This is a genomic window from Lelliottia wanjuensis (assembly GCF_030238365.1).
Classification (GTDB): Bacteria; Pseudomonadota; Gammaproteobacteria; order Enterobacterales; family Enterobacteriaceae; genus Enterobacter; species Enterobacter wanjuensis.
Window position 1 is genome coordinate 112,891 of sequence record NZ_JASSOT010000001.1, and the last position, 56,500, is coordinate 169,390.

The window sequence follows — 56,500 nt, forward strand, 5'->3', positions numbered from 1 at the left end:
GTATCGAGCTGGGCTATTACAGCCGTCTGCGCCTGTTCCGCCTGGTGCTGCTGAACATGGCATTCGCCGGGGCCAGCGAACTGGTGCGTGAAGTGGGGATGGACTGGATGTCTCAGGATCTTGCCGCGCGATTGTCCACCCGCGCGGCGCAGGGGATCGGGGCCGGGCTGTTGACCGCGCGTCTGGGGATCAAAGCCATGGAGTTGTGCCGCCCGCTGCCGTGGATTAACGACGACAAACCGCGCCTCGGGGACTTCCGTCGTGAGCTTATCGGGCAACTTAAAGAGACATTGAGCAAAAAACCGCAGTAAACGCTGAAGAAATCACCTCGCTGTCAATATTTGTTGACAGCGAGCTTCCAGCCAGACGATATCTGACATATCATTTTAAGGTTACTGGCTTAAAGAGTGAATTATCCATGCGTCTGGAAGTGTTCTGTCAGGACCGTATCGGCCTGACCCGCGAATTACTCGATCTCCTTGTTTTGCGTGACATTGATTTACGCGGCATCGACATCGACCCTATCGGGCGAATCTACCTCAATTTTGCCGAAATCGAATTCAATACATTCAGCAGCCTGATGGCTGAAATTCGCCGTATCGCTGGCGTTACGGATGTGCGCACCGTGCCGTGGATGCCGTCCGAGCGCGAGCATCTGGCGCTGAGCGCGCTGCTTGAAGCCATGCCTGAACCCTTCTTATCTCTTGATCTGAAAGGCAAAGTCGAGCGCACCAACCAGGCGAGCTGCCAGCTCTTTGGCCAAAGTCAGGAAAAACTGAGCAGCCATCATGCGGCACAGCTGATCGCCGGTTTCAATTTCCAGCGCTGGCTCGACAGTAATCCGCAGGGCACCCAGAGCGAACATGTGGTGATCTGCGGCCAGAACTTCCTGATGGAGATCACTCCGGTGCATCTGCGCGGCGAGAACGATGTCAGCGTGCTGACCGGCGCGGTGATCATGCTCCGCTCCACCATTCGCATGGGCCGTCAGCTGCAGAACCTGTCCAACCAGGATGTCGGCGCGTTCAGCCAGATTATTGCCGTCAGCCCGAAAATGAAGCACGTGGTCGATCAGGCGCGTAAGCTCGCCAACCTCACCGCACCGCTGCTGATCACCGGCGAAACGGGAACCGGCAAGGATTTACTGGCCCATGCGGTTCACACCGCCAGCCCGCGCGCGGCGAAACCTTACCTGGCCCTGAACTGTGCGTCGATTCCGGAAGATGCGGTCGAGAGCGAGCTGTTCGGCCACGCGCCGGAGGGCAAAAAAGGTTTCTTCGAGCAGGCCAACGGCGGCTCGGTATTGCTGGATGAGATCGGCGAGATGTCGCCGCGCATGCAGGCCAAACTGCTGCGTTTCCTCAATGACGGCACTTTCCGCCGCGTCGGGGAGGATCATGAAGTTCACGTGGATGTGCGCGTCATATGCGCGACGCAGAAAAACCTCGTCGAACTGGTGCAGAAGGGCGTGTTCCGCGAGGATCTTTACTACCGACTGAACGTCCTGACACTCAACATTCCGCCGCTGCGCGACTGTCCGCAGGACATTATGCCGCTGACCGAACTGTTCGTGGCGCGCTTCGCCGACGAGCAGGGCGTGCCGCGTCCGAAATTGTCCGCAGATTTAGGCTCAATGCTGACCCGCTACGGCTGGCCGGGCAATATCCGCCAGTTGAAGAACGCCGTCTACCGCGCGCTCACCCAGCTGGAAGGTTACGAACTGCGCTCCCAGGACATTCTGCTGCCGGATTACGATGCGGGAACCGTGTCTGTCGGCGAAGAGGCGATGGAAGGATCGCTGGACGATATCACCAGCCGTTTCGAGCGTTCAGTCCTGACCCAGCTTTATCGTAACTACCCGAGCACCCGAAAACTGGCGAAACGCCTCGGCGTGTCGCATACGGCCATCGCCAATAAATTGCGCGAGTACGGTCTGAACCAGAAAAAAACCGACGAATAAAAGAGAAACGTATGAGCAACGAAATCCCTTTAAAGTTTTATGACATCGCCGATGAATATTCGAAAGAATCCGCAAATCCGGTGAGCGAAGCAGAGCGCGACGCGGTGGCTTATTATTTCCAGTCGCTCATCACCCGTTTGATGAGTAACGAAGAGATCAGCGAAGAAGCGCAGAGTGAGATGGCGAAAGAAGCCGGTATCGATGAAACGCGAATTGATGAGATTGCGGAGTTTTTGAATACGTGGTGATGGGGTGATCCTGATCCCACCCTATTGAGTGCGATGTCCGCTGACTGTTTATACGCGACCCGAAATGCATTGGGTCCGCGTTATATCACCAGCGGGCATTTTATTTACGCTTCGCAAAACCGAATCCTGTTCCCAAACGGATCGCACACTTCCAGGATTTTCCCCCAGTCCTGCTGAACGATATCAGGCCGCCCGTAGCTGTAATGCTTCTGCTTCAGTTCATCCCTCAATAATTCAATATTGCTCATTGGAACGAAGAGGGTCGCGCCTGGACAAGCGTCGCCATGGTGTTCAGAAAGATGTATTTGCAGACCGTTGCGGCTGATGCCCATATACAGGGGCAGGTCAGCTTCAAAGCGGTGTTCAAATTCGACGCTGAACCCGAGAAAATCCAGATAAAATTCTCGCGCTTTTTGTTCGTCAAACATGCGAAAAATGGGAATGCTTTTTTCAAAAGAGATCATTTTCGTTCCTGTTTGCTCTGAGACGGGTAAAAAGAAAGCTCCGCATTGCGGAGCTTTCACCGCCGGGTGGCGCTGCGCTTACCCGGCCTACAAAATCAATGCAATTACGCTTTCAGCACGTCCAGCGCGGCGGTGTAATCTGGCTCGTTGGTGATTTCATTCACCAGCTCGCTGAAGATCACAGCGTCGTTTTCATCAATCACCAGTACCGCACGCGCGGCCAGGCCTTTCAGTGGGCCTTCGGCGATACCGACACCGTAGTTTTCCAGGAAATCTGGGCTACGCAGGGTAGAAAGCGTGATAACGTTGCTCAGGCCTTCTGCACCGCAGAAGCGGGACTGGGCGAATGGCAGGTCAGCGGAAATGCACAGCACCACGGTGTTGTCCACTTCGGTAGCCAGCTGGTTGAATTTACGCACGGACGCGGCGCAAACGCCGGTGTCGATGCTCGGGAAAATGTTCAGGACTTTGCGTTTACCGGCGAACTGAGCCAGCGTTACGTCAGACAGATCTTTTGCCACGAGGGTAAAAGCCTGCGCCTTGCTGCCTGCCTGCGGAATGGAACCTGCAACAGAAACCGGGTTGCCCTGGAAATGAACGAGTTGTGACATAGATATCTTCCTGTTTACATATAGTTAACGTCGTGGTTAGTGTATGACAACAGCGGATAACACGGCAAACCTATTTTGCCCTACAGGAGCGAGTGATGAGAACCGTCAAGGTCTATGAAGAAGCATGGCCGTTGCATACGCCGTTTGTGATCTCTCGCGGCAGCCGCAGCGAAGCCTGCGTGGTGGTGGTAGAAATTGAAGAAGACGGGATAAAAGGCGCGGGCGAATGCACGCCGTATCCGCGCTACGGCGAAAGCCTGGCCTCGGTGATGGCGCAGGTCATGACCATCGTTCCTGAGCTGGAAAAGGGCATGAGCCGCGAGGCGCTGCAGCAGGCGTTACCGGCAGGCGCGGCGCGCAATGCCGTCGACTGTGCGTTGTGGTCGCTGGAGGCACATCGCCTGAATCACACCATCTCTGAGTCCCTCGGCGTGGCGCTGCCGGAGACTATCGTCACGGCGCAAACCGTGGTCATCGGCGAGCCGTCGCAAATGGCCGCCAGCGCCAGAGCGCTGTATGAGTCCGGTGCGCGGCTGTTGAAAGTCAAACTCGACGATCATCTGATCAGCGAGCGGATGGTGGCGATCCGCGGCGCGGTGCCTGATGCGACGCTGATTGTCGATGCCAACGAATCCTGGAGGAGTGAAGGTCTGGCCGCGCGCTGTCAGCTGCTGGCGGATTTGGGCGTGGCGATGCTCGAACAACCGCTGCCGTCGGCGGAAGATGCCGCGCTGGAAAACTTCATTCACCCGCTGCCTATCTGCGCGGACGAAAGCTGCCATACGCGCGAGAGTCTCGCGGGCCTGAAAGGGCGCTATGAGATGGTGAACATTAAGCTCGATAAGACCGGCGGACTGACGGAAGCGCTGGCGCTGGCGAAGCAGGCGCGTGCAGAAGGTTTTGCCCTGATGCTCGGGTGCATGCTCTGCACCTCCCGAGCCATCAGCGCCGCATTACCGCTGACAGAGCAGGTGAATTTCGCCGATCTTGACGGGCCAACCTGGCTCGCCGTTGACGTCTCACCCGCGCTGAATTTTACCACCGGTACGCTTCACCTCTGAGAGTGCCAGCGCAGCAGCCCGGTCATCGCTTTCAAGTATTTCTCGCTCGCTTCATCCGATGAAACGGGCGGGAACTCGGCGGTGATGCAGTGCAGGCCGAGGTCCGCACACCAGCTGCCAAAAGAGCCCGGTGTTTCATAGCCCACGCTGGTGACCAGCGGCAGGGCGAAAGCGTCCGCCAGCCACTCGCCTAATTCCGTGTGGCGCGGATCCTCGATGCAGGCCAGTGGATCGTGGAATGACACTACCCACGCCGGTTGCAGATGATGGATCAGCTGACACAACCCCTGCGTTTCAGGCTCTGAGCCCGGTTTTTCGCCGGTGAGCAGCACCACATCACGCTCGTCCGCCGCGCTGTTCCAGCGATAGACGGTTTCTCCCGCGCGCCAGTTGGCCGCCGGGAAGTTACGGTTGAGATCGACACCGCGCGCGTTGGCGCGCAGCCCAAGCTGACAGCCGTCCGGGTTGACGGTTAACACCACATGATGACGGCGCAGGTCAGGGGCGAGGGTGCGCAGGGCGCAGGAGAGGGTGACGATAGAGGAGTTCTCATCCCCGTGCGTACCGGCGATGATCAGCCCGCTGTGGCGGTCGGCCTGCGAGGCAGGAAACCAGATCAGCGGAGCGCCTAAAAATGAGCGACCGTAGTGTTCCGTTCCGGGCGGGAAAGCGCCACGTTCCGTTCTTGGGCGGTTAAGTGACATACGAAATCCTGATAGCGAGTTCTTTACAGCAGTGTTGTGTAAAACACGCGGTTAATCAAATAGTTTCAACGTCGCGAGAAACTGGCCCGATCTCAACTTTCCGCGCGAAGGTATTTGCATTTCTCTGTTTCGAAACAAATAATTACGCATCTGCTTGTTACCCACCATTTTAAAGGGGATCTCATGAAGCATCCTGTTTCGCTGCTCTGTACTGCGCTGTGGCTGTGCGGACTCTCATCGGTTTCATACGCGGCCGACATTCCTCAGGGAACTCAACTTGCGCCAAAACAGGAGCTGGTCCGCCATATTAAAGACGAACCCGCCTCGCTCGACCCGGCGAAAGCCGTGGGATTACCGGAAATTCAGGTGATCCGCGATCTGTTCGAAGGCCTGGTGAATCAGAACGAAAAGGGCGAGCTGATCCCCGGTGTCGCCACTAAATGGCAGAGCAATGACAACCGCACCTGGACGTTTACTCTGCGCGATAACGCGAAGTGGTCCGACGGTACGCCAGTGACGGCGCAAGATTTTGTCTACAGCTGGCAGCGTCTGGTCGATCCTAAAACCACCTCGCCATTTGCGTGGTTTGCGGCACTGGCGGGGATCACCAACGCCCAGAGCATTATCGACGGCAAGGCGCAGCCCAACCAGTTGGGCATTACGGCGGTGGATGCTAAAACCCTGCGCGTGCAGCTCGATAAACCCCTGCCGTGGTTCGCTAATCTGACGGCCAGTTTTGCCTTCTATCCGGTGCAAAAAGCCAACGTAGAGAGTGGGAAAGAGTGGACCCGTCCCGGCGCGCTGGTCGGCAACGGGGCTTACGTGCTGACCGATCGCGTGGTAAATGAAAAGCTGGTCGTTGAGCCGAATACGTCGTACTGGGATAACGCCAAAACCGTGCTGAAAAAAGTGACCTTTATTCCGATCAACCAGGAGTCATCGGCCACCAAGCGCTATCTGGCGGGGGATATTGATATCACCGAATCTTTCCCAAAAAATCTCTATCAGAAGCTGCTCAAGGATATTCCGGGCCAGGTGTACACGCCGCCGCAGCTGGGCACTTATTACTACGCGTTTAACACCCAGAAAGGGCCAACGGCTGACCAGCGCGTGCGTCTGGCGCTGAGCATGACCATCGACCGCCGGATTATGGCCGAGAAAGTGCTGGGTACCGGCGAAAAACCGGCGTGGCATTTTACCCCGGATGTGACGGCCGGCTTTACGCCTGAAACCTCGCCGTTCGAGCAGATGCCGCAGGCGGAGCTGAATGCGCAGGCCAAGATGCTGTTGCAGGCCGCGGGCTACGGGCCGCAGCGTCCGCTGAAACTGACCCTGCTGTACAACACCTCTGAAAACCACCAGAAAATCGCCATTGCGGTGGCGTCGATGTGGAAGAAAAACCTCGGTGTGGACGTGAAGCTGCAGAACCAGGAGTGGAAAACCTACATCGATAGCCGTAACACCGGCAATTTCGATGTGATCCGTGCCTCTTGGGTGGGGGATTACAACGAGCCGTCAACCTTCCTGTCCCTGCTGACCTCGACACACAGCGGTAATATTTCTCGCTTCAACGATCCGGCATACGACAAGATTATTAATCAGGCGTCGCTGGAAACCACGGCAAAAGCGCGTAATGCCGATTACAACGCCGCGGAGAAGATCCTCGCGGAAAAAGCGCCTATCGCGCCAATTTATCAATATACCAACGGCCGCCTGATTAAGCCGTGGGTAAAAGGGTATCCGATAAATAACGCAGAAGATGTGGCTTACAGCCGGACGATGTATATCGAGAAACATTAATTGGTAAAAAAGGCCCGTCGCAGTACGGGCCTGATTTTATCAGTCAGGGCGCATCTATCGTCGGATAGAGACTGCTTTCAATGAACCCCACCAGATGCCACATCTCACCGCTAAAAATAAACCAAAAACCAAATATAATTACGCTGAGAATAATTAGGATGAGTATGACTTCTGTTTTCCCCATAGCAAAAGTTACCCACCTGACGTCTGTTTATTCGAGGGGGCATTGTAACGAGGCTTTTATCAATACTCCAGTTTTCAGGCCGCGAGGACTTTATTTCGGCCATTGTTTTTGGCGCGATATAAAGCGTCGTCTACGCGCTTAAACAGGTCGTCGATACTCTCGTCCGGGTTGTGACGCGCCACGCCAATACTCACCGTAAAGCGGGGCAGGCCGGGGATGGCAATGCGCGCCACTTCCGCGCGAATGGTCTCGGCCACCTGCATCGCTACGTCCAGCGTGGTGCGCGGCAGCAGGAGCACGAACTCCTCGCCGCCCCAGCGGAAGACAAAATCGTCTTTGCGGCTGCAGGCTTCAAGCATGCGCGACAGGGAAATCAGCACCTCATCGCCTTTGGAATGACCAAACACGTCATTGATATTTTTGAAATGATCCGTATCGACCAGCAGCAAACTGAACTGCTGCTGGGCAGGCAGATGGGATGGATTAGTCTGTTCGGTGATGAGATAAAACTGCCGACGGTTGAGCAGGCCGGTCATGGAGTCGCGCAGCGCCGCGTGCTCCAGCTCTTGCTCCAGCCTTTTCTGCTCGGTGATGTCGTGAATGATGCACAGCATGAGCTTGTCGCCGTAGATCTCAATCGGACCGGCGTAAGTTTGCACGTGGCGGGTCGAGCCGTCGGCTAAACGGTGAACGAAATTGAGCGGTTTATGCCCACCGGGCAGACGCGCAATCTCAGTCATGATCGGCAAAATATCGCGGCCTAAGGTATTAATTTCCCACGTATGTTTGCTGCACATCGTATCGTGGTGATAGCCGTAAAAATTCAGGGCGGCCAGGTTGGCGTCGACGATCAGCCCGTCCCGGGCCGGGTCAATCAACAGCATGGGGGCGCTGTTGGTCTGAAAGAAGCGGGCATAGAAACCCTGTTTTTTGCGTTGATAGTTCGCCGAGCGACTGGCTTTTAGCCCGGAGGGGGCCTGGGAGACGATGCCCTCGAAGACGATAACATCGCCCACGACCTCGTGCCCGGCGAGAGACAGGCGACAGCTGAGCGTGGTTTCATGACCATCGCGCCAGACCGTCCAGATCTCGACGATATCGAGTTCGGATTTGAGATCCGGAACATACATCGCCAGCTGCTGCTGCGCGCTGGCGGAATAGATCCCCTGACGCATCTCGGTGAGCGTTTTATTACGCATCATGTCGGTCGCCGCAATATTGGCGAAAATAAGATGTTCAGAAACGGGTGAAACTAACCATACCGGTGTCTTGATGAAATTCAGCGCATCAAAGCTGTGTGGCAACATAGATTCTTCCCATTCATCGGCAGACCTGCCTGATGTTCACGACGCAATATAGACACGTGGGCTTACCAAAAACATACTCTACTTCAGCACATCAGGCATGATTTTTTTGTGTATTCAGTGGGGGGTCTATTTGATTTTTACCGATTGGTATAATTTGTTTGTCAGATTTATTTTGTAATACCAGCCACGGCACTTGTTCCGCCGGGAGAGGGCGGGAGAAATAATAGCCCTGTAAATAATCACACCCCAGGCTTGCGAGCGTCAGCTGTTGCTCTTCCGTTTCAATCCCTTCGGCGACAACGACCATATCCATGGTGCGCGCCACGTGAATAATCGTTTCGACAATCTTTTTGCTTTTCTCGTTTTCCAGCATGCTGTCGATAAAGCTTTTATCTATTTTGAGCTCTTTCGCAGGAAGCACATTGAGCATCAACAGGTTGGAGTATCCGGTACCGAAGTCGTCGATAGAGACCGTAAAACCGGCATGGTTAAATGCGTCTAATAATTCAATGCTGCGCTCAAGGTTTTTTAACGCGGTGCTTTCGGTCACTTCCAGAATCAACCGCGACGGCTCAAGGTTGTATTTCTGCATGGTGCTGGAAATAACCTCGAATATATCCTGTTGCTCAAACTGAACGGGGGACAAATTAAAGGAGAGCGTCCACTGGCTAAACCCTTGCTCCGTCCAGAACCGTAATTGCCGACACGCCTGCTCAATAGCCCACACGCCGACGGGAATGATTAAACCGGTCTTCTCCAGTGACGACAGGAACACACTCGGCAGCAGAACCCCCTGTTCCGGGTGGTGCCAGCGCAGCAGCGCTTCAAAACCGTGGATCTCTTTCAGTTCAGCGAGATAGGTGGGCTGATACCAGAGTTCAAACTGCTCGCGCTCCAGCGCCTGGGTCAAATCCTGCAGGAAAGACGGCTCCGCCGAAATGCTTTTGGACATCTCCGGGCGGTAAATCGCCCAGCCGTTTCGTCCCTCCTGTTTGATGTGGTACATCGCCGCATCGGCTTTGAATTTCAGCTCGTGGAGCGTTTCACCGTGCTGCGGATAGAGACTCACGCCAAGGCTCAGAGTGATATTGAGCGTATGGCCGCAAATGAAGAAAGGGCGGCGGATCTCGTCGAGCAGAGTCATGGCCAGGGAGGATATTTTGTCGTCATCGCTGTCGGGCAGCAGCAGGATAAATTCATCTCCGCCGAGTCTCGCGAGGGTCACCCCTTGCGTCAGTCTGGCGGTAATCCGCTGCGCAACGCTGATTAATAGCTCATCGCCCACCTGGTGACCCCAGGCGTCATTCACCAGCTTGAAGTGATCGATATCCAGAAACATCACCGCAAACTGTTTTTTATTCAGCAGTGAAGTGTGCAGACAATCCTGCAGACTGAGATCCATTTGATGACGGTTGGCGAGGCCGGTGAGGGCGTCAAACCTTGCCTTGAGCTCCAGCTGTTTATTCAACTGGCGCAGATTCTCCGTCAGGCGGTGGGTACGGAAATGAGAGTCCACGAGGGAGATAATGAGCATGATCCCCAGCAGCACCAGAGTGGTGGATGAGACCCAAATAGAGAGGCCCAGCTCGCTTACGCCGCCGGGCATGTTGTCCATCTCATGGTGAAAATTCGCGGCGCTCATGCCCGTGTAGTGCATGGCGCAAATCGCCAGCCCCATCACAAAGGCGGCGGCCACGCGGTTAATAAAGACACCTTTATGGCGATGGCGCAGATGGAAAGCGAGCCAAAGGGCGGCACCCGACGCGACGATAGCAATGGCGACGGAAAGCGCCACGATATTCATATTCCAGCTGATATCGTCGTGCAGCATCAGGGCTGCCATCCCGGTGTAGTGCATGGCGACGACGCCTGCGCTGAGGATCAGGGTGGAAAAAAACCAGCGTGTCAACGACAGATAGTTGCCCGGTACGGCGATATTAATTGCGCTGGTGGCCGCGATAATCGCGATAGCCAGTGAGGCAACGGTGAGCCAGAAGTGGTAGCTCATCGCCATCGGCATTTTCATGGAGAGCATACCGATAAAATGCATCGACCAGACGCCAATTCCGAGGGTGGCGCCTCCGGCAATGCGCCACCAGAGGGCGGCTTTGCGGCTGGCTCCCGATATTTTGCCCGCACTGTCGAGTGCGACAAATGAAGCGATAAAGGCCACCAGGAATGAGATGGCGATGAGTACGGGGTCCCAGGACACATCGAGCATTGTGTAATCCCACGCTAAAAATCGTTATTGAGTTCATCCGGTGCGCGACTCATCACCGCCGTGGCTTACTCTAACTAATTCCAAGATTAGTTGCTTATCAAAAATCAACAACAAACGCGTTATTTTTTGCGAGTTAAAACGCATTGAGGATATATTCTCTCATTAATGACTTAAGTAACGCTACATGATTTTAATCACTAACAGCATTAACTCTTAATAAACTGAATGGTCATATTTAATTATCTGTTTGCTAATGATTGTTGTCACAGGAAAAGTAAGGGTTAAAAAGAGATTATGCCTGCTGTTTGTGATCTCCTGATTCTCTGTGCTGACTTAAGGTAAATTCCCGGCATCCGAAGGTGAATAATAAATGCCACTTAAAATGTGGTGGAAAAAGAAAATGCGAATGCTATAACCAATATACCTCCTCCGACTTGTGGTATGGGATCAATTATGCTTAGAAATATTAGCGTAAGAACATTTATTATTTACTTTCTGCTGGTCGTGCTTTTAGTGATTGATGGTTTGGTTTGGGCTTTATCGAAAAGTACATCGCTTTTTATCGCAGTAAATATTATTAATGTGCTTGCGGTCTTGTTGCTCTGGTCCTACATGACAAAATATCTTGTGACGCCGATCAATACCGTGAAAAAAAGTATCGAAGAAGTGACCTCAGGCAATCTTGCCGTCTCCATTCCTGAGTTCGGCAATAACTGTGCAGGCCGCCTGATTCCAGGGATCAATAGTTTATCCAGCAACATCGCCACCCTGGTGCGTGAAATCCGCGCCTCGTCGCAAACCGCGATGACCCTCTCCGAACAACTCTCCTCCCGTAGTGCGCAGCTGGCGGTGAAAACGGAACAACAGTCCGCTTCGCTGATCCAGACTGCCGCCAGCATGGAGCAGATGGCCGCCAGCACCCGCAACAATGCCGACAATACCCGTCTGGCGAGCGAAAGGGCGAACCTCGCCACAGTGCAGGCGCGTAAAGGGGGCGAGCTGATGGGGCAAGTCGCCAATAACATGCAGTCGATTACGGAATGCGCGCAGCAAATGACGGAGATCATCTCGCTGATCGACGGAATTGCCTTCCAGACCAACATTCTGGCGCTCAACGCGGCGGTTGAAGCGGCGAGGGCGGGGGATCACGGTAAAGGTTTCTCTGTGGTCGCCGGTGAAGTGCGCAATCTGGCCCATCGCAGTGCGGAAGCGGCCAAGAGCATCAAGTCGCTGATCGACGTGACCAGCAGCAACGTCACGCAGGGGGTGACGGTGGTCTCTGAAGCAGAAAAGAACATGCACGAGATCGTCAACGGTTCCGGGCATGTCAGTAAACTGATGGACGAAATTTCTGCGAGCACCGCCGAACAGGAAAAAGGGATTTCGCAAATCACTCAGGCGCTATCCGAGCTGGAGCGTGTCACGCAGAGCAACGTGGCGATGGTGGATGAGCTATCCGGTTCCTCCGACGTGCTGAAAAACCAGGTAATTGAGCTTCAGACCCGCACCCGAAATTTCAGACTGGAAGGGGGCTCGCAACCTGACTGGCAGGAGACGCCTCAGCATGAACACCGGGTTTATCCGCGTCATGCCGAGCACTCGTTCTGATAGTTTCCTGATGTAGCGCAAAAGCCTGGTTCGCCAGGCTTCCTTATTTATAGCGGTTTCGTCCTTCCTGCTTCGCCTGATACAGCGCTTTGTCGGCTCCGGCAATCAGCTCACGCGCGGTCACGCCGGGCTGCCAGAGCGCCAGCCCCTGACTCACCGTCACCCGGTCGCTCACCAGCGAGGCGGCGTGAGGAATATTCTGCGCCTGGAGTATGGCGGCGATGTTCTGCGCGGCAGTTTCCAGGGCGTTCGCATCCGCGTCAGGCAACAGCAATACAAACTCCTCCCCGCCAAAACGACCGACAATTCCGCTGGATGTCAGCGCAGCCGATTCCAGCGCCCTGGCAATCGCCGTCAGACACAGATCGCCTTTCTGATGGCCGTAATAGTCGTTGTAGAGCTTAAAATGATCGACATCGAGCATGATCAGCCCAAAGCTGTTTCCATCCTGCTGATGGCGAAGAATGGCCTGATCCATCTGCGCTTCAAAGGAGCGGCGATTTGCAATTCCGGTGAGCGGATCGTGGTTCGCCAGCAGGCCCAACTGTTGTATCAGGTCGGCGTTTTCCTGCTCGCGGCGCAGGGCCAGCATGAACCAGCGGTTGAGAATGCGCCTGCCAGATTCAATCAGTCCCGCCAGAAATATCCACTGCAAACCGTTCATCACCGTCAGGCCATCGCGGTAAAAAAGTGAGGTGATGAGGATGGTCAGCCAGATGGGCAGGATAAAACTCAGCAACACTTTCGGGTCAAAGTAGAGCGAAATCAGAGCGGTGAAAAGCAGCAAAGCGGCGGAGGGGAAGATAATCCGCACATCGTTGCTGACAATCAGCACAAAGAAACAGCCCGCCCAGCACAGGCTGAGGCCTATCACCGTCCACTTTGCCAGGCCACCCAGCCACTGTGCATTTTGCAGCGGGGCCATGCGCATGATGAATAACACGGCGGCGGAGAGCGTCAGGTCGATAACCATCATGGTTTCGAGCAGCGCGGCGGGATGGTGGAACAGCACTTCCGACTGGGACGCAGAGAAATAGTTACGTCCGAGGATGAAGGAGGAGAACATCATGTTCACCCACAGGAACCAGGTCACGCTGGTTTTAATGGCGATGGTCCGCATTTCTGCGAGACGAACATCGAAGGCCGCACAGGGCTTTTTCATCGTCACACTCATCAAGGATACATTTGAAAACAAATTGGCAGCATTTGCGTAACTCTACTGTTTTGCATCTTGCTGTCCAGTGATTAGAGTAGGAAAAGGGCTAATTCATGAACGAATTCAGCGCTATGCTGGCGTTAGATGTTGAATAACCTTGCGGGAAGGCTAGACTGACGATGATCATGACGAAAAGGTGGAGGCGCTGTGGAAGGCATTAAGGGATCGGACGTGAACGTTCCGGATGCAGTATTTGCGTGGCTGCTGGACGGCAAAGGTGGGGCGCGACCGCTGGAAGATAGCGATGTCATCGACAGCGAGCACCCCTGCTGGCTGCATCTGAACTATACCCATCCGGACAGCGCACAGTGGCTGGCGACAACGCCCTTGCTGCCAAACAGCGTGCGGGATGCGCTGGCGGGAGAAAGCCTGCGTCCGCGCGTCAGCCGTCTCGGGGAAGGGACATTAATCACTCTGCGCTGTATCAATGGCAGCACAGACGAGCGGCCGGATCAGCTGGTCGCCATGCGTCTGTATATGGATGAGCGTCTGATTGTCTCCACCCGGCAACGCAAAGTGCTGGCGCTGGACGATGTGGTCAACGATCTGAAAGAGGGGACCGGGCCGGAGGGTTGCGGCGCCTGGCTGGTAGATACCTGCGATGCGCTGACCGATCATGCGAGTGAATTCATCGAAGAGCTGCACGATAAAATTATCGACCTCGAAGATAACCTGCTCGATCAGCAAATTCCGCCGCGCGGTTTTCTCGCGCTGCTGCGCAAACAGTTAATCGTGATGCGCCGCTATATGACCCCGCAGCGCGATGTTTACGCCCGCCTCGCCAGCGAGCGTCTGCCGTGGATGAACGATGACCATCGACGTCGCATGCAGGATATCGCCGACCGCCTCGGACGCGGGCTGGATGAGATCGACTCCTGTATTGCCCGCACAGCGGTAATGACCGATGAAATTGCGACGGTGATGCAGGAGTCGCTGTCGCGCAGAACTTACACCATGTCGTTAATGGCGATGGTATTTTTGCCCAGCACCTTTTTGACCGGGCTGTTCGGCGTCAACCTCGGGGGCATTCCCGGCGGGGGTTATCGGTTCGGCTTTTCCGCTTTTTGCATCATGTTAGTTGTTTTGATTGGCGGTGTTGCGTGGTGGTTGCATCGTAGTAAATGGCTGTAAATTTACACTTTTTCCGCGGCGTTCCGGCTTCAAAAGGCAATTTTGTTTGAGCGAAGTCAATAAACGGCTACCCCGTTCGGTGCAGTATTACTCCCGCAGGTGAATGCAACGTCAAGCGATGGGCGTTGCGCTCCATATTGTCTTACTTCCTTTTTTGAATTACTGCATAGCACAATTGATTCGTACGACGCCGACTAAATTAGTCGGCTTTTTTTTGCCTCCAGAACCTCAGCGTCTACCCTAAAAGGGTCACCCCGATAAACTGGAGGGAAACATGAGCTTCCTGCTTTCACTGCTTCACATGCATATGACGCTGCCAGACTCGATACCTATCGATCCGGTGCCAGTCCCCGATCCGATCCCGCGCCCGCAGCCCATGCCGGACCCGCCGCCGGATGAAGAACCGATTAAATTGTCGCATCGGTAGCGCAGATCTGCGAGGATACGCGCCAACTGACTGTGATTTTTTACCTTGAGAATACATTGTGACCGCTTTTTCTACGCTGAACGTTCTGCCTGCCGCCCAACTCGATAACCTTAACGAGTTGGGATACCTCGCGATGACCCCTGTACAAGCTGCCGCGCTTCCGGCGATCCTGGAAGGAAAAGACGTTCGCGTGCAGGCCAAAACCGGCAGTGGAAAAACGGCCGCATTCGGCCTCGGTCTGCTTCAGCAGATCGACGCGGGCCTGTTCCAGACCCAGTCGCTGGTGCTTTGCCCGACGCGCGAGCTGGCGGACCAGGTGGCAGGGGAGCTGCGTCGTCTGGCGCGTTTCCTGCCGAATACCAAAATTCTGACCCTCTGCGGCGGCCAGCCGTTTGGCGCGCAGCGCGACTCGCTGCAGCATCCGCCACATATTATTGTTGCCACCCCTGGCCGTCTGCTCGATCACCTGCAAAAAGGCACCGTTTCGCTGGATGCCCTGCAAACGCTGGTGATGGACGAAGCGGACCGCATGCTGGATATGGGTTTCACCGACGCCATTAATGAAGTGATCCGCTTCGCACCTCCGTCCCGCCAGACGCTGCTGTTCTCCGCCACCTGGCCGGAAGCCATTGCCGCGATCAGCGGTCGGGTGCAGAACAACCCGGTCACCATTGAAATTGATACCGTGGACGCGCTGCCGTCCATCGAACAGCAGTTCTACGAAACCTCGCGCAACGGCAAAATCCCGCTGTTGCAGAAACTGTTGAGCAAACATCAGCCAGCATCCTGCGTCGTCTTCTGTAATACCAAGGTAGATTGTCAGGCAGTATGTGACGCGCTGGAAGAGGCGGGGCAGAGCGCCCTTGCGCTGCATGGCGATCTGGAACAGCGCGACCGCGATCAGACGCTGGTCCGTTTCGCTAACGGCAGCGCACGCGTGCTGGTGGCAACGGACGTGGCAGCCCGCGGGCTGGATATTAAATCTCTGGAGCTGGTCGTGAACTACGAGCTGGCGTGGGATCCGGAAGTGCACGTTCACCGCATCGGCCGTACGGCGCGTGCGGGTAACAGCGGTCTGGCGATCAGCCTGTGTGCTCCGGAAGAGGCGCAGCGCGCGAATATTCTCTCTGAAATGCTGCAACTGAAACTGAACTGGATGCCTGCTCTGGGCAGCATCGCGATTGCGCCGCTGGCCGCTGAAATGGCGACCCTGTGCATCGACGGCGGCAAGAAAGCCAAAATGCGTCCGGGCGATGTGTTAGGCGCGCTGACCGGTGATATCGGTCTGGATGGGGCAGATATTGGTAAAATCGCGGTGCATCCGGCGCATGTCTACGTGGCGGTACGTCAGAAAGTGGCGAACAAGGCGTGGAAACAGCTGCAGGGCGGGAAGATTAAAGGCAAAACCTGTAAGGTTCGTTTGCTGAAATAAGTCATAAAAAAAGCGTCTCAGATTTAATATCTGAGACGCCTGAGTTTTACTTCACTTCTAAGACGTTCAGTCGCATTTCAGCCAGCTGAGAATCATCTTCTTCCGGCTGCCAGCCCGCTGGCTGCATCGGGATCTCTTCGCGATCGAACGCCAGATCGCCACCATCAACCACTTCTGAACCGTGCTTAATGCCTTTGAAATCGAACAGTTCGGTGTCGCACAGGTGTGAAGGCACCACGTTTTGCATCGCGCTGAACATGGTTTCGATGCGGCCAGGGTAGCGTTTATCCCAGTCGCGCAGCATATCGCCAATCACCTGACGCTGGAGGTTCGGCTGGGAGCCGCACAGGTTGCAAGGGATAATCGGGTATTCGCGCGCCTCGGCAAAGCGTTCAATGTCTTTCTCACGGCAGTAAGCCAGCGGACGAATAACGATGTGTTTACCGTCGTCGCTCATCAGCTTCGGTGGCATGCCTTTCATTTTGCCGCCGTAGAACATGTTCAGGAACAGGGTCTGCAGAATGTCGTCGCGGTGATGGCCGAGGGAGATTTTGGTCGCGCCCAGTTCGGTCGCGGTGCGATACAGAATGCCGCGGCGCAGGCGTGAGCAGAGAGAGCAGGTGGTTTTTCCTTCCGGAATTTTGTCTTTCACGATGCCGTAGGTGTTTTCTTCGACAATCTTATATTCGACGCCCTGTTGCTCCAGGTATTCCGGCAGAATGTGCTCCGGGAAGCCCGGCTGTTTCTGGTCAAGGTTGACCGCCACCAGCGAAAAGTTCACCGGTGCGCTTTGCTGCAGATTGCGCAGGATCTCCAGCATTGTGTAACTGTCTTTACCACCTGACAGACAGACCATGATGCGGTCGCCTTCTTCAATCATGTTGAAGTCTGCAATGGCTTCACCCACGTTGCGGCGCAGACGCTTTTGCAGTTTGTTCAGGTTGTATTGTTCTTTCTTGTTAATTTCTTGATTTTGCGACATGTAATAGTGGCTCAATTCGTTCGTGGCTAAAGCCGCGCGTGCAATCATGGTGAACATGAGAAAGTGTGGCGTGTATGGTACGGATTCCGGGGGAGAAAGTCAGCACGTTTTAACGATGACGGGAGTCGAGCCTGTTAATCCGCTTCCAGCGCCTGCAGAAATTCACTGAGATGATGCATGACATTGCCGAAATCAAAGATTAACGCCATCCACAGGCAGGTTAAAAAAGCGAGTGCAGCCATCGACAAACGGGTAAACACGGCGACTATCCTTGAGTGCGGGTTGGGCGATAGATTTCAGTATATCGGGATTTCCTTAAACTTCCCCTTTACGACCCCATCATAAAAGCGGCCTTTTGACACCACCTGCAAAAAATCATTATAGATGCGCACCGGCACCTGCTGATACTGCAGCGTCCGGCGGTCGAGAAAGCGGATTTCCAGCGTGGCGCTGCGCTCATCATAGCCAATGGAGGCGATGCGTGACGATCTGACGGGATGATGGACCATGATGATTTGTCCCTTACAGCTTGAAACAGGAGATTTATCATCTAACACGCGTCGCAGGGGCGCAACTCGTTCGTTTTTTAAAATAATTGCGATGAATGCAATTCATTGAATCATATGAAATAAAAATTATTCAACGGCAGCGGGGAAGGGTAGAATTAGCGCTGTTATATGCCTTTAAGATTCTTAATCCGTTAATGAATTGATTTAGCTATCATCCAAAATTGACAGGATATGCCCGGAGCTGATGCCCCGGGCTTTTTTTTATCACTCGCTGGTCGATTTCTCGCCTTTCCCTGCCATCTGCGCCAGGAAGTCATAGCGTTTTTGCAGATCCGCTGCCGCGTCTTTCCACAGCTGCTCGGCCACTTCTGGTTGCTGAGCATTGAGGCGACGGAAGCGTTGTTCCTGCATCAGGGTTTCTGCCAGGGCATCCGACGGCGGACGGGAGTCCAGCGCCAGCGGCAGTTTTCCTTCATCGGCACGACGCGGGTCGAAGCGATACAGCGGCCAGAAGCCGGTTGCGGTGAGCTGGCGCATCTGATCGTGGCTCAACGCCAGATCGTAGCCGTGCTCTTCGCAAGGGCTGTAGGCGATGATCAGTGACGGACCCGGATAAGCTTCCGCCTCCTGAATCGCTTTCACGGTCTGGTTCAGCTGTGCGCCTAGCGAAATCTGCGCGACATACACATGACCGTACATCATCATGCTCACGCCCAGGTCTTTACGCGCTTTGCGTTTTCCGTGTTCGCCAAACTTGGTGACTGCCCCCAGCGGTGTTGCTTTCGACGCCTGGCCGCCGGTGTTGGAATAACACTGGGTATCGAGCACAAGAATGTTGACGTTTTCCGTCAGGCTCAGGACGTGGTCCAGACCGCCGAAACCAATGTCATACGCCCAGCCGTCGCCGCCAATCAGCCAGATCGACTTCTCGACCAGCGCGTCGGCGTCCGTTAACAGCTGCTGCGCGCCCTCCACACCCTGAAGGTGCTGGCGCAGCTCGGCCACCTGCTCACGGCGCACTTCTGGCGTCGCGTCGCTGTGCAGGGCTTCATTCAATTCAGCCGGGAGCTTATCGGCGAACTGTTCCAGCAGACGCATCACCCGGGCGCGATGCTGGTCGACCGTCAAACGGAAGCCCAGCCCGAACTCGGCGTTATCTTCAAACAACGAGTTCGCCCACGCCGGGCCGCGACCGTTCGCATCCGTGGTGTATGGTGTCGAAGGCAGGTTACCGCCGTAAATAGAGGAACAGCCGGTGGCGTTGGCGATCAGCATACGGTCGCCGTACAGCTGGGTGAGCAGCTTGATGTAAGGCGTTTCGCCGCAGCCGGAGCAGGCGCCGGAGTATTCGAACAGCGGCGTGATCAGCTGGGAAGTCCGGATATCAATACGCTCGAGCTTGCTGCGGTCGATTTCCGGCAGGTCGAGGAAGAAGTCGTAATTCACTTTCTCCTCTTCGACATGCTCCAGGCGCGACATCATATTGATGGCTTTGATTTCCGGATTCTGACGATCTTTCGCCGGGCACACTTCGACGCACAGGTTGCAGCCGGTGCAATCTTCCGGTGCGACCTGCAGGACATATTTTTGACCGCGCATATCGCGGGATTTCACATCCAGCGAGTGCAGGCTGGCCGGGGCGTTTTCCATATCCTCAGGAGAAACCACTTTGGCACGAATGGCCGAGTGCGGACAGGCCGCGACGCAATGGTTGCACTGCGTACACAGCTCTTCCTTCCAGATCGGGATCTCTTCGGCGATGTTACGTTTTTCCCAGCGGGTGGTGCCCACCGGCCAGGTGCCGTCCGGCGGCAGAGCGGAGACGGGCAGGGCATCGCCAAGACCGGCCAGCATCGCGGCGGTAACGGTTTTAACAAAATCAGGCGCAGCGTCAGAGACCACCGGCGGACGGTTAGCGCTGCTGGCATTGACTGGCTGAAGCGGGATTTCGGAAATCGATTCGCGCGCCAGGGCCAGCGCCTGCCAGTTACGCTCGACCAGATCCTGGCCTTTGCTGCTGTAGCTTTTGGCAATCGCGCCCTGCAGTTCCGCCAGCGCGCTGTCGCCCGGCAGAATGTTGGTCAGGTGGAAGAAGGCCATCTGCATGACGGTGTTGATACGCGCCGCCAGACCGCATTCGCGGGCGATTTTTGCCGCGTTGACGGTAAACAGACGGGCCTGTTTCTGGTTCAGCACCGCCTGCACTTCCTGCGGCAGGCGAGACCAGACTTCGTCGGCGTTGTACGGGGTATTAATCAGGAAAATTCCGCCCGGTTTCAGGCGTTCGGCCATCTGATATTTATCGATAAATTGCAGCTGGTGGCAGCCGACAAAATCTGCCTGCGACACCAGATAGGCCGAGCGAATCGGTTTTTCGCTGACGCGCAGATGCGAAACGGTCAGGCCGCCCGCTTTTTTGGAGTCATAGACGAAATAACCCTGGGCATACCACGGCGTGGAGTTCCCGATAATTTTGATGTTGTTCTTGGTGGCCGAGACGCTGCCATCGCTGCCCAGACCGTAGAACAGCGCTTCGAGTTTAGAGGTCGAAGGCAGCGTGTTTTCCGGCAGCAGCAGGGAGAGATTGGTCACATCGTCATAAATGCCGACCGTAAAGCGTGGTTTCGGTTTGGCTTCGCTCAGCTCGTTGAACACCGCCATCACGCAGTCCGGCCCGAACTCTTTCGACGATAGGCCGTAGCGACCGCCAATCACGCGCGGCAGCGTTTCACGTTCGCCGCAGTTAAAGGCCTCGGCCAGGGCGGTCATCACATCCAGATACAGCGGTTCGGCGTGTGCGCCCGGCTCTTTGGTGCGGTCGAGCACGGCAACGTAACGAACGCTTTCCGGCAGAACGGAAAGCAGATGTTTTGCCGAGAACGGACGATACAGACGCACTTTCAACACGCCGACCTTTTCGCCGTGGGATAGCAGCTCGTCAACGACCTCTTCACAGGTACCAATCGCAGAGCCCATCAGCACAATTACGCGCTCGGCCTGCGGGTGGCCGTAGTATTCAAACGGCTTATAGTCGCGTCCGGTAGCGGCGGAGAAATCGCTCATCGCCTGCTCGACGTGATCGTAGACCGCGTTGTACCAGGGGTTGGTGGCCTCACGTGACTGGAAATAGGTGTCCGGGTTCGCGGAGGTGCCGCGAATGACCGGATGCTCCGGGTTTAGCGCGCGGGCGCGGTGAGCATCGATCTCCGCCTGCGGCATCAGGTCCAGAATCGTATTGTCCGACAGCGGGACAATTTTATTGATTTCATGCGATGTGCGGAAACCGTCGAAAAAATGGATAAACGGCACGCGGCTTCTGAGGGTCGCGATGTGGGAGATCAGCGCGAAGTCCTGGGCTTCCTGCACATTGCTGGCGCAGAGCATGGCGCAACCGGTCTGGCGGACCGCCATCACATCGGAGTGATCGCCGAAAATCGACAGCGCGTGCGTGGCGACGGTACGAGCTGCGACGTGCAACACAAATGGGGTTAACTGTCCCGCCAGCTTGTAGAGTGTCGGGATCATCAGCAGTAAACCCTGCGACGAGGTAAACGACGTCGAGAGGGCACCGGTTTGCAGCGCGCCGTGCACCGCGCCGATGGCACCGGCTTCCGACTGCATCTCAACAACCCGAGGAACATCGCCCCAGACGTTTTTTAGCCCGTTGCCCGCCCAGGCATCAGCCTGCTCCGCCATGGTCGAACTTGGTGTAATGGGGTAGATGGCGATAACTTCGCTGGTGCGAAACGCGACGGACGCGGCCGCGCCATTACCGTCAATAGTGATCATGTGACACCCTTACATTGCGCAAAAAAGAGGGACCCGTGAAACGTCGACGAGTCCTGTAGTTATATCCTTATTTTAGCAAAGCTCGGGCTTTCCGATTTTCGCTTTTGTGTCCTCGGTATTCCTGGCATCAATGTGTAGATCAACTTTCTGGCAAAAAAATCGCAAGATTTTGTTTCGGCGGTGCATAAATACGCAGTTCCGCTCTCGACGGGGCGGCGTGTGATGCCTATTATGCTTAGGTTTCGCAAAATGTATGGGGAAGAGAGAATGCGTTCAGCGTTTTGGGTAGGGTGTGCGGCGTTACTGTTGTCTGCATGCAGCAATGAGCCGGTTCAGCAGGCGACCGCGGCACATGTTCCGCCGGGAATGAAAGCCGCAATGTCCAGTTCGGGTGAAGCCAGCTGTGCGATGGTGGGCGGTTCGTTATCCGTTGCCCGTCAGCTTGATGGGTCTGCTGTCGGGATGTGCGCATTACCCAATGGCAAACGCTGCAGTGAACAGTCGCTTGCCGTGGGCTCTTGCGGCGCTTACTGATTAGTTTGCGCGTTTAAACATCAGCGTTTTTTCGGCTGTGGCCAGCGTGAGCTGATCCTCAGTCAGGTCTACCTGCGCGCCTTTGCTCAGCATATCGCCGATCGTGGCATCCAGCTCATTAAGCTGCGGCTCGGTGCAGAGTTTGCGCGTCATCGCCATGCCTTTGACCTTGAGTTCGCCCTCAGACAATTTCCCCTGGCCGCTGAAGCGGTTGCACATCACGCCAGAGACGGCCATTTTCTCGCCAAAGCTCATTTCTGGCGGTACGGCGCTGGGTTTGATCGCCACACCGTTCACGCTTTCCAGCACAAAACGATGCCCTTCAAGTTGTCCTGCCTGCACAGAGGCCTTTCCGGGATTTACACACCCGGCCAGCGCCAGGGAAAACAGGCTTAACGCCACGAGCTTTTTCATATTGCTTCTCAAACTATAAACACAATGAATATATCTGGATATTTTAACGATACCCTGAGGATTGTCATGGGTGTTTATCTGAAAGTGCGAGAAGGCCGGGCAGGGCGCGCCGCCCGGCTGTGGGAATAATTAATGTGATTTAAAGCCTGCGGCGGTCATCAGAATGCGGAAGAACATCCCGACGGCGGCCAGCGCCAGCACGCTGCCCCCCCAAATAATGCCCAGCCACATCAGGCGTTTCCAGATCGGTTGTTGCATCAGTGATACCCCTCCCCATGTTGAACTTTTCCGCGAAACACGTAGTAGCTCCAGAACGTGTAGACCAGGATAATTGGGATAATCAGCAGGGCACCGACCAGCATAAAGCCCTGGCTTTGCGGCGGTGCCGCGGCCTGCCACAGCGTGATCGACGGCGGAATAATGTACGGCCAGATACTGATCCCAAGCCCGCTGAATCCGAGAAAAATCAGCCCCAGCGTCAGGACGAAGGGCGCGTTGTGGCTCTCGGTATCGTTGAGCTTTTTCCACGCCCAGCCGCTCAACACCACGACAAGCACCGGGACAGGCAGCAGGAAAAAGAGGTTCGGCAGGCTGAACCAGCGTTCGGCGATAGCCGGGTGCGCCAGCGGCGTCCAGAGGCTAATGGCCGCGATAACCAGCAGCAACACCACCAGGAGCTGTTTTGATACCTGACGCATTCTCGCCTGCAGCGGGTTCTCGCTTTTCATCACCAGCCAGGTTGCGCCGAGCAGGGCATACGCCACGGTCAGGCCGACGCCGCAGAACAGGTTAAAGAGCGTGAACCAGTCAAACGGCCCGCCGCTGTAGGCCCGGTTTGTCACCTCAAATCCGTTAATCACCGCGCCAACGACCACGCCCTGACTGAAGGTCGCCAGAATCGAGCCGCCGATAAAGGCTTTGTCCCAGAAGGGCCGATGCGCTGGAGTGGCTTTGAAGCGGAACTCAAAGGCCACGCCGCGGAAAATCAGGCCGATCAGCATCAACGTCAGTGGGATGGTTAACGCATCAATGATCACCGCGTAGGCCAGCGGAAACGCGCCAAACAGCGCTGCGCCGCCAAGTACCAGCCAGGTTTCGTTTCCGTCCCAGACCGGGGCGACGCTGTTGACCATCACGTCACGATCGTCCGCGTCGCGGGTGGTCGGGAACAGAATGCCGATGCCTAAATCGAAGCCGTCCATCACGATATACATCAGCGTGGCGAATACGATGATCACAAACCAGATAATGGAAAGATCGATGCCCATTATGGTTTCTCCTTAGTAACAAACTCAGGGCTGGCGGCAGAAAGCGGGCGAGCAGGGCGGCCATCGTTTTCCGTCGGGAAGGATTCATGTTCCTGCGGGCCTTTTTTGATGAGTCGCACCATGTAGCTGTAGCCGACGCCAAACACCGAGGTGTACACCACAATAAAGGCCAGCAGACTCACGCTCATGTGTAAGTCACCATGAGCGGAAACCGCGTCAGCCGTGCGTTGCAGGCCGTAGACCACCCACGGCTGACGTCCGACTTCGGTCGTTACCCAACCGGCCAGAATGGCGATCAATCCGGATGGCCCCATCAGCAGGGCGAACCACAGGAACGGGCGCGAGGTATACATGCGCTGTTTATAGCGCAGCCACAGCGCCGCCACGCCTAACAGCAGCATCAGCATTCCCAGGCCCGCCATGATGCGGAAGGACCAGAACACAATCGTCGAGTTCGGACGATCTTCTTTCGGGAAATCCTTCAGCGCCGGAACCTGTTTATCCAGGCTGTGCGTCAGGATCAGGCTGCCGAGCGCCGGAATTTCCAGCCCGTAGCGGGTACGCTCCTGCTCCATATCCGGCCAGCCAAACAGCAGCAACGGCGTCGGTTCACCCGGCGGGTTCTCCCAGTGGCCTTCGATAGCGGCAATTTTGGCGGGCTGATGTTTTAAGGTATTCAGGCCGTGCATATCGCCGACCATCGCCTGGATTGGCGCCACGATCAGCGTCATCCACAGCGCCATGGAAAACATATGGCGAATGGCGGGTGTGTTATTCCCGCGCAGCAGATGCCAGGCCGCAGAAGCGCCGACGAACAGGGCGCTGCTCAGGAAGGCGGCAATGGACATATGGAACAGGCGATAGGGGAAGGAGGGGTTAAACACCACGGCGAACCAGTCGACGGGCACCACCACACCGTTGATGATTTCATAGCCCTGCGGGGTTTGCATCCAGCTGTTCGACGCCAGGATCCAGAAGGTCGAAATAATGGTGCCCAGCGCCACCATACAGGTGGAAAAGAAGTGCAGGCCCGGCCCGACTTTATTCCAGCCAAACAGCATCACGCCGAGGAAACCGGCCTCCAGGAAGAAGGCGGTCAGCACTTCGTAGGTCAGCAGCGGGCCGGTAATACTCCCGGCGAACTGCGAAAAGCCGCTCCAGTTGGTGCCGAACTGATAGGCCATCACCAGCCCGGAGACCACGCCCATACCAAAGTTTACGGCGAAAATTTTCGACCAGAAATGGTACAGAGAACGCCAGACCGGGTTTTTGGTCTTCAGCCATAGCCCTTCGAGCACGGCCAGATAGCTGGCGAGACCGATGGTGATCGCCGGAAAAATAATGTGGAAGGATACGGTAAATGCGAACTGTATCCTCGCCAGATGAAAAGCATCTAAACCAAACATGCACAGCCTCAATGTCAATCGGTGTGGTGTTATGGTATAGGGCGCGAAATCGAACGAGCAGACGCAGAAACGGGATATTTATGTATAACAGTTTGCGAAAGTGGTGAGGTTTACTCATCTGATATAGTGAGTTAACCAGTACAAATGACTGATGATTTCGTTAAAAGTTCTGATTATATAAGTTTTCTTTTTTATCACTTTTCTTCATTTAAGGGCTTGCGTTGTTCTCTCCGCCGTGCGTTAATGCTTGCTCGGTTTGAAAGCCAAATAATATCTGACGTCGTCTCAAAGCATTTCTCATCACGTTGTGCCTCTCCGCAGCCTCTTGGGTCTTCTCTTTACACTCTGATTAGTTTTGTCTCAGACCACTATCGCCTTGAATGGCCCCAATTAGCTTATTTACGTTTTTACGTTGACTGGAGAATCCTATGATTTCTTACATCCATTTTCGTTGCCCATGCTGTCATGGCTCGCAGTACCGCACATCCATTTTTGATGTGTCCGAAAAAAATCCACACGGTGCGAAGTGCATTTTCTGCAAATCGTCCATGATGACCCTTGACCACCTGGCTGTCTCCTCTTTCCCGGAGCAAGCTCAGTACAGTCATCGTCCGTCATAACACCGCGCATACCATAACAGTTCATTAAAACTGCCAATTTTCTCCTGCTGATATACTATGTTGTGAAGCAAGGAGAGAAGAATGAAAAAATACCAGCGCCTGGCGCAGCAAATCATTTCGCAAATCGAACTTGGCGTGTGGTTGCCGGGAGATAAGCTACCGTCGTTGCGTGAGCAAGTTGCCAGCAGCGGCATGAGTTTCATGACCGTCGGTCATGCGTATCAAACGCTGGAAAGTCAGGGGCGAATCGTTGCTCGCCCACAATCGGGTTACTACGTTGCTCCGCGCCCGGTTAAGCAGCAGCCTGCGCCACCCGCGCAGGTGATGCGCGACGAAATGGTCGATATCAACACCTATATTTTTGATGTCCTGCAGGCCAGCCGCGACCCCTCTGTTTTACCCTTTGCTTCCGCTTTTCCCGACCCCAGACTGTTTCCGCTCCAGCAGCTCAACCGTTCTCTTGCCAACGTCAGCAAAACGGCGACCGCCATGAGCGTCATTGAAAATCTGCCGCCCGGCAACGTCGATCTCCGTCACGCCATCGCGCGCCGTTACGCGCAGCAGGGGATGAATATCTCCCCAGAAGAGATTGTGATCACCGCCGGTGCGCTCGAAGCGCTCAACCTGAGTTTGCAGGCCGTGACCGAGCCGGGCGACTGGGTGATCGTCGAAAACCCCTGTTTCTACGGCGCGCTGCAGGCGCTGGAAAGGCTGAAACTCAAAGCGCTATCTATCGCCACCGACGTGCGCGAAGGGATCGATCTGAATGCCCTGGAGCAGGCGCTGAACGACTACCCGGTAAAAGCCTGCTGGCTAATGACCAACAGCCAAAACCCGCTCGGGTTTACCCTCAGCGCCGAGAAAAAAGCGCATCTGGTGGCCCTCCTGACGAAGCATAACGTTACGCTTATCGAAGATGACGTCTATAGCGAGCTCTACTTTGGCCGCGAAAAACCGCTGCCCGCCAAAGCCTGGGACAGCCAGGACATGACGCTTCACTGCTCGTCTTTCTCGAAATGTCTGGTCGCCGGATTCCGCATCGGCTGGGTGGCGGCAGGCAAACATGCGCGTCGTATTCAACAGCTACAGCTGATGAGCACGCTCTCGACCAGCTCCCCGATGCAGCTCGCGCTGGTGGATTATCTCGCCACCAAACGTTACGACGCCCATCTTCGCCGCCTGCGCCGCACGCTGGCCGAGCGCAAACAGCAGGCGTGGCAATCCCTGATGCGCCATCTGCCCGCGGAAGTCAAAATTCACCACAACGACAGCGGCTACTTTTTGTGGCTGGAGCTGCCTGCGCCGTTAGATGCCGGAAAGCTCTCCGAACAGGCGCTGGCGCACCATATCAGCATTGCGCCGGGCAAGATGTTCTCTACCTCCGATGTCTGGACGCCATTCTTCCGCTTTAATACGTCGTGGGCGTGGGGTGAGCGGGAAGAACAGGCCGTTGTCCAGTTGGCAAAATTAATTAGCGCGATGCTGAAATAAGCCGAAAGGCTTATTTTTCACCGGCGTCATATTCCCGCATAAATAAACATTCCTTATCCTGTGACAGACATTGGGTTTATTCCCGGATGCCTGTCATAGGAAATCTGCATACCGCCGCTCGCCGCTAACTCCTTGTCTATAATCCAGTTAACAGGGAATGCGCCCTCTGTCACAACCTGATGAAATTTCCAAAGCCCGCAGGGTGCGGCGCATTTGCGCAGTCTACGTTTATTAAGGGAGATATTTTTACGGCATGGCTGCCGCCAAATTTCATTGCGACAGGAGTAAATCAAATGAGCAAAAAATTTGCCCGCAGCAGCCTGTGCGCGCTCGGCATGACGATCATGACCGTGCAAGCCGCAGAGCCGCCGAAAGAGATCGGCAAAGGCGAGGGAAGACTGGATATCATCGCCTGGCCGGGATACATCGAGCGCGGCCAGACGGATAAAAATTATGACTGGGTCACCCAGTTCGAAAAAGAGACCGGCTGTGCGGTGAACGTCAAAACGGCGGCGACCTCCGACGAGATGGTCAGCCTGATGGCGAAGGGCGGCTATGACCTGGTCACCGCATCCGGCGACGCCTCATTGCGCTTGATCATGGGTAAACGCGTGCAGGCCATTAACTCGGATCTGATCCCCAACTGGAAAACCATTGATTCGCGCATCGTCAAAGGCGAATGGTTTAACGTCGGCGGTAAAGTCTACGGCACGCCGTATCAGTGGGGGCCGAACCTGCTGATGTACAACACCAAAACCTTCCCGACGCCGCCGGACAGCTGGGCCGTGGTCTTTAAAGAGCAAAATCTCCCGGACGGCAAAACCAACAAAGGCCGCGTGCAGGCCTACGATGGCCCGATCTACATCGCTGATGCGGCGCTGTTCGTCAAAGCCACCCAGCCGCAGCTGGGCATTACTGACCCCTACCAGCTCACCGAAGCGCAATACTCAGCCGTACTGAAAGTGCTGCGCGATCAACACGCGCTTATTCACCGTTACTGGCACGATACCACCGTTCAGATGAGCGACTTTAAAAACGAAGGCGTAGTGGCCTCAAGCGCCTGGCCGTATCAGGCTAACGCCCTGAAAGGGGAAAACCAGCCGATTGCCACCGTCTTCCCGAAAGAGGGCGTGACCGGCTGGGCGGACACCACCATGCTGCACGCCGAAGCCAAACATCCGATGTGTGCTTACAAGTGGATGAACTGGTCGCTGACGCCAAAACTGCAGGGCGATCTGGCGGCGTGGTTTGGCTCTCTGCCGGTGGTGGCCGAAGGCTGTAAAGCCAGTACGCTGCTCGGCGAAAAAGGCTGCGAAACCAACGGCTACAACGAGTTCGACAAAATCATGTTCTGGAAAACCCCGATTGCAGAGGGCGGCAAATATGTTCCGTACAGCCGCTGGACGCAGGATTACATCGCCATCATGGGTGGCCGTTAATCACCCGGGAGCAGATCATGACGTACGCAGTAGAATTTAACGACGTCTCCCGTCTGTACGGCGACGTGCGGGCGGTGGATGGCGTCACCATTGGCATTCGTGACGGGGAATTTTTCTCCATGCTGGGGCCTTCGGGCTCCGGCAAAACCACCTGCCTGCGCCTGATTGCCGGGTTTGAACAGCTGAGCGGCGGGGCGATCACAATCTTTGGCAAAGAGGCGAGCGAGCTTCCGCCGTGGGAACGCGATGTGAACACCGTGTTCCAGGATTACGCTCTGTTCCCGCATATGTCGATTATCGACAACGTCGCTTACGGGCTGATGGTCAAAGGAGTCGACAAAAAGAAACGGCAGTCGATGGCGCGCGACGCGCTGGAAAAGGTGGGATTAGGTTTCGCGGAAAAGCGTAAACCGTCGCAGCTTTCCGGCGGTCAACGTCAGCGCGTGGCCATCGCCCGTGCGCTGGTCAATGAGCCGCGGGTTTTGCTGCTTGATGAACCCCTCGGCGCGCTGGATCTGAAACTGCGTGAGCAGATGCAGTTCGAGCTGAAAAAACTTCAGCAGGAGCTGGGGATCACCTTCATTTTCGTCACCCACGATCAGGGCGAAGCGTTGTCGATGTCCGACCGCGTGGCCGTGTTCAATAACGGACGCATTGAGCAGGTCGACACCCCGCGCGAACTCTACATGCGCCCGCGCACGCCCTTTGTCGCCAGCTTTGTCGGCACCTCTAACGTCTTTGATGCCGCCGTTGCCCGGCAGGTGTGCGGCATGGAGGGGATCTATTCGCTGCGCCCGGAACATATTCGCCTCAATGAGAGCGGAGATGTTCAGGTTCAGGGCGTGGTGCAGGCGGTGCAATATCAGGGGGCGGCGACGCGGTTTGAGCTGCGTCTCGCCGATGGCGCCAAGCTACTGGTCAGTCAGGCCAATCTGAGCGGAGCGAATATTCCGCTGGACGTGGCTCCGGGGCAGCAGGTGCTGGCCTCCTGGTCGCGCGAGGCGATGGTGCCCCTGCATGAGGAAAGGTGAGATGGATATGAGCGTTTCTCCTGCACCCTCATCCCGTGGCCCGGTCAGCCGGGTCACCACGCTGCTCTGGCGTAAACCCTCGCTCGGGCTGTTCCTGCTCCTGCTTGGCCCGCTGATGTGGTTCGGGATTGTCTATCTCGGTTCGCTGCTGACCCTGCTGTGGCAGGGTTTCTACACCTTCGACGACTTCACCATGTCGGTGACGCCGGACCTGACTTTCGCGAACATTCTGGCACTTTTTAACCCCGCCAATTACGACATCATCCTGCGCACGTTACTCATGGCGATCGCGGTCACCCTTGCCAGCGCCATTCTCGCCTTTCCGATGGCGTGGTATATGGCGCGCTACACCCGCGGCAAATGGAAAGCCTTTTTCTATATCGCGGTGATGCTCCCGATGAGGGCGAGCTACATTGTCAAGGCCTACGCCTGGACGCTGCTGCTGGCAAAAGATGGCGTCGCACAATGGTTTCTCGGCTATATGGGGCTGGAGCCGGTGCTGATGTCGGTCCTGACGCTGCCCGCGATTGGCGGCAATACGCTCTCGACCTCCGGGCTGGGGCGCTTCCTGGTCTTCGTCTATATCTGGCTGCCGTTTATGATCCTGCCGGTACAGGCCGCACTTGAGCGTCTGCCGCCATCGCTGTTACAGGCCTCGGCGGATCTCGGCGCGCGCCCGCGTCAGACCTTCCGCTATGTAGTGCTTCCGCTGGCAATTCCCGGCATTGCCGCCGGGTCGATATTTACCTTCTCGCTGACGCTGGGTGATTTCATCGTGCCACAGCTGGTCGGCCCGCCGGGGTACTTCATCGGCAATATGGTCTACGCCCAGCAGGGCGCGATCGGCAATATGCCGATGGCGGCGGCGTTCACATTAGTGCCGATTGTTCTGATATCCCTCTATCTGGCGTTAGTGAAACGTCTGGGAGCCTTCGATGCACTCTGAACGCGCGCATTGGTTCCTGAAAGTGGCGGCCTGGGGCGGGGTGATCTTCCTGCACTTCCCGCTCCTGATCATCGCCATCTATGCTTTTAATACGGAGGACGCGGCGTTCAGTTTCCCGCCGAAGGGGCTGACGCTGAAGTGGTTTAGCGTGGCGGCGTCGCGCAGCGATATTATTGATTCAGTGACGTTGTCACTTCAAATCGCCTCGCTCTCGACCGCTATCGCGCTGGTACTGGGCACGCTGGCGGCTGCGGCGCTCTGGCGCAGCGAGTTTTTTGGCAAAAACGCCATCTCGCTGCTGCTTCTGCTGCCGATTGCGCTGCCGGGGATCATCACCGGTCTGGCGCTGCTGACGGCGTTTAAAACCATCAATCTGGAGCCGGGCTTTTTCACTATTGTCACCGGTCACGCGACCTTCTGCGTGGTGGTGGTGTTTAACAACGTCATCGCGCGTTTCCGCCGTACCTCGTGGAGCCTGGTGGAAGCGTCGATGGATCTGGGCGCTGACGGCTGGCAAACCTTTCGCTACGTGGTGTTGCCGAATTTAAGCTCCGCCTTGCTGGCGGGGGGCATGCTGGCGTTTGCGCTGTCGTTCGATGAAATCATCGTCACGACATTTACGGCGGGGCATGAACGTACGCTCCCGCTGTGGTTGCTCAACCAGCTCGGTCGTCCGCGCGATGTTCCCGTCACCAACGTGGTCGCGCTGCTGGTGATGCTGGTGACAACCATTCCGATTCTGGGAGCCTGGTGGCTAACCCGCGACAACGAAAACGTGGTCGAAAGCGGGAAATAACTTTGATTTCAACAGGACAATGCTATGCAAAATCAACTGCTGATTAATGGTGAACTGGTCACCGGCGAAGGGGAAAAACAGCCGGTTTACAACCCTGCCACGGGTGAAGTGCTGCTGGAGATCGCCGAAGCCTCTGCCGCGCAGGTCGATGCGGCGGTGCGATCCGCCGATCGTGCATTTTCCGGGTGGGGTCGCACTACGCCGAAAGCACGTTCCGAGTGCTTACTGAAACTCGCAGATGTCATCGAAGAACATGCGGAAACTTTTGCGCGCCTCGAATCGCAAAACTGCGGTAAGCCGCTGCACTGCGTTATCAACGATGAGATCCCGGCGGTGGTGGACGTGTTCCGCTTCTTTGCCGGTGCGGCTCGCACGCTGAACGGTCTGGCGGCGGGCGAGTACCTCGACGGTCACACCTCGATGATTCGCCGCGATCCGGTTGGCGTGGTGGCCTCCATCGCGCCGTGGAACTATCCGCTGATGATGGCGGCCTGGAAGCTGGCCCCGGCGCTGGCCGCCGGGAACTGCGTGGTGATCAAACCCTCGGAAATCACGCCGCTGACGGCGCTGAAACTGGGTGAACTGGCAAAAGAGATCTTCCCGGCAGGCGTGCTAAATGTCCTCTTCGGACGCGGCAAAACCGTTGGCGACCCGCTGACCGGACACGAAAAAGTGCGCATGGTCTCGCTGACCGGCTCGATTGCTACTGGGGAACACATCATCGGCCATACGGCGTCATCGATTAAACGCACCCATATGGAGCTGGGCGGCAAAGCGCCGGTTATCGTTTTTGACGATGCGGATCTCGACGCGGTGGTGGAAGGCGTGCGCACCTTTGGTTTCTACAATGCGGGCCAGGACTGTACCGCCGCCTGCCGGATTTATGCCCAGAAAGGCATTTACAATGCGCTGGTCGAAAAACTCGGTGCAGCGGTGGCGACGCTGAAAACCGGCGCACCGGACGACGAGTCCACCGAGCTGGGGCCGTTGAGCTCTGCGGCGCATCTGGCGCGCGTCTCTCAGGCCGTGGATGCCGCCAAAGCGCTCGGTCATGTGAAAGTGGTGACCGGGGGCAGCAAAGTGGACGGGGCAGGCTATTTCTTCCAGCCTACGCTGCTGGCAGGCGCGAAACAGGAAGACGCTATCGTTCAGCGCGAAGTCTTTGGCCCGGTGGTGAGCATGACGGAATTTGACGACGAAGAGCAGGTGCTGGCCTGGGCCAACGACTCGCAGTACGGACTGGCGTCATCGGTCTGGACCAAAGACGTGGGTCGCGCGCATCGCATGAGCGCGCAGCTGCAATACGGCTGTACCTGGGTGAATACCCATTTCATGCTGGTGAGCGAAATGCCGCACGGCGGGATGAAATTATCCGGTTACGGGAAGGATATGTCGGTGTATGGGTTGGAGGATTACACCGTGGTTCGGCATGTCATGATTAAGCATTAGTGCCGCCCGGCAAAAAACGCATCAATTCCGTAGGCCGGGTAAGGCGAAGCCGCCACCCGGCAAAATCCCGCACCAAACTCTATGCCGGGCAACGCAAAGCCGCCGCCCGGCAATCATCTACCACCCGCACACATCATGCTCATTTTCTGTGTCATACGCGCGCACGGTATTCACCAAATCCTTCACGACATCCGCCGCGACATCGGGAATTAACAGCTCCATCGGGGCCTGTGTCTCGTAATCCACCGACACGCCGTTGCTGTTATTGGTGACGGTGACGGTATACGTTGCCTTGCCCATCTTCTTACTCCTTATGTGTATTAACGACTTTACCCAGGCCCGCGCCTTCAAGTTTTGCCTGCGGATCGGCGAAGAAATCAATACTGAACCAGGTATCGTCGGTCAGAAGCTCAATGCGGTGCCATTTTTGCGGCGGCGAAATGCCAAAGGATCCGGCTTCAATCACCACTTCCATATCGGGTTCGCTGGCGTCAGCGTCCGGGAAACCAAAATATTTCACCGCACCCTGCATCACCGACAGGCGACCGTATACGCCCGCTTTGGTGTTGTGATGGGTGAACAGGGCCTTCGGCGCGGAATCTTTGTTCCAGAAAGGGGTCGCACGAGTGTGAACATAATTTTCAGGAATACGTAGCATAGTGAGTTCCTTATAAGCGTTTACTTGCTCAAAGAGATTTCAGAACCTCGGGTTCAACAAAGAAGTCGACATTAAAAATCGTATCGTCGGTCATCGCTTCGATGTGGTGCCATTTTTCAGGTGGGAAAACGCCGAAATGACCGGCCTCGATAATGAGTTCGCTGTCAGGCTCAGGCGTGAATTCGTCGGCATAACCTAAGTAACGAATCGCTCCCTGGCTTACGGACAAACGGGGATAGACGCCCGGTCGGGTGCCACGATCAAGATGGCGCTGGAAAATGCCAGCAGGGGCGGTGTCCTTGTTCCAGAACGGGGTGGAACGGGTATGAATACAACTCGGCGGAATGCGTAACATAGTCTCTCCCTCTAAAGCCTGCTGTTATTACACCACTTTCCGGACAGGACAATTGTGCAAAATGTGCATTTAAAATGCAACTTTAAAGAGGTAGCAAAAGAGGTAGAAAAGGCAGGGGGTTAGCGCGAGAAAAATACTCCATTGTTATTAACCACATGATTTTGGTGGTTAATGTGTAACATTAAAACTTGATCTGTATCAACATATGACGCATATTGCGCGCGGTTATTTTATCGATCGGGTGCACAGAATGACGCTGTATCAAAAAATGTTGGTGTTTTACGCAGTCATGGCGGCGATTTGCGCCCTGATCACCTGGTTTCTGTCGAAAGACCGCAAGCGCATTCGTTTTCTGAGCGCATTTCTGGTGGGCTCAACCTGGCCGATGAGCTTCCCTGTGGCGCTGTTGATCTCGCTTTTCTGAAGCACGCTTCCAGATTTTAAAGACAAAATAGCATTCTGCTGCGCGTGACTGTATAAATACACAGTGCATCGTCAAAGGAGTGCTTATGAACAGTTTTTACTCGCAGCAGGCTGGCTGCACCGTCCGCTGGCAGGACCTCCCCGGTCATGGCGACCCCGTGGTATTTATTCACGGCCTCGGCTGCGCCTCTTCTTATGAATATCCCCGCGTAGTCTGCGATCCGCAGTTCGGTGCGCGTCGGGCCATTCTTATCGATCTCCCCGGCAGTGGCTACAGCGACAAACCTGAACACTTTAGCTATCGCACATGCGATCAGGCTCAGGTCGTTGTTGAACTCCTCACTCATCTCAATCTCGACGCTTTCTGGCTCTACGGTCACAGTATGGGCGGCAGCATTGCCATCGAAACCGCCACGCTGATTCAGCACCGTCTTCGCGGGCTGATTGCCTCGGAACCCAACTTTCACGCTGGAGGCGGAATGTTCAGCCGCGGAATTGCCGCCCAGGATGAAACCACCTTTATCGAGAGCGGATATGCCGCGATGCTGGCCGCCGAAACTTCGCCGTGGGCGGGGTGCCTGGGCAGTAATGCGCCATACGCCGTCTGGCGCGGGGCGTCGTCGTTGGTCGCAGGCGTTCAGCCCGACTGGGCCGCACAATTTCTGGCGCTGAAATGTCCGGTGACACTGCTGTTCGGCGAGCTGTCGCTCCCGGACGTAGAGGCGGCAGAGATGCAGCGACATGGCGTGAAGACGATCGTTATCCCCAGGGCCGGGCATTCGATGTCGTGGGAAAACCCTTCGGCGCTGGCAGGTGCGATCTCGGGCTGTCTTTCAGAAGGGTAACAGCCCGCAGCATCGCGGGCTGTCAGAGTGGCTATCGTAGAATCGACTGTAACGCCTGGCGCGCAGCGGGCTGAATATCATGTGGATGTTGATACCCAATGTTCTCAATCGCGCGCGTATAGAGCGCGACCAGCCAGTCGTAAACGTAAACGGTAGCGGCGTGGACCGGCTGCTCACCGAGCTGCGTCAGCCTTGGCGTGGCGCTGCTGACCACCGGCGTCACGAAGATGGACTGACCCTTGCGCACACGGCTCGACGGACGGGACGCATGCGTAGTTTCGGCATAGCCCAGCCAGCCGATGAAGTTTCCGATGGTGGCATGCAGCTGTGCCGCACTGCTTTTATCGGCTTCCACTATGCGCTGTAGCTGCTGCGGGAGGTTAAGTCGGTAGCTGCTGAGCACCAGCGTATCGGCAATGAGCGGCAGAACGGTAGCATCCAGCCCAAGACGACTGGCGGCGGCCTCATTGCGACTCCACTGGCGCAGATGATTGATCCACACGCGATGGGCCAGACGCGCTTTGTCTTTGGTCTGGAACATTTCCTGACCTTCGCTGGCGTTGTCGGCAAAGAGATCGATAACGTCAGTGAACAGGCCGTTGACCTGCTCTTCGCGCGGCTGCTGGACAGCGAGCAGCGTTTCGAAGGCTTTCAGCGGAGGCAGCAGTCCTTCCAGCAGTTCGCCGTGGCGGGCGGCGCTGGATTGCAGGTTGCGCACCATCCCTTCGGCCTGAGTGCGCTGTGCGTCAGGCTCTGCGGCGATGGGGGCCAGATAGCTTTGCATCAGCGCGCGAAGCTCACGCTGTTGCGCGGTTTTCAGAGCCAGCAGTCGAGACTGGCGCTGTGTGGAAAGGGTTGCCTGAGACAGCCACTCCACCACGCGCTGCATGCTGTGCGTGTCCAGCGCCTGCAAGGTTCCCCAGCGCTGGCCGGGCTTGCCGAGCAGATGCTGTACGGCCTCGTCGAGGTTTTGTTTGGTGAGGAAGCGCGCGTCGTGCGGGGTAATGGCCCATACCAGGCCAGGCAACGCCGACTCTTCTGCGGTCTGGGTCTCTTTTACCCAGTTCAGCAGGGTCTTAGCCGTTTTAGCCGTTTGCTCATGGCGGGCGGTAGCATTGCAAATCACCAGCACATCGGGCTGCATCTGCTGGCGATAATGTTCCAGCAGCCAGGTGCATTTTGCCTCTGCCAGCGGGGACAAATCCGCCTCCGATGGCGCGGGGATATCGATGATGTCGACATTATCCAGCACGCTGTTTTCCGCCGGCAGAACCAGTTCGCGGGTCAGGAAAGCCAGCACGTCGACGGGAATACTGATGGCGTTCAGCATCTCGCCGTCATTCAGCGGATGCAGTACTGCTTCCTGCGCATCTGGCGCCGTAAATTCCGCGCGGGTGAGGAAGCCCTCGCTCGGCAGGCCGAAGTTATCGACCAGTAAGCTCAGCGGGGCCGCCAGCTCGCGGGCGTGGCTGGTCTGATGCAGCACGTGAGCGAATTTCAGCCACTGTTGCGTGATTTCCTGCTGCTCGCCCCACAGCAGGGACCAGACGCTGGCGCGGGTGCTCAAATCCAGCGAGGGAATCAGCTGGGCGAACTGATGCCACAGAGCGTCGTCCATCTGCTGTTCAGAGCCGGGAACCGTCGTGCGCCAGTAGCGGGCAATGGTCGCCACTTCCTGGGCGGTGATCCCCGGTACACCCTGCGGTTGACGCAAAGCGCGCCATTTCTCAACGCGCGCTTCGATGACCGATTTTTCCACCGGGCGGATCAGGGTGTGCATCGTCGTGCGGGCGATAAACAGCTGGACCAGCTCGGCTTCGGTGACCAGGCTCAGGCGTAGTGGGAAGGCATCGTCGCTGACATCACTGGCGCGCGGCGTGAAACGCACGGCCATATTGGTCAGGGCGTGGCCGGGGTTGATATGGGAAAAATAGTCGAAGGTGCGCTGACCGGGAGAAACATCCAGTCGACCGTTTCCGCTCCCGCAAAGCGACGTCAGCAGATGGGCTTTTGCCGCCTGGGAGTGGCCGTACAGGCCAATGCTGCTGTGGCCGGTCAGGGCTCGGTCGAGCGCCTGTCCGCGCGCCTGCGCACAGGTCAGGCGGGCCAGCAGGGCGTCGGCGTCGTTATCCAGCATCGGGGCGTGCAGGCGCGTTTCATTGATCCACTCGATTAAGGCCTGAGTGGTGGCAGTCATCGCTGTCATTTGAGATATACGCTCCCGCTGTCGATCCAGTAATGGCTTCCGCTGTGGCGGCGGTCGGCCAGGGTATTCAGTTTAAACGTTAAGGCGTCCGGCGGAACCGGTGTTCCGTCCTGCAGCCAGGCGTCGCTCAGCTCAAACGACTCCGGGCCTTCGTGTTTGGTTCCGCCGCGCAGCTGTAGACGCACGTTCAGCACCCCGTCACCGGCGATGGCTTTTGCCAGCTCGGCGGAGTTGATGCTCAGGGTATACAGCGGTGTGGCAGGCCAGCGGGCGTTCGCCAGCTGACGGAAACCGAGCGTGACGTTGCCGCGCAAAGGGAAATGCAGTTTTGCATCCAGCTTCGCGCCCGGTTTATCGAGATCGATGTCCTGATACCAGACGTTCTCTTCGCGCAGGGTGTTGACCGTGTTGTCCAGCACGCCCAGATAACGCACGGTCGAATAGGCGCCGATATCCGCCGCCTTGAAGTTAAAGCGCGGCAAACGCAGGTCCAGGGCGAGGCTGCAGAGCATCGCGCCCACGGCTGCCGTGGATTTTGGATTGCCGATACGTCCCTGCTGGCTGAACGGATACCACTCGTGGACGCGATATTTATCCAGCCAGACGATGCGGTTGACCGGCACCGGCTGCAGGTGGCGAATCAGCGCCTGCACGCCAGGCAGACAGCCCGGACGCCCGGTGATCAGCAAAATGTCGCAGGCATAGTGGGAAATGGCTTCGCACACGGCATGCAGCGGCGCGGCGAGGGTAAACTGGCCCGCCAGCATCGCATCCTGCATTTCGTGGAAATTCACGTGCAGCGGAACGGCAAACAGATCGAACGGCGCGGAACCGGCGGGAAGCGCATGATCGATCGCCTGCTGCAGATAGTTCATCACGTTGCGGGTTGGCTGCTGTTTGAGCAGATCGCCGAAGGTGGCGTGTAAACCCGCCAGCGGATCGTCGATATCGCTGCTCTCCCAGGCCGCCAGAATGCCGTGACCAATCGGCATAAACAGCTGAAGCGCCGTTTGCTGGCGCAGGACTGCCTGAGTATCAATGCGCCCGGAATCGCCAAACAGGGATGCCATCAGCAGGGAGGCGTCGGCGATACCCGATTTTTGCAGCTGCGTTTGCAGGGCGGGCAGGACGTAGCGCTGGATAACGTCCAGCAGCGTATCGTCGCCCGCGACTTTGAAGCCTTCGCGGAACAGCAGCTGTGGCGTGATTTTGACGTTATTTCCCGAGCCATCATCCAACTGATAGTGGGTGATCGCCATATCGGTCGTGCCGCCGCCAATATCAATAGAGGCGACGCGCAGGGAGCGCCCTGGCTGCGCGCCCGGTTCGACTTCGCGGTCCGGGCGTGCGAGGGAGGCGAAGAAGGCTTCCGTCTGGCCGCCAAAGTGGGAAATAGCCTCGTTATACAGCCACACCAGCTGACCGCAGCTCGCTTCGTCCCACTCCATCTGAATGGCCGGGACGGGAACCACGCTTTTATCCTGCTGTTTGCGGCTGGCAAAATCATCATCCTGCGGGTGCCAGCCCATCGCTTTCCAGACGATAGCGATGGCTTCAAACATGCGGCGGCGGAAAATCTCGCGCTCCTGTTTTGGCATCGCAGAAGGCAGCGTCAGGATCAGGGTGCGCAGCTGGCGCGGTGACGCCGGGAAGCCAAGGCGCAGACGCGTGGCGACGCTGTTGATCTGCCCGAGTGCCTGAGCGAGGAGCTCGCACAGCATATGGGTCATCAGGGTGCTACGGCTGTACTGCGGCGAAAAGACCGGCAGACGCTCATCCTGTGGCAGGGTGAACAGCGGCTGTCCGTCATCGTTCATCAGGTTCATCAGCGGGAACGCGGTCGCCAGCGGTTCGCGCTGGGTCTTGGCGTTCATCTGGCTAAAGCGCCAGTCCTGGACCGTTGGGGTTTCATCCCACAGATAGCGGCGCGGGCTGGAGATCCCGCTGTTGCCTTCGGTGCCCAGGCGCTGCATCGCCAGTTTGCGCGCTTCGTCGCCGACGCGCACGATAGACGGCCAGACAAAGGCGTCTTCACGGCCGCTTTCGACGGAGAAATGCTGTTTGCCAAAGCGGGCTTCAGAGAACTCAAGGCGGCTGGTAAACAGCGGCTCGTTCAGGAACTGCGGTTCGCTCAAAGAACGCACCTGCAACTCGGCGGTCTGGCGCAGGCCGTCGTTGGCATCGCCGTGATCTTCAATGATCACGCCGCAGGTGTGGGTGTTGCCGACATCCAGAATCAGATCCACCGGAATCGCCGGGGTGCTCAGGGTGTGGGTAACGAATTTCACTTCCGGAACGGTGATCTGCTCGCCGAGCATGGTCATCAGGTTGAGCCAGTGGGCCTGATACTCAAAGCCGCGCATCGCCTGATGCAGATCGCGCTCGGAGCGGTTTTCCACGCCCGTGGCGTAGCCGCTGAACGCTTCGCGCAGCCAGCCGTCAATCCAGGTCTGATCGAGGAAACTCAGCACCTCGTCGTCACGCCAGGCCAGCGCAAAACGGGTACCGTTCAGAATATCGTTTTCGACCGGCGACAGGCCCGGCGTGGCGTGATCGGCAATCTGGCTGTCGAGGGCGAAGGTCACGCGGTGGGTATTACCCGCACTGTCCGGCGTCTCAAGCTTACGAACCTGCGCGCGCGCCCAGTTATCCGGGCCGTCGACAAAGGTACGCGGTGGGTTAAAGCGTAAAAACGGCACCGGGATCCAGACGCCATCCAGCACCGTCAGGGACTGATGCAGGGTGAAGGTGCTCTCGGGTTTCACCACTTCCGGCTGACCGCCGCGCGCCGCGGGCAGGGTGTAGCGACCATTCACCAGATCGTAATTCAGGCGCAGCAGAGGGCCATTGGCGGTTTTACGCACGAACCGGCCCAGGCTTGCCGAGTCCTGCGGGGTCAGACCGAAATCGAGAAACTGTACGCCGCTGTTCGCAATCAGCGTGACGCTTTGTTTGTAGTCGCAAAGATTTACCAGCATAGGATCAGGCACCTGCTTTCTTGAACGTCAGCGGAACGACGGTTTTGGCATCATAACGGGCAGTACATTCCGCCACGTCGTTAGTCCCGGCTTTACAGGCGATCTCCGGCATCGGGTAGCGCGAACCGTCCGAGCAGCGAGCGTTGCCGCGGCTCTTAATCATCAGTTCGCCGTTGCTATGTAGCCCGGAGAAAATGTCGCTGCGACACACCACGTTGTCGCCCTGGACCACACGGGCGATGCCCTTATTGTTCTGAATCTGATAGCGCAGGGAGGGCGCTTTGCCGGTCACGGGATCTTTAATGTCCAGCATGGCGCGCCAGGTGCCGTTGAGGAACTTGGTGGAGCCGGTTTTCACCTGAACCGCGTCCATCACCATCGCATCTTTAGGAATGGCGGTGATGACGACCGCTTGTGCCGCTGGCGCTGGAGCAGGTTCTGCGGCTTTCACCGGCAGAACCTCGGCCTGATGCAGCGGCAGGTTCATCGCCATCTCCACCACCGGTTTCACCGGTTTAGGAGCGATAGCGACCGGGGCTGGCGCTGGCGTGGCGACAGGTTCTGCCGTCGGCGCCTGTTTTGGCCACAGCAGCGGCGCGGCCACGGCGGCGACAATCACAGCAGCCACAGGCAAGGACCAGAGTGGAACGCGGCGCTTCTTGCGGATAACCGCAGGCGCAGGCTCTGCAGGGGCAGCCACTTCTGGAACCACCTGCGGCGCAGGTTCGGCGGAATAGAGGTCGTCTTCGGTGACACGCACAACAGGCGGCGGGGCGATAAGCGGCGCGTCGGCCTGTTCAAACACAATGGTCGGCGCGGGCTCTTCGGGCTCCGGCTCTTCGACTGGCGCGGGCATCGGTTCCGGTTTGAGGGATTCGCGCAGGCAGTCGAGCACATCGTCGCGCGCGTTTTCATTGAGGTTCACGAACCCCCAGAAGGTAATAACCGGCTTGCCGTCGACGAGGAACAGGAAGTTTTCACTCGGGAACTGGAAAGATTTTGAGAGCAGGGAACCAAACAGCTGCTGAGCGGTTTTTGGCGACTGGAGGCTCTTTTTACTCAGCGACTCGACGCTGGAGAGGGTGTTCTCCAGATAGCGCAGGGCGCGAAAACGTTCGTCTTCATCGGCGGTATTCCAGCTCGCAATGTCGCCATCCAGCGGCGCATACCAGTCCACCCGGTCGCCGCCGTCGTTGACCTGCGGGATCGCCAGACAATCGACAATCGCCTGCTGCTTGCGCAGACGAAGCGCTTCACGGATTTGTAGTGCTGATTCAAATACGGCCTGTCCGCCGCCGCCAACGGCCTGAAAATCATCGAGATTACCGCTGCGTAAAAGTGTTTTTGCCACGATTTGGTCCTGTAGACTTCTTCACCCCATTACTTTAACCAAACCGGGATGCAAGCAAACGGACGAGAAGACGCTAAAAGCGGCGATTTCTTACTGGATAGAAAGCGGCATTAGTGCTTGACGAAGCAGCACACTTAAGACAAATCACTGCGCGCGGGCTGTCTGTTAAACCAGCAAAAATGACACCTTTAGAATAACCTGAGCGTGTTTCGTTATTTGCCACTCACTCGGGCCTGTGCTGTTATTGTGGTTCTATATATAAAAATCATAAGGCTTATAACCATGACCACAGGGAAAACGCTGCTCGCGCTGGCGCTGAGCACTCTCTTACCGGCAAGCGCCGCATGGGCGGCAAACACCGATACGATTATTTACTGCTCCGAGGCATCACCGGAGTCGTTTAACCCACAAATCGCCAGCTCCGGCCCGTCGTTCGTGGCCAGCTCCCAGGTGCTTTATAACCGTCTGATCAATTTTGATCCGGTCAAAAACACCCCGGTTCCTTCGCTAGCGGAGTCCTGGACTATCTCTCCGGACGGCAAAACTTATACCTTTACGCTGCGCAAAGGCGTGAAGTTTAACAGCAATAAATTCTTCAAACCGACCCGCGATTTTAATGCCGATGACGTTATTTTCTCGGTGCTGCGTCAGAAAGACCCTAAGCATCCGTATCACAACGTTTCGCAGGGGAATTACGAATATTTCAATGACGTCGGCCTGGACAAACTGATCCAGGAGGTCAAAAAAGTCGATGATTATCATGTCCAGTTTGTGCTGAACGAGCCGAACGCGGCGTTCCTCGCCGACTGGGGAATGGATTTCGCCTCTATTCTGTCCGCAGAATACGCGGATGTGATGCTTAAAAAAGGGACGCCGGAAAACGTCGATACCTGGCCAATCGGCACCGGCCCGTACGTGCTGCAGCAGTATAAAGTCGATTCTCTGATCCGCTACATCGCCAACCCGAACTACTGGGACGGCGAAGTGCCGACCAAACACCTGATTTTCTCCATCACGCCTAACGTCGAAACGCGTCTGGCGAAGCTGCAAACCAACGAATGCCAGATCATTCCTGCGCCTTCGCCGGTGCAGTTTGACGTGATTAAGAAAAATAAAGACCTGACGCTGCACTCCGTGGATGCACTGAACGTCGGCTATCTGGCGTTCAACACCGAGAAAAAGCCGTTTGATAACGTGCTGGTGCGCCAGGCGCTGAACTACGCAACAGATAAAACCGCCATTGTGAACGCAGTGTTTATGGGCTCCGGTACGGTGGCGAAATCGCCGATCCCGCCGAATATGCTCGGGTATAAAAAGGACCTGAAGGATTACGGCTATGATCCGGAAAAAGCGAAAGCGCTGCTGAAGCAGGCGGGGCTGGAGAAGGGCGCGGAAGTGACGCTGTGGTCGATGCCGGTTCAGCGTCCGTATAACCCGAACTCGAAGCGCATCGCGGAGATGATCCAGAGTGACTGGGCGAAGGTCGGCGTGAAGGCGAAAATTGTCTCTTACGAGTGGGGCGAGTATCTCTCCGGGATGCGCAAGGGCGAGCACGATACGGCGCTGTTCGGCTGGATGTCGGATAACGGCGACCCGGATAACTTTGCCGATGTGCTGCTGGGCTGTAATAGCATCAAGACCGGCTCCAATGCCGCGCGCTGGTGCGACAAGGGGTATAATGACCTGGTCGAGAAAGCCAAGCTGACCAGCGATCCGGCGCAGCGCGCGGCGCTGTACGGCCAGGCGCAGGAGATTTTCTACCAGCAGGCTCCGTGGATTGCGCTGGCAAACGGCAAAACGTTCTACGCCACGCGCAGTAACGTGACAGGTTATAGCGTGAGCCTGATGGGCAGCGATTTCTCGAAAGCGAAGTTGAATTAACATTTCAGTATTTGTAGGGACGGTGCGGCCTAAAACGCCCGGTGGCGCTGCGCTTACCGGGCCTACAAGACCGCACAGAGCCCGTAGGTCGGGTAAGGCGTAGCAGCCACCCGACAAAAAGAACGCACAGAGCCCGTAGGTCGGGTAAGGCGAAGCCGCCACCCGACACAAAGACCGCACAGAACCCGTAGGTCGGGTAAGGCGCAGCCGCCACCCGACAAAAAGACCGCACAGAACCCGTAGGTCGGGTAAGGCGCAGCCGCCACCCGACAAAAAAAGAACGCACAGAACCCGTAGGTCGGGTAAGGCGAAGCCGCCACCCGACAAAAAGAACGCACAGAACCCGTAGGTCGGGTAAGGCGCAGCCGCCACCCGACAAAAAGAACGCACAGAGCCCGTAGGTCGGGCAAGGCGAAGCCGCCACCCGACACAAAGACCGCACAGAACCCGTAGGTCGGGTAAGGCGAAGCCGCCACCCGACAATAAAGACCGCACAGAATCTGTAGGTCGGGTAAGGCGTAGCCGCCACCCGGCAAACTCAGTTAACAAGGAGTGACAATGTCACATTTAGATGAAGTGATTGCCCGCGTGGATGCGGCGGTGGAAGAGAGTGTTATCACCCATATGAACGAACTGCTGGTTGAGCTCAGCGAAGACACCGAACTCACCCGCGAAGATCGTTACGCTCAGCAGCAGCGTCTGCGCAACACCATCGCCCATCACGGCAAACAGCACAAAGAAGAAGCTGAAGCCCGCCATGAGCACCTGACCCAGGGCGGCTCGATTCTGTAAGGTTCAGAACTGGCGTCTCGCCACCAGCCAGGCGCCTATCACCAGCAGGACTGCCCCGCAGACCGGGCCGATCAGCGCCCGCAGCGGGATCCCCTGGCTTTTCAGCACGTCCATCACCAGCCCGCCAATCAGCTGACTGGCGACCAGCACCGCAATCGTGGTCGCCGCGCCGACATACTGATACCCGCTGATGCTGGCAAAGACAAAAAACGACCCTAACAGCCCCGGAATCAATGTCCACCAGCGGATCGTCGACGCCAGTTCGCTAAAGCCTGCCACGCCGTTTTTAATCAGCAAAATGCTGACAAACAGCACAATACCCACCAGGGAATTGAGCAGCATGGCGATCAAAATCGTCGATGACGACTGGGTGATGCGCACCATCAGCGTGTTCTGCACCACCAGGCCGATTCCGGCCGCCACCAGAAAAACCAGCGTCAGGGACTGATTCATCCGATCGCGTCCGGTTCAACGCGCTCGTCGAGCCGGAGCTGCATAAAGGTCAGATCCAGCCAGCGGCCAAATTTAGTGCCAACCTGCGGCATCTGCCCGGTAGTGACAAACCCGAGCGTTTCATGCAGATGAATCGAGGCCTGATTCTGCGCTTCAATGCCCGCCACCATCACGTGTTTGCCGATGGTGCGCGCTTCAACGATCAGCTGTTTCATCAGCTCGCGGCCGATGCCTTTTCCCTGATGATCCGGATGAACGTAGACCGAATGCTCGACCGTATGGCGGAACCCGTCGAAGGCGCGCCAGTCGCCGAACGAGGCATACCCCGTCACCACGCCATTTTCTTCGCTCACCAGCACCGGGTAGCCCATCAGCGTGCGCGCTTCGAACCAGGCAATACGGTTATCCGTGTCGACGGTGGTATCGTTCCAGATCGCCGCGGTATGCAGCACCGCGTGGTTGTATATCTCGCCGATAGCGGCGCAATCTTCTTTGCTGGCGTGACGAATAATCATCGGAACCTCGGAATGTGTTGTTCACTATAGTAGACATTATTCACACAATATTACACAAGCGCGTTGGCATACCGCTACGGCATAAGACATATTTTTTTGTTATGACAACGCCATTGAAATCGGGTCCATACACTATAGTATGACGATATGAACACTATGCCAGACGATATGAATCAACGGATTAGCGCGCGCATTCGGGTCGAACGCGAGTCGCGCGGCTGGTCTCTTAGCGAGCTTGCTGAACGGGCAGGCGTCTCACGCGCGATGATCCACAAAATTGAACGCAGCGAAAGCAGCCCAACAGCAACGCTTCTGGCGCGGCTTTCTGGCGCGTTCGGCATCAGCATGTCGACCCTGATTGCCCGCGCCGAGATGCAGGAGGGCAAACTCCTGCGCTTCGCCAACCAGCCGGTGTGGCGCGACCCGCAAACGCATTATCTGCGACGCCACGTGTCACCGCGCACGGACTTACCGATCGATTTGGTGCAGGTCGAGCTTCCCGGCGGCAGCGACGTGCCGATGCCTGCGTCGTCGTATGCGCTGGCGCGGCAGCTGATCTGGCTTCAGTCCGGCGAACTGGTGTTTCAGGAAGGCGATACGCGCCATGAGATGCAGGCCGGAGATTGCCTGGAACTGGGGCCGCCGAACGACTGTCGCTTCATCAATGAGACGCAGGAACCCTGCGTTTATCTGGTGGTGCGCCTGAATCAGTCTGGCTCGTAATGGTAAGGCAGTTGTCGAAAACAGGCGCTAGTCTCTAAGGACATTTGCGCAACTGAGGAGCGATCCATGAGTCAATCTGCAAACACAAACCGCCGTCTGGTGCTGGCCTCTCGTCCGCACGGTGCGCCGGTGGCGGACAATTTTCGCTTAGAAGAGCAGCCGATCCCGGCACCTGCGGACGGGCAACTGCTGCTGCGTACCGTCTGGCTGTCGCTTGATCCTTACATGCGGGGCCGCATGAGCGATGCGCCGTCCTATTCACCGCCGGTCGAGATTGGTGCGGTGATGGTCGGCGGCACGGTGAGTCGCGTCGAGCAGTCGAACCATCCGAAATTTAAAGCGGGCGAGTGGGTGTTGGGTTACAGCGGCTGGCAGGAGTACGAGCTCTCTGACGGCACGGGCCTCGTCAAGCTGGGCGAAGAGGTCGAACATCCGTCCTGGGCGCTGGGTGTGCTGGGGATGCCGGGCTTTACCGCCTACATGGGGCTGCTGGATATCGGCCAGCCGAAAGCGGGCGAGACGCTGGTCGTTGCGGCGGCTACCGGTCCGGTTGGGGCGACCGTCGGGCAGATCGGTAAGATCAAAGGCTGCTATGTGGTTGGCGTCGCGGGCGGTGCAGAGAAATGCCGTCATGCAGTCGAAGTACTGGGGTTTGACCAGTGTCTGGACCATCATGCGGATGATTTTGCCGAACAGCTGACGAAAGCCTGCCCGAAAGGCATCGACGTCTATTACGAAAACGTCGGCGGCAAGGTCTTTGATGCTGTACTCCCGCTGCTGAATACCTCGGCGCGCGTGCCGGTGTGCGGCCTGGTGAGCGGCTATAACGCCACCTCACTGCCGGACGGGCCGGACCGCCTGCCGCTCCTGATGGGGACGTTGCTCAAAAAACGCATCCGCATGCAGGGCTTTATCATCGGTCAGGACTACGGGCATCGCATTCAGGAGTTCCAGGAAGAGATGGGGCGCTGGATCAAAGAGGGCAAAATTCAGTATCGCGAACAGGTGACCGACGGGCTAGAAAATGCGCCGGAAACCTTCATTGGCATGCTGGAAGGCAAAAACTTCGGCAAAGTCGTGATACGCGTCGCGAAGGATAACTAATTGTACATATTATGGCGGGAATCCCCGCCATAATATATTCTTAAAGTTTGACTATAATATCTTTAATAATACCAGCATAGCGATCGGCCATACCGGATTCGGTGAGCCGAGGGCAAAAAAATTGCATAATTTTTGGTTTTGAAACTTTTTGCGTCATTCCAATACCAGCGTGAAGATACAGGATATATCTGACAAGTCCCGTTTAGGTCAAAACGGGGCGGTGAATAGCGCTTATTTTTAAGCTGAAGGAAATGAACATGCTTGAATTGGAACATTTAGAAAAAGCACAACGCTTGAGCCTCACGATGCAAGTTGAGGTGAGCCTGAAAGGGGCGTTGATTGCCGGAGCGCTCAAGCCAGGCGCGAGGCTAATTACCAAAGAGATTGCGGATAAATTAGGCACCAGCATCACCCCCGTTCGCGAAGCGCTGTTACGACTGGTCTCCGCCGGAGCCCTGCACGCCACCCCGGCGCAGGCCTTTCTGGTGCCGGAGATCACGCTCGATCGTTATAACGAAATTAACGCTATTCGAAAGCAACTGGAAACTATGGCCGTCGCTGCGGCCTGCGAAAATATGACCGACAGCAAGATGCTGGAATTACGGGATCTGGCTGAAAAATTCCATTCGGCGATGCGTAATGGCGAGGCGCAGCGCGCCTTACATGCCAACCGTGCGTTTCGTTTCAGACTGTATGAATACGCCCAGATGCCAACCTTAACGGCGATGATTGAGCAACTTTGGGTGCGTATTGGCCCTTGCTTTAATTATCTCTACGAAGACGTTCACGACATCACAAAATATTCCTATCGCTATGACGATCTGCTGAATGCCCTCGAGCGTCGTGACGCGGTGGCCTGTGATAAAGCGATAGATAAACTGATTGACGGATCGACGGCGCTTTTATTGCAGCAATATTTTAATTAAGGAACGATTAAATACGGTTTTAATTTATTGTTATCACTATCCCAGTGGTGAACTATTTCCCGGAAGAATTGATCTTCCGGGAAGGTATTATATTTAACCACTCAACGTGCGTTACTCAAAACGATAGGAAACCGACATCCCCACGCCGTAATTGCGTCCCGGAGCCGGTTCGTAGTAGCGGCCATTGGATTCGTTTACGATGACCGATCCGACATACTCTTTGTCGAACAGATTATCGACGCGACCGAAGAGGTCCATTCCCCAGTTGCCGTAGTTGAATTTGTAGCCCGTATTCAGGCCGACCACGGTGTAGGAAGGGGCCTTGGCGGTGTTTTCATCGTCCGCCATGATGTCGCTCATGTAGCGCACATCGGAACCTGCGTACCAGCCTTCTTCCGGCTGCCAGCCGAACGACGCATAACCCATATTGCGGGCGATGCCCGGCATACGGTTACCGTTACAGTCGGCGTCGGAGCAGACGTTGGTGCGGTAGGTTGCATCCAGATACGTCCACGCCATTTTCAGCTTCCAGTTCTCGGCAAACTGCTGATCGAGAGAAAGCTCGACGCCCTGACGACGGGTCTTCCCGGCGTTTTTATAGCTGGTGCGACCGCCGGAGCTGGCGTCCACCACGATCTCATCATCCGTATCGGTGCGGAACAGCGCCGCCGTCAACAGACCATTGCCGACGCGGGTTTTGCTGCCCACTTCGTAGGTATTGTTGGTGGACGGTTTCAGGCCGAAGTTCAGCCCGCTCTGGTTGCCGGAACGGTAGGAGAGTTCGTTGATGGTCGGCGTTTCGAACCCGCGACCGGCGGCTGCGTAGACATTCCACGCGTCGGTGATGGCGTATTTTAACGAGCTGGCAGGTAGCCATTTGTGATAGCTCGCGTCGCCGCTGTCATCCCCGTTGGTGCCCTGCACGTAGTGATCGTTGGAATCAAACCACACGGAGCTGTAGCGCACGCCCGCATCCAGGGAGAGTTTTTGCGTCAGCTGCCAGCTGGTTTGCAGATAAGGGTCGACGTTCCACATCAGGTTGCGTTCGTCGCGACGTTTATCGCCTTTGACGCCGTATTCGGGCACGCCGTTGTTCATGACGAAGTTTTCGTACCCGCGACGATCTTCGCTCATGTTTTCGTAGTTCAGACCGGTGGTGAAAGTGACCGGAACCAGCAGTTCGCCGCGATGGGTCCAGCGGGTGTCCACGCCCTGATAGTGGCGCTGCATGTCGATCACGCCGCCGGAGTGGGTCTCTTTCAGCTGCGGCTGGTACGGAATCGACTGGTACTGCGTCATTTCGCGCTCACCGGCGTACATCATCACGCTGAGATCGTCCTGCTCCGTCAGCTGACGCTCATAGCGCAGGCCTGCCTGGGTCTGTTTGATGGTTTTGCGGGTGTTGTACTGGTCGGCGCGCGGCGACTGACGCGGGTTGTCGCGCCACTCCTGATAATCGAGTCCGCCCGGATCGTTGGCTTTCATATCGACGCTGTTAAAAATTAGCGTCAGTTTGCTGGCGTCATCAATGCGCACGCCCAGTTTGGCGTTCGCCAGATTTTTGCGCGCGCCGCTGTGATCGCGATAGCCCTGAGTGGTGAAACGGGTGGTAGACACGGTGTAATCCACGTCGCCCGCGTGCGTGCCGTCGCCCATCGCGCCGGTGGCTTTCAGGCCGTAGCGCCAGGTGCCGTTGCTGCCGTAATAGCTGCTCGCCTCAATGGTCGGCGGCTGTTGCCCGGTCTGACTGGCGATATTGATCACGCCGCCGGAGGCGTTGCCATACAGGGCAGAGAACGGGCCGCGCAGCACTTCGACGCTGTCGATGCTGGAGAGATCGATGTTTGATGTCTGCCCCTGACCGTCCGGCATCGTCGCCGGAATGCCGTCGACATACATACGAATGCCGCGCACGCCGAAGGTCGAGCGCGCGCCGAAGCCGCGCATCGAGAGCTGCAGGTCCTGAGCGTAGTTCTGTCGGTTCTGGATCTGTAAACCCGGCACGCTGCCGAGGGATTCTGAAAGGTTGATGCGCGGCGCGGCCTGACGCATATCGTCCCCGTTGACCACGCTGACGGCGGCGGGGGTATCAAGCTCGGAAACGGTCTGCGGCGTGGCGCTGACGATCATCGTTTGTTCTTGTGCAGCCAGCGCGGCGGCAGGGGTTAAGACGATCGGTATCCACAGCAGGGAGAGCGAAGCCTGACGGGCAGAGATGATTTTCATGAATAAAAGCCGGTTATGGGAAAAAACGAACCAAATGGAACACGTGCGCGTATGGTAAATCTTTTGTAAAAGTTTTGAAAACTTTAACAGCACGTTGCGTTAACAGAAGTGTAGATAAAAACGAAACGAAGCGCGAAAGAGGAAACAAAGGCTCCACATTCAGGTGAATAATGATTACTATTCTCAACAATAAAACAGGGCGGAGCGATGACTTCGTCTCAGGGAAGCAATGTCGGCATTACACATTTTTTATCAAAGGGAGTCGTCATGTCATTACGTCATCTGTGCTCGCCGCGTCTGCGTGGTTCTTTACTGCTGGGTTCACTGCTGGTAGCGGGTTCGTTTAATGTTCATGCTGCAGAAGAGATGCTGCGAAAAGCGGTCGGTAAAGGCGCTTACGAAATGGCTGTCAGCCAGCAGGAAAATGCCCTGTGGGTGGCCACCACGCAAAGCCGTAAAACGGATAAAGGTGGCGTGGTTTACCGTCTTGATCCCGTCACGCTGGAAGTGACGCAGGCCATTCATAACGATTTAAAACCGTTCGGCGCGACCATCAACAGCGCCACTCAGACTCTGTGGTTTGGTAACACCACCAACAGCGCCGTGACCGCCATCGACGCCAAAACCGGCGACGTGAAAGGGCGCCTGGTGCTGGACGATCGCAAACGCAGCGACACCGTGAAGCCGCTGCAGCCGCGCGAACTGGTGGCGGATGACACCACCAACACGGTGTATATCACCGGGATAGGCAAAGAGAGCGTGATCTGGGTGGTCGACGGCGAAACGCTGAAACTGAAAGAGACTATCGCTAACACCGGCGCGTTCAGCACCGGTCTGGCGCTGGATGCCGCGGCAAAACGTCTGTACAGCACCAATGCCGACGGCGAGCTGATCACCATCGATACGGCCACGAACAAAGTGCTGAGCCGCAAAAAAGTGCAGGACGACGGGAAAGAGCATTTCTACCTGAACCTGAGCCTGGACACCAAAGGGCAGCGCGCGTTCCTGACCGATTCAAAACAGCCGGAAGTGCTGGTGGTGAATCTGAAAGACGGGAGCGTGATCGAGAAAATCGCGGCACCTGAATCCCTGGCGGTGCTGTTTAACCCGGCGCGCAACGAAGCGTATGTGACGCACCGCGAAGCGGGTAAAGTCAGCGTGATCGACGCGAAGACTTATAAAGTGACCAAAACCATCGATACGCCAACCTTCCCGAACAGCCTGGCGCTGTCCGCCGACGGTAAAACCCTGTACGTGACGGTGAAGCAGAAATCCACCCGTCAGCAGGAAGCAACCCAGCCCGACGACGTGATCCGTATCGCGTTGTAAAATGCGTTGTATTTTTTTGTAGGCCCGTGCAAGCGTAGCGCCGCCGGGCAAAAAAAAGGAAGGCATATGCCTTCCTTTTTTATTGTTGTCGGGTGGCGGCTTCGCCTTACCCGACCTACAAGACCTGAGCGGGCTTGTGAGTTTCTTGCGGTTGTTCTTCCGCCAGCACCGGCGCGGTGCTGTGGATCTCGTTCACGCGTTTACGCACACCAAACCAGCCAATAATGAGCAGGATAGCCAGCAGTGGAATCGTGGCGATGGTGTAGGTCCCGTTCGGATAGTCAAACGCCATCAGCACCAGCACGCTGAACAGGAACAGCAGAGTCAGCCACGAGGTCACCGGTGCGCCCGGCATTTTAAAGGTCACATCCGCCGCTTTGCCTTCTTTGATCGCTTTACGCAGGCGCATCTGGCACACCACGATAAACGCCCATGAGGCGATAATGCCGATGGCCGCTACGTTCAGGACGATCTCAAATACCTGAGACGGCACCAGATAGTTCAGGAACACGCCAAAGACGTACACCACCAGCGTCGCGAGAATCCCCGCGTACGGCACCTGCTGTTTGCTCATTTTTGACATGAACTTCGGTGCGGAACCGCCCATCGACATGGAGCGCAGGATACGGCCCGTCGAGTACAGACCCGAGTTCAGGCTGGAGAGCGCCGCGGTCAGTACCACGATGTTCATGATGCTGCCCACGTAAGGCACGCCCAGCTTCGAGAAGAAGGTCACGAACGGGCTCTGACCCGCCTGATAGGCGTTCCACGGCAGGAGCAGAACCAGCAGCACCACGGAACCGACGTAGAACAGACCGATACGCCAGATCACGCTATTGATTGCTTTTGGCACCATGGTCTGCGGATCTTTACATTCGCCCGCCGCCGTACCGACCAGCTCGATCGAGGCGAAGGCAAATACCACGCCCTGAACCAGCACCAGGGCAGGCAGCAGGCCGTGCGGGAAGAAACCGCCGTTATCGGTAATCAAATGGAAGCCGGTGGCGCCGCCGTCGAGCGGTTTACCGCTGCCGAGGAACACGGTACCCACCACCAGGAAGATTACAATCGCCAGCACTTTGACCAGCGCAAACCAGAACTCCATCTCGGCGAACCACTTCACGCCGATCATGTTCATGGTGCCGACTATCGCCAGCGCGCCAAGGGCAAACACCCACTGCGGGACATCGCCGAACGCGCCCCAGTAGTGCATATACAGCGCAACGGCGGTGATATCGACTATCCCGGTCATCGCCCAGTTAACGAAGTACATCCAGCCCGCCACGTAGGCGGCTTTTTCGCCGAGAAACTCACGGGCATAAGAGACAAAGCTGCCGCTGGAAGGGCGGTGCAAGACCAGCTCGCCGAGGGCACGCAGAATAAAGAAGGAGAAAATCCCGCACACCAGATAGACCAGTGCCAGAGCCGGGCCAGCCATTTGCAGACGTGCGCCTGCACCTAAAAACAGCCCTGTACCGATGGCGCCACCGATGGCGATCATCTGTACCTGACGGTTACCCATCGCCTTGTGATAGCCCTCTTCGTGAGAGTTCAACCAGCGACGTTTCGCAGCGTGATGATCGGCTGCGTTTTTATTGCTTGTTTTCATTGAGATACCTGTTTACCTGTCTGAATCATCTTAGGGATGCCCGTACATGGCCGTCAGCAGACCAATCGATTGCTTCTGCGCAGCCAGATGCCGCCTTTCCAGTCATTCTGCGTATGGATAAGGCAAAACATGGCGAAGCATCCTACCCGCAATCCATAAGCGACGCAAAATATAACCGGCCTGAAAGTGATACGGATCGAATGAATGCGTGTGGTCAGAGCAGACGGGGGTGACAACGTGCTGAATGGTGGACAGTTTCCAGGCAAAACATCCGATTCACTGCTGCTTTAATCATCAGTTGTGCTTAATAGTTGCTCAATGGTATTGATGATCTGAATTCATAAGCACAAGCTTTTCTGCGCTGTAGTCCTCATGAGCCGTTCCCTCTACAGTAACAGCGTTCACTACGAAAACGCATGAGGTCTACAGATGCAACAGCGACAACTCGGACAAAATGGTTTAACAGTTTCGGCCCTGGGGCTGGGATGTATGGGCTTAAGTTTCGGCTACGGCCCGGCGACGGACAAGGCACAGGCGATTAACCTTATCCGCGCGGCGGTGGATCGCGGCGTGACCTTTTTCGATACCGCCGAAATCTACGGCCCGTACACCAACGAAGAGGTGGTGGGCGAAGCGCTGGCCCCGCTGCGCGACAAGGTGGTGATTGCGACCAAATTCGGTTTTGACTGCGCTCAGCCGGGCCAGGTACTCAACAGCCGCCCTGAACATATTCGCGCGGCGATTGAAGGCTCGTTAAAACGCCTGAAAACGGATGTGATTGATCTCTACTATCAGCACCGCGTCGATCCGGATGTTCCGGTGGAAGACGTCGCCGGGACCATTGCCGATCTGATTGCCGAGGGTAAAGTGAAGCACTTTGGTCTGTCGGAAGCGGGCGTCGACACCATCCGTCGCGCCCATGCGGTGTGCCCGGTGACCGCGCTGCAAAGCGAATATTCCCTGTGGTGGCGCGAGCCGGAGCAGGCGATCTTACCCCTGCTTGAGGAGCTGAACATCGGTTTTGTGCCCTTCAGCCCGCTAGGGAAAGGCTTCCTGACCGGGGCGATCAACGCCCAGACCACCTTTGACAGCAGCGATTTCCGCAACGTCGTACCGCGCTTTAGCGAAGCCTCGCGGCAGGCCAATCAACAGCTGGTCGACGTGGTGCAACGGCTGGCCGCCGAGCAGGGCGTGACGGCGGCGCAAATCGCGCTGGGGTGGCTGCTGGCGAAAGCGCCGTGGATTGTACCGATTCCGGGCACCACCAAACTGCATCGTCTGGAGGAGAATCTGGGTAGCGTCAACGTGACGTTGTCACAGGAAGCGCTGGAGCGCATTAATCAGGCTCTGGCCAGCATTGACGTGGTGGGAGAGCGCTACCCGCAGCATCTGCAGGCGCGCGTCGGGAAGTAATTTATCTCTGGCGCAGGGCGTCAACCAGCAGGGAAAACGCGGTGGTGTGCTGACGGCGGCTTGGGTAATAAAGGTGGTAGCCGTCGAAATAAGGGCTCCAGTCCTGCAATACCGGAATTAACCGCCCGTCAGCGATCGCGTCCTGCACCGTATCTTCCGGGACATACGCCAGCCCCAGACCTGCCACGGCGGCATCAATGCGCTGCGGCAGGTTGTTTAACGTCAGCTGACCGTCCACCCGGACCCGCAGTTCCCGCCCGTCCTTTTCAAACTCCCAGGCGTACAGCCCGCCGAGCGTCGGCAGGCGCATATTGATGCAGCGGTGATTCGCCAGCTGTTCGGGCGAGTCCGGCACGCCGAAATGTGAGAAATAGTCCGCCGATCCCACTACCACCATGCGCATATCCGGCGCGATACGCACCGCAATCATATCTTTGGCGATCTGCTCGCCCAGCCGCACGCCCGCATCGAACCGGCCATCGACGATATCCGTCAGGCCGTTGTCCACGGTGACTTCAACGTGAATATCAGGGTATTGCGCCATAAAGGGTTTCAGCACCGGCCACAGTACCGCCGCCATGGCGTGCTCCCCGGCGGTGATACGAATATTCCCGGCGGGTTTGTCGCGCATATCGCGCAGGGCGGTCAGCTCCTGTTCGATCTCCAGCAGATGCGGGCTTAGGCGCATAAAGAGCTGCTCGCCCGCCTCGGTCGGAGCCACGCTGCGGGTGGTTCGGGTGAGCAACCGCATATCCAGACGCGCTTCAAGATTGCGCATCGCGTGACTTAGCGCCGACTGCGACACGCCCAGCTGCGCGGCGGCGCGGGTAAAGCTGCGCTCGCGGGCCACCACCATAAACGACAGCAGATCGTTAAAATTGTCTTTCAGCACGATGGAACTCCCTATATATGAATCTGGCTCATGGTTCCTTTCTGATTATGCAGTCTAATGCTGCCTCCGGGATTGCGCTACTGTTAACGCATCAGCAAAACAGGAGGCAGCATGAAAATTATCCGAAGTGGTTCGTTACCTTCAGCGCGTGGCCCGGAGGCGTGGTTTAGCGGAACGGTGCGCATTGACGCGCCGTTTCAGGCAACAGAACCGGCGTCCGTGGGCGGTGCAACGGTGACCTTTGAACCCGGCGCGCGCACCGCGTGGCACACCCATCCGCTGGGGCAGACTCTGATTGTGACACAGGGGCGCGGCTGGCTGCAGGAGTGGGGCCAGGAGGCGCAAGCGCTGAATCAGGGCGATATCGCGTGGATACCGCCCGGCGTGAAACACTGGCACGGAGCCAGTTCACAGACCGCGATGACGCACATTGCCATCGCCGAATCCGTGAACGGCAGCCCGGTGGAGTGGCTGGAAAAGGTCAGTGACGAGGAATATCAGGGGCGCTAACCGCCGAATACGGCAATCGCCTGCTGTAGCCGCGTGGTGCGCTCCGTCAGGTGATTCGCGGCCCCGGTGACGTTATCGACCATCCCCGTATTGTTGTGGGTCATCACACCGATGCGGGAGATGGACTCGTTGATCAGCGTCAGGGCCAGGGTCTGTTCCTGAGTCGCATGGCCGATCTCTTTGATCAGCGACGTCACCTGCAAGACGTTGCCAATCATCGCCGTGAGATGGGTTTCGGTCTGCTCGACCATCGCCACACCGGC

At 56.7% G+C, this 56,500-nt stretch carries 54 protein-coding genes (2 of these 54 running past the window's edge); 27 read left to right on the forward strand and 27 right to left on the reverse strand.

Going from position 1 to position 56,500, the window contains the following annotated elements; translation table 11 throughout:
- The 3 genes from QQF33_RS00575 to QQF33_RS00585 form a co-directional block, all read left to right on the forward strand.
- Positions 1-311, forward strand: the 3' portion of a protein-coding gene (locus QQF33_RS00575; protein WP_285157189.1) for a YcjF family protein. It extends 739 nt beyond the left edge of the window; 311 of the gene's 1,050 nt are visible here — the last part of the coding sequence; its start codon lies off the left edge, out of view; it ends in the stop codon at positions 309-311.
- Between the two features lie 107 nt (positions 312-418).
- Complete coding sequence (gene tyrR, locus QQF33_RS00580; RefSeq protein ID WP_285157190.1) at positions 419-1,960, forward strand: transcriptional regulator TyrR; 1,542 nt, start codon at positions 419-421, stop codon at positions 1,958-1,960.
- Positions 1,961-1,971: 11 nt separating this feature from the next.
- On the forward strand, positions 1,972-2,208 hold the full coding sequence (locus QQF33_RS00585; RefSeq protein ID WP_285157191.1) for a DUF2543 family protein: 237 nt from the start codon (positions 1,972-1,974) through the stop codon (positions 2,206-2,208).
- A gap of 104 nt (positions 2,209-2,312) precedes the next feature.
- Here the strand turns inward: QQF33_RS00585 and QQF33_RS00590 are convergent, their stop codons facing one another.
- Together QQF33_RS00590 and tpx are read right to left on the reverse strand one after the other, a co-directional pair.
- The gene (locus QQF33_RS00590; RefSeq protein ID WP_285157192.1) at positions 2,313-2,672 is read right to left on the reverse strand and encodes a glyoxalase superfamily protein; all 360 of its coding nucleotides are present in this window, start codon (positions 2,670-2,672) and stop codon (positions 2,313-2,315) included.
- A 104-nt stretch (positions 2,673-2,776) separates the two neighbouring features.
- The gene (tpx, locus tag QQF33_RS00595) at positions 2,777-3,283 is read right to left on the reverse strand and encodes a thiol peroxidase (protein ID WP_095282188.1); all 507 of its coding nucleotides are present in this window, start codon (positions 3,281-3,283) and stop codon (positions 2,777-2,779) included.
- A gap of 95 nt (positions 3,284-3,378) precedes the next feature.
- On the opposite strand from tpx, the gene ycjG reads away from it, so the two are divergent.
- Positions 3,379-4,344 carry an L-Ala-D/L-Glu epimerase gene (ycjG, locus tag QQF33_RS00600; RefSeq protein WP_285157193.1) on the forward strand — a complete coding sequence of 322 codons (966 nt, stop codon included), beginning with the start codon at positions 3,379-3,381 and terminating at the stop codon, positions 4,342-4,344.
- Here the strand turns inward: ycjG and mpaA are convergent.
- Entirely contained in the window at positions 4,335-5,048 is a 714-nt protein-coding gene (gene mpaA, locus QQF33_RS00605) for a murein tripeptide amidase MpaA (protein WP_285157194.1), read from the reverse strand. The two genes, ycjG and mpaA, sit on opposite strands and share 10 nt — an antisense overlap.
- Positions 5,049-5,231: 183 nt before the next feature.
- Here mpaA and QQF33_RS00610 point away from each other — a divergent pair, with 183 nt between their 5' ends.
- On the forward strand, positions 5,232-6,848 hold the full coding sequence (locus QQF33_RS00610) for a peptide ABC transporter substrate-binding protein (protein WP_285157195.1): 1,617 nt from the start codon (positions 5,232-5,234) through the stop codon (positions 6,846-6,848).
- A 43-nt stretch (positions 6,849-6,891) separates the two neighbouring features.
- Here the strand turns inward: QQF33_RS00610 and QQF33_RS00615 are convergent, their stop codons facing one another.
- From QQF33_RS00615 to QQF33_RS00625, 3 genes are all read right to left on the reverse strand, one after another.
- Positions 6,892-7,032, reverse strand: a complete 141-nt coding sequence (locus QQF33_RS00615; RefSeq protein WP_282495278.1) for an Ecr family regulatory small membrane protein — start codon at positions 7,030-7,032, stop codon at positions 6,892-6,894.
- Positions 7,033-7,106: 74 nt separating this feature from the next.
- Positions 7,107-8,339 (reverse strand): sensor domain-containing diguanylate cyclase, encoded by a 1,233-nt coding sequence (locus tag QQF33_RS00620; RefSeq protein ID WP_285154196.1) that lies wholly within the window; start codon positions 8,337-8,339, stop codon positions 7,107-7,109.
- A 91-nt stretch (positions 8,340-8,430) separates the two neighbouring features.
- Positions 8,431-10,560: a putative bifunctional diguanylate cyclase/phosphodiesterase gene (locus QQF33_RS00625; protein ID WP_285157196.1), complete on the reverse strand. Its 2,130-nt coding sequence runs from the start codon at positions 10,558-10,560 to the stop codon at positions 8,431-8,433.
- Between the two features lie 453 nt (positions 10,561-11,013).
- Between QQF33_RS00625 and QQF33_RS00630 the strand changes: the two genes are divergently transcribed.
- Positions 11,014-12,168 carry a methyl-accepting chemotaxis protein gene (locus QQF33_RS00630; protein WP_285157197.1) on the forward strand — a complete coding sequence of 385 codons (1,155 nt, stop codon included), beginning with the start codon at positions 11,014-11,016 and terminating at the stop codon, positions 12,166-12,168.
- A gap of 43 nt (positions 12,169-12,211) precedes the next feature.
- On the opposite strand, the gene QQF33_RS00635 is transcribed toward QQF33_RS00630, so the two are convergent.
- The gene (locus QQF33_RS00635; RefSeq protein WP_285157198.1) at positions 12,212-13,330 is read right to left on the reverse strand and encodes a GGDEF domain-containing protein; all 1,119 of its coding nucleotides are present in this window, start codon (positions 13,328-13,330) and stop codon (positions 12,212-12,214) included.
- 201 nt (positions 13,331-13,531) lie between these two features.
- Here QQF33_RS00635 and zntB point away from each other — a divergent pair, with 201 nt between their 5' ends.
- The 3 genes from zntB (at position 13,532) to dbpA (ending at position 16,374) form a co-directional block, all read left to right on the forward strand.
- Entirely contained in the window at positions 13,532-14,515 is a 984-nt protein-coding gene (gene zntB, locus QQF33_RS00640) for a zinc transporter ZntB (protein ID WP_282492918.1), read from the forward strand.
- A 274-nt stretch (positions 14,516-14,789) separates the two neighbouring features.
- A complete protein-coding gene (gene ynaL / locus QQF33_RS25830) occupies positions 14,790-14,942 on the forward strand; it encodes a proline-rich small protein YnaL (RefSeq protein ID WP_285154199.1) in 153 nt (50 codons plus the stop codon).
- A 58-nt stretch (positions 14,943-15,000) separates the two neighbouring features.
- Positions 15,001-16,374 carry an ATP-dependent RNA helicase DbpA gene (gene dbpA, locus QQF33_RS00645; RefSeq protein WP_282492919.1) on the forward strand — a complete coding sequence of 458 codons (1,374 nt, stop codon included), beginning with the start codon at positions 15,001-15,003 and terminating at the stop codon, positions 16,372-16,374.
- A gap of 46 nt (positions 16,375-16,420) precedes the next feature.
- Here the strand turns inward: dbpA and ttcA are convergent, their stop codons facing one another.
- From ttcA to nifJ, 4 genes are all read right to left on the reverse strand, one after another.
- On the reverse strand, positions 16,421-17,356 hold the full coding sequence (ttcA, locus tag QQF33_RS00650; RefSeq protein ID WP_285157199.1) for a tRNA 2-thiocytidine(32) synthetase TtcA: 936 nt from the start codon (positions 17,354-17,356) through the stop codon (positions 16,421-16,423).
- Positions 17,357-17,490: 134 nt separating this feature from the next.
- On the reverse strand, positions 17,491-17,616 hold the full coding sequence (locus QQF33_RS00655) for a hypothetical protein (protein WP_285146411.1): 126 nt from the start codon (positions 17,614-17,616) through the stop codon (positions 17,491-17,493).
- Between the two features lie 36 nt (positions 17,617-17,652).
- A complete protein-coding gene (locus tag QQF33_RS00660; RefSeq protein ID WP_282492924.1) occupies positions 17,653-17,865 on the reverse strand; it encodes a KTSC domain-containing protein in 213 nt (70 codons plus the stop codon).
- A 264-nt stretch (positions 17,866-18,129) separates the two neighbouring features.
- The gene (nifJ, locus tag QQF33_RS00665) at positions 18,130-21,654 is read right to left on the reverse strand and encodes a pyruvate:ferredoxin (flavodoxin) oxidoreductase (protein WP_285157200.1); all 3,525 of its coding nucleotides are present in this window, start codon (positions 21,652-21,654) and stop codon (positions 18,130-18,132) included.
- A 267-nt stretch (positions 21,655-21,921) separates the two neighbouring features.
- Here nifJ and QQF33_RS00670 point away from each other — a divergent pair, with 267 nt between their 5' ends.
- Positions 21,922-22,188, forward strand: a complete 267-nt coding sequence (locus QQF33_RS00670) for a putative hemolysin (protein ID WP_282492926.1) — start codon at positions 21,922-21,924, stop codon at positions 22,186-22,188.
- On the opposite strand, the gene hslJ is transcribed toward QQF33_RS00670, so the two are convergent.
- The 4 genes from hslJ to QQF33_RS00690 form a co-directional block, all read right to left on the reverse strand.
- Entirely contained in the window at positions 22,189-22,602 is a 414-nt protein-coding gene (gene hslJ, locus QQF33_RS00675) for a heat shock protein HslJ (protein WP_285148904.1), read from the reverse strand.
- Positions 22,603-22,731: 129 nt separating this feature from the next.
- Positions 22,732-22,860 (reverse strand): DUF2474 domain-containing protein, encoded by a 129-nt coding sequence (locus tag QQF33_RS00680; RefSeq protein ID WP_282492928.1) that lies wholly within the window; start codon positions 22,858-22,860, stop codon positions 22,732-22,734.
- Positions 22,860-23,870, reverse strand: coding sequence for a cytochrome d ubiquinol oxidase subunit II (gene cydB, locus QQF33_RS00685; protein ID WP_285146415.1), 1,011 nt, complete (start codon positions 23,868-23,870; stop codon positions 22,860-22,862). Before cydB ends, QQF33_RS00680 begins: the two co-directional genes overlap by 1 nt.
- Entirely contained in the window at positions 23,870-25,276 is a 1,407-nt protein-coding gene (locus tag QQF33_RS00690; RefSeq protein ID WP_285148903.1) for a cytochrome ubiquinol oxidase subunit I, read from the reverse strand. Before QQF33_RS00690 ends, cydB begins: the two co-directional genes overlap by 1 nt.
- Positions 25,277-25,704: 428 nt before the next feature.
- On the opposite strand from QQF33_RS00690, the gene ymcF reads away from it, so the two are divergent.
- From ymcF to patD, 7 genes are all read left to right on the forward strand, one after another.
- A complete protein-coding gene (gene ymcF / locus QQF33_RS00695; protein ID WP_285148902.1) occupies positions 25,705-25,896 on the forward strand; it encodes a cold shock small protein YmcF in 192 nt (63 codons plus the stop codon).
- An 81-nt stretch (positions 25,897-25,977) separates the two neighbouring features.
- Positions 25,978-27,387 carry an aminotransferase-like domain-containing protein gene (locus QQF33_RS00700; protein WP_285148901.1) on the forward strand — a complete coding sequence of 470 codons (1,410 nt, stop codon included), beginning with the start codon at positions 25,978-25,980 and terminating at the stop codon, positions 27,385-27,387.
- A 293-nt stretch (positions 27,388-27,680) separates the two neighbouring features.
- Positions 27,681-28,826 (forward strand): putative ABC transporter substrate-binding protein YdcS, encoded by a 1,146-nt coding sequence (ydcS, locus tag QQF33_RS00705; protein WP_285148899.1) that lies wholly within the window; start codon positions 27,681-27,683, stop codon positions 28,824-28,826.
- A 17-nt stretch (positions 28,827-28,843) separates the two neighbouring features.
- Positions 28,844-29,857 (forward strand): ABC transporter ATP-binding protein, encoded by a 1,014-nt coding sequence (locus QQF33_RS00710; RefSeq protein ID WP_282492933.1) that lies wholly within the window; start codon positions 28,844-28,846, stop codon positions 29,855-29,857.
- Between the two features lies 1 nt (position 29,858).
- Entirely contained in the window at positions 29,859-30,803 is a 945-nt protein-coding gene (locus tag QQF33_RS00715) for an ABC transporter permease (protein ID WP_285157201.1), read from the forward strand.
- Positions 30,793-31,599, forward strand: coding sequence for an ABC transporter permease (locus QQF33_RS00720; RefSeq protein WP_285146422.1), 807 nt, complete (start codon positions 30,793-30,795; stop codon positions 31,597-31,599). The genes QQF33_RS00715 and QQF33_RS00720 overlap by 11 nt, the downstream gene beginning before the upstream one ends.
- A 24-nt stretch (positions 31,600-31,623) precedes the next feature.
- Positions 31,624-33,048 carry an aminobutyraldehyde dehydrogenase gene (gene patD, locus QQF33_RS00725; protein WP_285148895.1) on the forward strand — a complete coding sequence of 475 codons (1,425 nt, stop codon included), beginning with the start codon at positions 31,624-31,626 and terminating at the stop codon, positions 33,046-33,048.
- Between the two features lie 117 nt (positions 33,049-33,165).
- On the opposite strand, the gene QQF33_RS00730 is transcribed toward patD, so the two are convergent.
- The 3 genes from QQF33_RS00730 to QQF33_RS00740 are packed head-to-tail and all read right to left on the reverse strand — an operon-like array spanning position 33,166 to position 34,061.
- Entirely contained in the window at positions 33,166-33,348 is a 183-nt protein-coding gene (locus QQF33_RS00730) for a DUF1869 domain-containing protein (RefSeq protein WP_095282123.1), read from the reverse strand.
- Positions 33,349-33,352: 4 nt separating this feature from the next.
- Complete coding sequence (locus QQF33_RS00735) at positions 33,353-33,706, reverse strand: DUF1971 domain-containing protein (protein WP_285146424.1); 354 nt, start codon at positions 33,704-33,706, stop codon at positions 33,353-33,355.
- Positions 33,707-33,734: 28 nt separating this feature from the next.
- Positions 33,735-34,061, reverse strand: a complete 327-nt coding sequence (locus QQF33_RS00740; protein WP_282492939.1) for a DUF1971 domain-containing protein — start codon at positions 34,059-34,061, stop codon at positions 33,735-33,737.
- Between the two features lie 250 nt (positions 34,062-34,311).
- On the opposite strand from QQF33_RS00740, the gene QQF33_RS00745 reads away from it, so the two are divergent.
- Positions 34,312-34,485: a GhoT/OrtT family toxin gene (locus tag QQF33_RS00745; protein WP_095284283.1), complete on the forward strand. Its 174-nt coding sequence runs from the start codon at positions 34,312-34,314 to the stop codon at positions 34,483-34,485.
- An 85-nt stretch (positions 34,486-34,570) separates the two neighbouring features.
- Positions 34,571-35,329: an alpha/beta fold hydrolase gene (locus QQF33_RS00750; protein WP_285148892.1), complete on the forward strand. Its 759-nt coding sequence runs from the start codon at positions 34,571-34,573 to the stop codon at positions 35,327-35,329.
- Positions 35,330-35,360: 31 nt separating this feature from the next.
- On the opposite strand, the gene QQF33_RS00755 is transcribed toward QQF33_RS00750, so the two are convergent.
- From QQF33_RS00755 to QQF33_RS00765, 3 genes are read right to left on the reverse strand one after another with little or no spacing between them, the layout of a single operon-like run.
- Entirely contained in the window at positions 35,361-37,535 is a 2,175-nt protein-coding gene (locus QQF33_RS00755; RefSeq protein ID WP_285157202.1) for a virulence factor SrfC family protein, read from the reverse strand.
- Positions 37,532-40,513 (reverse strand): virulence factor SrfB, encoded by a 2,982-nt coding sequence (locus tag QQF33_RS00760; RefSeq protein ID WP_285157203.1) that lies wholly within the window; start codon positions 40,511-40,513, stop codon positions 37,532-37,534. Before QQF33_RS00760 ends, QQF33_RS00755 begins: the two co-directional genes overlap by 4 nt.
- A gap of 4 nt (positions 40,514-40,517) precedes the next feature.
- Complete coding sequence (locus QQF33_RS00765) at positions 40,518-41,864, reverse strand: SrfA family protein (protein WP_282492944.1); 1,347 nt, start codon at positions 41,862-41,864, stop codon at positions 40,518-40,520.
- 282 nt (positions 41,865-42,146) lie between these two features.
- Here QQF33_RS00765 and QQF33_RS00770 point away from each other — a divergent pair, with 282 nt between their 5' ends.
- Positions 42,147-43,745: an ABC transporter substrate-binding protein gene (locus tag QQF33_RS00770; RefSeq protein WP_285157204.1), complete on the forward strand. Its 1,599-nt coding sequence runs from the start codon at positions 42,147-42,149 to the stop codon at positions 43,743-43,745.
- Between the two features lie 558 nt (positions 43,746-44,303).
- Positions 44,304-44,537 (forward strand): DUF2526 family protein, encoded by a 234-nt coding sequence (locus QQF33_RS00775; protein ID WP_285148884.1) that lies wholly within the window; start codon positions 44,304-44,306, stop codon positions 44,535-44,537.
- Positions 44,538-44,540: 3 nt separating this feature from the next.
- On the opposite strand, the gene QQF33_RS00780 is transcribed toward QQF33_RS00775, so the two are convergent.
- Together QQF33_RS00780 and QQF33_RS00785 are read right to left on the reverse strand one after the other, a co-directional pair.
- Positions 44,541-44,990, reverse strand: coding sequence for a DMT family transporter (locus tag QQF33_RS00780; RefSeq protein ID WP_102103794.1), 450 nt, complete (start codon positions 44,988-44,990; stop codon positions 44,541-44,543).
- On the reverse strand, positions 44,987-45,505 hold the full coding sequence (locus tag QQF33_RS00785; protein WP_285157205.1) for a GNAT family N-acetyltransferase: 519 nt from the start codon (positions 45,503-45,505) through the stop codon (positions 44,987-44,989). Before QQF33_RS00785 ends, QQF33_RS00780 begins: the two co-directional genes overlap by 4 nt.
- Before the next feature lie 147 nt (positions 45,506-45,652).
- Between QQF33_RS00785 and QQF33_RS00790 the strand changes: the two genes are divergently transcribed.
- From QQF33_RS00790 to QQF33_RS00800, 3 genes are all read left to right on the forward strand, one after another.
- The gene (locus QQF33_RS00790) at positions 45,653-46,228 is read left to right on the forward strand and encodes a helix-turn-helix domain-containing protein (protein ID WP_282492947.1); all 576 of its coding nucleotides are present in this window, start codon (positions 45,653-45,655) and stop codon (positions 46,226-46,228) included.
- 66 nt (positions 46,229-46,294) lie between these two features.
- Positions 46,295-47,332 carry an NADP-dependent oxidoreductase gene (locus QQF33_RS00795; protein ID WP_285157206.1) on the forward strand — a complete coding sequence of 346 codons (1,038 nt, stop codon included), beginning with the start codon at positions 46,295-46,297 and terminating at the stop codon, positions 47,330-47,332.
- Positions 47,333-47,589: 257 nt separating this feature from the next.
- Positions 47,590-48,258 carry a GntR family transcriptional regulator gene (locus QQF33_RS00800; protein WP_282492962.1) on the forward strand — a complete coding sequence of 223 codons (669 nt, stop codon included), beginning with the start codon at positions 47,590-47,592 and terminating at the stop codon, positions 48,256-48,258.
- 111 nt (positions 48,259-48,369) lie between these two features.
- Here the strand turns inward: QQF33_RS00800 and pqqU are convergent, their stop codons facing one another.
- A complete protein-coding gene (gene pqqU / locus QQF33_RS00805; RefSeq protein WP_285157207.1) occupies positions 48,370-50,484 on the reverse strand; it encodes a TonB-dependent receptor PqqU in 2,115 nt (704 codons plus the stop codon).
- A gap of 267 nt (positions 50,485-50,751) precedes the next feature.
- Here pqqU and yncE point away from each other — a divergent pair, with 267 nt between their 5' ends.
- Positions 50,752-51,813 carry a 7-bladed beta-propeller protein YncE gene (gene yncE, locus QQF33_RS00810; protein WP_285144385.1) on the forward strand — a complete coding sequence of 354 codons (1,062 nt, stop codon included), beginning with the start codon at positions 50,752-50,754 and terminating at the stop codon, positions 51,811-51,813.
- Positions 51,814-51,928: 115 nt separating this feature from the next.
- Here the strand turns inward: yncE and ansP are convergent, their stop codons facing one another.
- The gene (gene ansP / locus QQF33_RS00815) at positions 51,929-53,422 is read right to left on the reverse strand and encodes an L-asparagine permease (RefSeq protein WP_285157208.1); all 1,494 of its coding nucleotides are present in this window, start codon (positions 53,420-53,422) and stop codon (positions 51,929-51,931) included.
- 429 nt (positions 53,423-53,851) lie between these two features.
- Here ansP and QQF33_RS00820 point away from each other — a divergent pair, with 429 nt between their 5' ends.
- Positions 53,852-54,835 carry an aldo/keto reductase gene (locus QQF33_RS00820; RefSeq protein WP_282492952.1) on the forward strand — a complete coding sequence of 328 codons (984 nt, stop codon included), beginning with the start codon at positions 53,852-53,854 and terminating at the stop codon, positions 54,833-54,835.
- Position 54,836: 1 nt separating this feature from the next.
- Here the strand turns inward: QQF33_RS00820 and QQF33_RS00825 are convergent, their stop codons facing one another.
- Positions 54,837-55,727, reverse strand: a complete 891-nt coding sequence (locus QQF33_RS00825) for a LysR family transcriptional regulator (protein ID WP_282492953.1) — start codon at positions 55,725-55,727, stop codon at positions 54,837-54,839.
- A gap of 111 nt (positions 55,728-55,838) precedes the next feature.
- Here QQF33_RS00825 and QQF33_RS00830 point away from each other — a divergent pair, with 111 nt between their 5' ends.
- On the forward strand, positions 55,839-56,237 hold the full coding sequence (locus QQF33_RS00830; RefSeq protein WP_282492954.1) for a (R)-mandelonitrile lyase: 399 nt from the start codon (positions 55,839-55,841) through the stop codon (positions 56,235-56,237).
- On the opposite strand, the gene QQF33_RS00835 is transcribed toward QQF33_RS00830, so the two are convergent.
- A protein-coding gene (locus QQF33_RS00835; RefSeq protein WP_282492955.1) for a methyl-accepting chemotaxis protein crosses the window boundary here: on the reverse strand, positions 56,234-56,500 show its end. Its footprint extends 1,269 nt past the window's final position; the window shows 267 of its 1,536 coding nt (coding positions 1,270-1,536); its start codon lies off the right edge, out of view; it ends in the stop codon at positions 56,234-56,236. The genes QQF33_RS00830 and QQF33_RS00835 overlap by 4 nt on opposite strands.

What these genes read in the sequence shown, in the direction of transcription:
- tyrR (WP_285157190.1), top strand. Translation starts at nt 419, where the DNA reads ATGCGTCTGGAAGTGTTCTGTCAGGACCGTATCGGCCTGACCCGCGAA.
- QQF33_RS00585 (WP_285157191.1), top strand. Translation starts at nt 1,972, where the DNA reads ATGAGCAACGAAATCCCTTTAAAGTTTTATGACATCGCCGATGAATAT.
- QQF33_RS00590 (WP_285157192.1), bottom strand. Translation starts at nt 2,672, where the DNA reads ATGATCTCTTTTGAAAAAAGCATTCCCATTTTTCGCATGTTTGACGAA.
- tpx (WP_095282188.1), bottom strand. Translation starts at nt 3,283, where the DNA reads ATGTCACAACTCGTTCATTTCCAGGGCAACCCGGTTTCTGTTGCAGGT.
- ycjG (WP_285157193.1), top strand. Translation starts at nt 3,379, where the DNA reads ATGAGAACCGTCAAGGTCTATGAAGAAGCATGGCCGTTGCATACGCCG.
- mpaA (WP_285157194.1), bottom strand. Translation starts at nt 5,048, where the DNA reads ATGTCACTTAACCGCCCAAGAACGGAACGTGGCGCTTTCCCGCCCGGA.
- QQF33_RS00610 (WP_285157195.1), top strand. Translation starts at nt 5,232, where the DNA reads ATGAAGCATCCTGTTTCGCTGCTCTGTACTGCGCTGTGGCTGTGCGGA.
- QQF33_RS00615 (WP_282495278.1), bottom strand. Translation starts at nt 7,032, where the DNA reads ATGGGGAAAACAGAAGTCATACTCATCCTAATTATTCTCAGCGTAATT.
- QQF33_RS00620 (WP_285154196.1), bottom strand. Translation starts at nt 8,339, where the DNA reads ATGTTGCCACACAGCTTTGATGCGCTGAATTTCATCAAGACACCGGTA.
- QQF33_RS00625 (WP_285157196.1), bottom strand. Translation starts at nt 10,560, where the DNA reads ATGCTCGATGTGTCCTGGGACCCCGTACTCATCGCCATCTCATTCCTG.
- QQF33_RS00630 (WP_285157197.1), top strand. Translation starts at nt 11,014, where the DNA reads ATGCTTAGAAATATTAGCGTAAGAACATTTATTATTTACTTTCTGCTG.
- QQF33_RS00635 (WP_285157198.1), bottom strand. Translation starts at nt 13,330, where the DNA reads ATGAAAAAGCCCTGTGCGGCCTTCGATGTTCGTCTCGCAGAAATGCGG.
- ynaL (WP_285154199.1), top strand. Translation starts at nt 14,790, where the DNA reads ATGAGCTTCCTGCTTTCACTGCTTCACATGCATATGACGCTGCCAGAC.
- ttcA (WP_285157199.1), bottom strand. Translation starts at nt 17,356, where the DNA reads ATGTCGCAAAATCAAGAAATTAACAAGAAAGAACAATACAACCTGAAC.
- QQF33_RS00660 (WP_282492924.1), bottom strand. Translation starts at nt 17,865, where the DNA reads ATGGTCCATCATCCCGTCAGATCGTCACGCATCGCCTCCATTGGCTAT.
- nifJ (WP_285157200.1), bottom strand. Translation starts at nt 21,654, where the DNA reads ATGATCACTATTGACGGTAATGGCGCGGCCGCGTCCGTCGCGTTTCGC.
- QQF33_RS00670 (WP_282492926.1), top strand. Translation starts at nt 21,922, where the DNA reads ATGCGTTCAGCGTTTTGGGTAGGGTGTGCGGCGTTACTGTTGTCTGCA.
- hslJ (WP_285148904.1), bottom strand. Translation starts at nt 22,602, where the DNA reads ATGAAAAAGCTCGTGGCGTTAAGCCTGTTTTCCCTGGCGCTGGCCGGG.
- QQF33_RS00680 (WP_282492928.1), bottom strand. Translation starts at nt 22,860, where the DNA reads ATGCAACAACCGATCTGGAAACGCCTGATGTGGCTGGGCATTATTTGG.
- cydB (WP_285146415.1), bottom strand. Translation starts at nt 23,870, where the DNA reads ATGGGCATCGATCTTTCCATTATCTGGTTTGTGATCATCGTATTCGCC.
- QQF33_RS00690 (WP_285148903.1), bottom strand. Translation starts at nt 25,276, where the DNA reads ATGTTTGGTTTAGATGCTTTTCATCTGGCGAGGATACAGTTCGCATTT.
- ymcF (WP_285148902.1), top strand. Translation starts at nt 25,705, where the DNA reads ATGATTTCTTACATCCATTTTCGTTGCCCATGCTGTCATGGCTCGCAG.
- QQF33_RS00700 (WP_285148901.1), top strand. Translation starts at nt 25,978, where the DNA reads ATGAAAAAATACCAGCGCCTGGCGCAGCAAATCATTTCGCAAATCGAA.
- ydcS (WP_285148899.1), top strand. Translation starts at nt 27,681, where the DNA reads ATGAGCAAAAAATTTGCCCGCAGCAGCCTGTGCGCGCTCGGCATGACG.
- QQF33_RS00710 (WP_282492933.1), top strand. Translation starts at nt 28,844, where the DNA reads ATGACGTACGCAGTAGAATTTAACGACGTCTCCCGTCTGTACGGCGAC.
- QQF33_RS00715 (WP_285157201.1), top strand. Translation starts at nt 29,859, where the DNA reads ATGGATATGAGCGTTTCTCCTGCACCCTCATCCCGTGGCCCGGTCAGC.
- QQF33_RS00720 (WP_285146422.1), top strand. Translation starts at nt 30,793, where the DNA reads ATGCACTCTGAACGCGCGCATTGGTTCCTGAAAGTGGCGGCCTGGGGC.
- patD (WP_285148895.1), top strand. Translation starts at nt 31,624, where the DNA reads ATGCAAAATCAACTGCTGATTAATGGTGAACTGGTCACCGGCGAAGGG.
- QQF33_RS00730 (WP_095282123.1), bottom strand. Translation starts at nt 33,348, where the DNA reads ATGGGCAAGGCAACGTATACCGTCACCGTCACCAATAACAGCAACGGC.
- QQF33_RS00735 (WP_285146424.1), bottom strand. Translation starts at nt 33,706, where the DNA reads ATGCTACGTATTCCTGAAAATTATGTTCACACTCGTGCGACCCCTTTC.
- QQF33_RS00740 (WP_282492939.1), bottom strand. Translation starts at nt 34,061, where the DNA reads ATGTTACGCATTCCGCCGAGTTGTATTCATACCCGTTCCACCCCGTTC.
- QQF33_RS00745 (WP_095284283.1), top strand. Translation starts at nt 34,312, where the DNA reads ATGACGCTGTATCAAAAAATGTTGGTGTTTTACGCAGTCATGGCGGCG.
- QQF33_RS00750 (WP_285148892.1), top strand. Translation starts at nt 34,571, where the DNA reads ATGAACAGTTTTTACTCGCAGCAGGCTGGCTGCACCGTCCGCTGGCAG.
- QQF33_RS00755 (WP_285157202.1), bottom strand. Translation starts at nt 37,535, where the DNA reads ATGACAGCGATGACTGCCACCACTCAGGCCTTAATCGAGTGGATCAAT.
- QQF33_RS00760 (WP_285157203.1), bottom strand. Translation starts at nt 40,513, where the DNA reads ATGCTGGTAAATCTTTGCGACTACAAACAAAGCGTCACGCTGATTGCG.
- QQF33_RS00770 (WP_285157204.1), top strand. Translation starts at nt 42,147, where the DNA reads ATGACCACAGGGAAAACGCTGCTCGCGCTGGCGCTGAGCACTCTCTTA.
- QQF33_RS00775 (WP_285148884.1), top strand. Translation starts at nt 44,304, where the DNA reads ATGTCACATTTAGATGAAGTGATTGCCCGCGTGGATGCGGCGGTGGAA.
- QQF33_RS00780 (WP_102103794.1), bottom strand. Translation starts at nt 44,990, where the DNA reads ATGAATCAGTCCCTGACGCTGGTTTTTCTGGTGGCGGCCGGAATCGGC.
- QQF33_RS00785 (WP_285157205.1), bottom strand. Translation starts at nt 45,505, where the DNA reads ATGATTATTCGTCACGCCAGCAAAGAAGATTGCGCCGCTATCGGCGAG.
- QQF33_RS00790 (WP_282492947.1), top strand. Translation starts at nt 45,653, where the DNA reads ATGAACACTATGCCAGACGATATGAATCAACGGATTAGCGCGCGCATT.
- QQF33_RS00795 (WP_285157206.1), top strand. Translation starts at nt 46,295, where the DNA reads ATGAGTCAATCTGCAAACACAAACCGCCGTCTGGTGCTGGCCTCTCGT.
- QQF33_RS00800 (WP_282492962.1), top strand. Translation starts at nt 47,590, where the DNA reads ATGCTTGAATTGGAACATTTAGAAAAAGCACAACGCTTGAGCCTCACG.
- pqqU (WP_285157207.1), bottom strand. Translation starts at nt 50,484, where the DNA reads ATGAAAATCATCTCTGCCCGTCAGGCTTCGCTCTCCCTGCTGTGGATA.
- yncE (WP_285144385.1), top strand. Translation starts at nt 50,752, where the DNA reads ATGTCATTACGTCATCTGTGCTCGCCGCGTCTGCGTGGTTCTTTACTG.
- ansP (WP_285157208.1), bottom strand. Translation starts at nt 53,422, where the DNA reads ATGAAAACAAGCAATAAAAACGCAGCCGATCATCACGCTGCGAAACGT.
- QQF33_RS00820 (WP_282492952.1), top strand. Translation starts at nt 53,852, where the DNA reads ATGCAACAGCGACAACTCGGACAAAATGGTTTAACAGTTTCGGCCCTG.
- QQF33_RS00830 (WP_282492954.1), top strand. Translation starts at nt 55,839, where the DNA reads ATGAAAATTATCCGAAGTGGTTCGTTACCTTCAGCGCGTGGCCCGGAG.